The 57,671-nt window shown below is 46.3% G+C and carries 51 protein-coding genes, 1 tRNA gene and 4 pseudogenes (2 of these 56 cut by a window edge); 28 read left to right on the top strand and 28 right to left on the bottom strand.

Features of this window, described 5'->3' with window-relative positions; genetic code table 11:
* The 5 genes from P3T48_RS10200 to P3T48_RS10180 form a co-directional block, all read right to left on the bottom strand.
* Positions 1-819: the 5' portion of a vitamin B12 dependent-methionine synthase activation domain-containing protein gene (locus P3T48_RS10200; RefSeq protein ID WP_276506610.1), read on the bottom strand. 27 nt of this gene lie to the left of the window's left edge; the window shows 819 of its 846 coding nt (coding positions 1-819); the start codon lies at positions 817-819; its stop codon lies off the left edge, out of view.
* Positions 820-899: 80 nt separating this feature from the next.
* On the bottom strand, positions 900-2,234 hold the full coding sequence (locus P3T48_RS10195; protein WP_276506609.1) for a dihydroorotase: 1,335 nt from the start codon (positions 2,232-2,234) through the stop codon (positions 900-902).
* Positions 2,235-2,240: 6 nt separating this feature from the next.
* Positions 2,241-3,047 (bottom strand): DUF4369 domain-containing protein, encoded by an 807-nt coding sequence (locus P3T48_RS10190; RefSeq protein WP_276506608.1) that lies wholly within the window; start codon positions 3,045-3,047, stop codon positions 2,241-2,243.
* Between the two features lie 97 nt (positions 3,048-3,144).
* Positions 3,145-3,573: a hypothetical protein gene (locus P3T48_RS10185; protein WP_276506607.1), complete on the bottom strand. Its 429-nt coding sequence runs from the start codon at positions 3,571-3,573 to the stop codon at positions 3,145-3,147.
* Positions 3,557-3,901 (bottom strand): hypothetical protein, encoded by a 345-nt coding sequence (locus P3T48_RS10180; protein ID WP_022251357.1) that lies wholly within the window; start codon positions 3,899-3,901, stop codon positions 3,557-3,559. Before P3T48_RS10180 ends, P3T48_RS10185 begins: the two co-directional genes overlap by 17 nt.
* Positions 3,902-3,970: 69 nt before the next feature.
* On the opposite strand from P3T48_RS10180, the gene P3T48_RS10175 reads away from it, so the two are divergent.
* Positions 3,971-5,803: a DNA polymerase III subunit gamma/tau gene (locus P3T48_RS10175; protein ID WP_276506606.1), complete on the top strand. Its 1,833-nt coding sequence runs from the start codon at positions 3,971-3,973 to the stop codon at positions 5,801-5,803.
* 60 nt (positions 5,804-5,863) lie between these two features.
* On the opposite strand, the gene asnA is transcribed toward P3T48_RS10175, so the two are convergent.
* Positions 5,864-6,901, bottom strand: coding sequence for an aspartate--ammonia ligase (gene asnA / locus P3T48_RS10170; RefSeq protein WP_022251359.1), 1,038 nt, complete (start codon positions 6,899-6,901; stop codon positions 5,864-5,866).
* A 304-nt stretch (positions 6,902-7,205) separates the two neighbouring features.
* On the opposite strand from asnA, the gene P3T48_RS10165 reads away from it, so the two are divergent.
* From P3T48_RS10165 to P3T48_RS10155, 3 genes are all read left to right on the top strand, one after another.
* Positions 7,206-7,279 (top strand) — tRNA-Arg (locus tag P3T48_RS10165).
* 178 nt (positions 7,280-7,457) lie between these two features.
* Positions 7,458-8,681 carry a peptidase T gene (gene pepT, locus P3T48_RS10160; RefSeq protein ID WP_158463184.1) on the top strand — a complete coding sequence of 408 codons (1,224 nt, stop codon included), beginning with the start codon at positions 7,458-7,460 and terminating at the stop codon, positions 8,679-8,681.
* A 138-nt stretch (positions 8,682-8,819) separates the two neighbouring features.
* Positions 8,820-11,081 (top strand): cation:proton antiporter, encoded by a 2,262-nt coding sequence (locus P3T48_RS10155; protein ID WP_276506605.1) that lies wholly within the window; start codon positions 8,820-8,822, stop codon positions 11,079-11,081.
* Between the two features lie 253 nt (positions 11,082-11,334).
* Here the strand turns inward: P3T48_RS10155 and P3T48_RS10150 are convergent, their stop codons facing one another.
* Positions 11,335-12,006 carry a YggS family pyridoxal phosphate-dependent enzyme gene (locus P3T48_RS10150; protein ID WP_276506604.1) on the bottom strand — a complete coding sequence of 224 codons (672 nt, stop codon included), beginning with the start codon at positions 12,004-12,006 and terminating at the stop codon, positions 11,335-11,337.
* Positions 12,007-12,039: 33 nt separating this feature from the next.
* Positions 12,040-12,537, bottom strand: coding sequence for a DUF4494 domain-containing protein (locus tag P3T48_RS10145; RefSeq protein ID WP_158463181.1), 498 nt, complete (start codon positions 12,535-12,537; stop codon positions 12,040-12,042).
* 507 nt (positions 12,538-13,044) lie between these two features.
* Here P3T48_RS10145 and P3T48_RS10140 point away from each other — a divergent pair.
* The 4 genes from P3T48_RS10140 (at position 13,045) to P3T48_RS10125 (ending at position 19,052) form a co-directional block, all read left to right on the top strand.
* On the top strand, positions 13,045-14,256 hold the full coding sequence (locus P3T48_RS10140) for a pyridoxal phosphate-dependent aminotransferase (protein ID WP_217758449.1): 1,212 nt from the start codon (positions 13,045-13,047) through the stop codon (positions 14,254-14,256).
* Between the two features lie 39 nt (positions 14,257-14,295).
* Positions 14,296-15,543 carry an ABC transporter permease gene (locus P3T48_RS10135; RefSeq protein ID WP_276506603.1) on the top strand — a complete coding sequence of 416 codons (1,248 nt, stop codon included), beginning with the start codon at positions 14,296-14,298 and terminating at the stop codon, positions 15,541-15,543.
* Between the two features lie 143 nt (positions 15,544-15,686).
* Entirely contained in the window at positions 15,687-17,357 is a 1,671-nt protein-coding gene (locus P3T48_RS10130) for an AMP-binding protein (RefSeq protein WP_217758445.1), read from the top strand.
* 33 nt (positions 17,358-17,390) lie between these two features.
* Entirely contained in the window at positions 17,391-19,052 is a 1,662-nt protein-coding gene (locus P3T48_RS10125; RefSeq protein ID WP_276506602.1) for an AMP-binding protein, read from the top strand.
* Positions 19,053-19,565: 513 nt separating this feature from the next.
* Here P3T48_RS10125 and P3T48_RS10120 read toward each other — a convergent pair.
* Together P3T48_RS10120 and lepA are read right to left on the bottom strand one after the other, a co-directional pair.
* Positions 19,566-20,165 (bottom strand): Crp/Fnr family transcriptional regulator, encoded by a 600-nt coding sequence (locus tag P3T48_RS10120; RefSeq protein WP_276506601.1) that lies wholly within the window; start codon positions 20,163-20,165, stop codon positions 19,566-19,568.
* Positions 20,166-20,219: 54 nt separating this feature from the next.
* Positions 20,220-22,013, bottom strand: coding sequence for a translation elongation factor 4 (lepA, locus tag P3T48_RS10115; protein ID WP_276506600.1), 1,794 nt, complete (start codon positions 22,011-22,013; stop codon positions 20,220-20,222).
* Between the two features lie 205 nt (positions 22,014-22,218).
* Between lepA and P3T48_RS10110 the strand changes: the two genes are divergently transcribed.
* Positions 22,219-22,602 (top strand): DUF8479 domain-containing protein, encoded by a 384-nt coding sequence (locus P3T48_RS10110; protein ID WP_276506599.1) that lies wholly within the window; start codon positions 22,219-22,221, stop codon positions 22,600-22,602.
* Between the two features lie 25 nt (positions 22,603-22,627).
* On the opposite strand, the gene P3T48_RS10105 is transcribed toward P3T48_RS10110, so the two are convergent.
* From P3T48_RS10105 to pheT, 3 genes are all read right to left on the bottom strand, one after another.
* The gene (locus P3T48_RS10105) at positions 22,628-22,912 is read right to left on the bottom strand and encodes a TIGR03905 family TSCPD domain-containing protein (RefSeq protein ID WP_217758438.1); all 285 of its coding nucleotides are present in this window, start codon (positions 22,910-22,912) and stop codon (positions 22,628-22,630) included.
* Positions 22,913-23,306: 394 nt separating this feature from the next.
* Positions 23,307-24,050: a YebC/PmpR family DNA-binding transcriptional regulator gene (locus P3T48_RS10100; RefSeq protein ID WP_158462830.1), complete on the bottom strand. Its 744-nt coding sequence runs from the start codon at positions 24,048-24,050 to the stop codon at positions 23,307-23,309.
* A 66-nt stretch (positions 24,051-24,116) separates the two neighbouring features.
* On the bottom strand, positions 24,117-26,585 hold the full coding sequence (gene pheT, locus P3T48_RS10095) for a phenylalanine--tRNA ligase subunit beta (protein ID WP_276506598.1): 2,469 nt from the start codon (positions 26,583-26,585) through the stop codon (positions 24,117-24,119).
* 101 nt (positions 26,586-26,686) lie between these two features.
* Here pheT and P3T48_RS10090 point away from each other — a divergent pair, with 101 nt between their 5' ends.
* Positions 26,687-28,015, top strand: a complete 1,329-nt coding sequence (locus P3T48_RS10090) for a ComEC/Rec2 family competence protein (RefSeq protein WP_276506597.1) — start codon at positions 26,687-26,689, stop codon at positions 28,013-28,015.
* On the opposite strand, the gene P3T48_RS10085 is transcribed toward P3T48_RS10090, so the two are convergent.
* Together P3T48_RS10085 and P3T48_RS10080 are read right to left on the bottom strand one after the other, a co-directional pair.
* Positions 27,912-30,227: a transglycosylase domain-containing protein gene (locus tag P3T48_RS10085; protein ID WP_276506596.1), complete on the bottom strand. Its 2,316-nt coding sequence runs from the start codon at positions 30,225-30,227 to the stop codon at positions 27,912-27,914. The two genes, P3T48_RS10090 and P3T48_RS10085, sit on opposite strands and share 104 nt — an antisense overlap.
* A 60-nt stretch (positions 30,228-30,287) precedes the next feature.
* A complete protein-coding gene (locus tag P3T48_RS10080; RefSeq protein ID WP_276506595.1) occupies positions 30,288-30,746 on the bottom strand; it encodes a hypothetical protein in 459 nt (152 codons plus the stop codon).
* A 773-nt stretch (positions 30,747-31,519) separates the two neighbouring features.
* On the opposite strand from P3T48_RS10080, the gene P3T48_RS10075 reads away from it, so the two are divergent.
* The 5 genes from P3T48_RS10075 (at position 31,520) to P3T48_RS10055 (ending at position 35,569) form a co-directional block, all read left to right on the top strand.
* Positions 31,520-31,678 (top strand): hypothetical protein, encoded by a 159-nt coding sequence (locus tag P3T48_RS10075; RefSeq protein WP_276506594.1) that lies wholly within the window; start codon positions 31,520-31,522, stop codon positions 31,676-31,678.
* A 174-nt stretch (positions 31,679-31,852) separates the two neighbouring features.
* A complete protein-coding gene (locus tag P3T48_RS10070; protein WP_276506593.1) occupies positions 31,853-32,539 on the top strand; it encodes a CPBP family glutamic-type intramembrane protease in 687 nt (228 codons plus the stop codon).
* A 991-nt stretch (positions 32,540-33,530) separates the two neighbouring features.
* Positions 33,531-33,740 carry a helix-turn-helix domain-containing protein gene (locus P3T48_RS10065; protein WP_044072484.1) on the top strand — a complete coding sequence of 70 codons (210 nt, stop codon included), beginning with the start codon at positions 33,531-33,533 and terminating at the stop codon, positions 33,738-33,740.
* 216 nt (positions 33,741-33,956) lie between these two features.
* Positions 33,957-34,664, top strand: a complete 708-nt coding sequence (locus P3T48_RS10060; protein ID WP_276506592.1) for an immunoglobulin-like domain-containing protein — start codon at positions 33,957-33,959, stop codon at positions 34,662-34,664.
* A 257-nt stretch (positions 34,665-34,921) separates the two neighbouring features.
* Entirely contained in the window at positions 34,922-35,569 is a 648-nt protein-coding gene (locus tag P3T48_RS10055) for a hypothetical protein (RefSeq protein ID WP_158462838.1), read from the top strand.
* A gap of 111 nt (positions 35,570-35,680) precedes the next feature.
* Here the strand turns inward: P3T48_RS10055 and P3T48_RS10050 are convergent, their stop codons facing one another.
* Complete coding sequence (locus tag P3T48_RS10050; RefSeq protein WP_276506591.1) at positions 35,681-36,115, bottom strand: copper resistance protein NlpE N-terminal domain-containing protein; 435 nt, start codon at positions 36,113-36,115, stop codon at positions 35,681-35,683.
* A 218-nt stretch (positions 36,116-36,333) separates the two neighbouring features.
* Positions 36,334-36,804: pseudogene (locus tag P3T48_RS10045) on the bottom strand (hypothetical protein); the annotation flags it as partial.
* 11 nt (positions 36,805-36,815) lie between these two features.
* On the opposite strand from P3T48_RS10045, the pseudogene P3T48_RS10040 reads away from it, so the two are divergent.
* The 3 genes and pseudogenes from P3T48_RS10040 to P3T48_RS10030 all read left to right on the top strand — a co-directional run.
* A pseudogene (locus P3T48_RS10040) lies at positions 36,816-36,980 on the top strand (tyrosine-type recombinase/integrase); the annotation flags it as partial.
* Between the two features lie 4 nt (positions 36,981-36,984).
* Positions 36,985-37,128, top strand: a pseudogene (locus tag P3T48_RS10035) (helix-turn-helix domain-containing protein); the annotation flags it as partial.
* 228 nt (positions 37,129-37,356) lie between these two features.
* Entirely contained in the window at positions 37,357-37,809 is a 453-nt protein-coding gene (locus P3T48_RS10030) for a hypothetical protein (protein WP_276506590.1), read from the top strand.
* Positions 37,810-38,425: 616 nt separating this feature from the next.
* Here the strand turns inward: P3T48_RS10030 and P3T48_RS10025 are convergent.
* Positions 38,426-39,034: a hypothetical protein gene (locus tag P3T48_RS10025; RefSeq protein WP_276506589.1), complete on the bottom strand. Its 609-nt coding sequence runs from the start codon at positions 39,032-39,034 to the stop codon at positions 38,426-38,428.
* 942 nt (positions 39,035-39,976) lie between these two features.
* Here P3T48_RS10025 and P3T48_RS10020 point away from each other — a divergent pair.
* The 3 genes from P3T48_RS10020 (at position 39,977) to P3T48_RS10010 (ending at position 41,700) form a co-directional block, all read left to right on the top strand.
* Positions 39,977-40,213, top strand: coding sequence for an ORF6N domain-containing protein (locus P3T48_RS10020; protein ID WP_276506588.1), 237 nt, complete (start codon positions 39,977-39,979; stop codon positions 40,211-40,213).
* 37 nt (positions 40,214-40,250) lie between these two features.
* On the top strand, positions 40,251-41,075 hold the full coding sequence (locus tag P3T48_RS10015; protein ID WP_276506587.1) for an ankyrin repeat domain-containing protein: 825 nt from the start codon (positions 40,251-40,253) through the stop codon (positions 41,073-41,075).
* A gap of 91 nt (positions 41,076-41,166) precedes the next feature.
* On the top strand, positions 41,167-41,700 hold the full coding sequence (locus P3T48_RS10010; RefSeq protein WP_276506586.1) for a hypothetical protein: 534 nt from the start codon (positions 41,167-41,169) through the stop codon (positions 41,698-41,700).
* A gap of 399 nt (positions 41,701-42,099) precedes the next feature.
* On the opposite strand, the gene P3T48_RS14415 is transcribed toward P3T48_RS10010, so the two are convergent.
* A complete protein-coding gene (locus P3T48_RS14415; RefSeq protein WP_443217185.1) occupies positions 42,100-42,390 on the bottom strand; it encodes a copper resistance protein NlpE N-terminal domain-containing protein in 291 nt (96 codons plus the stop codon).
* A 350-nt stretch (positions 42,391-42,740) separates the two neighbouring features.
* On the opposite strand from P3T48_RS14415, the gene P3T48_RS10005 reads away from it, so the two are divergent.
* The 7 genes and pseudogenes from P3T48_RS10005 to P3T48_RS09975 all read left to right on the top strand — a co-directional run bounded on the left by P3T48_RS10005 (position 42,741) and on the right by P3T48_RS09975 (position 49,581).
* On the top strand, positions 42,741-43,172 hold the full coding sequence (locus tag P3T48_RS10005) for a hypothetical protein (protein ID WP_022129820.1): 432 nt from the start codon (positions 42,741-42,743) through the stop codon (positions 43,170-43,172).
* A gap of 337 nt (positions 43,173-43,509) precedes the next feature.
* Complete coding sequence (locus P3T48_RS10000; RefSeq protein ID WP_276506585.1) at positions 43,510-43,647, top strand: hypothetical protein; 138 nt, start codon at positions 43,510-43,512, stop codon at positions 43,645-43,647.
* A gap of 899 nt (positions 43,648-44,546) precedes the next feature.
* A pseudogene (locus P3T48_RS09995) lies at positions 44,547-44,654 on the top strand (cell filamentation protein Fic); the annotation flags it as partial.
* Between the two features lie 226 nt (positions 44,655-44,880).
* Positions 44,881-45,198 carry a 50S ribosomal protein L21 gene (gene rplU / locus P3T48_RS09990; protein ID WP_022252371.1) on the top strand — a complete coding sequence of 106 codons (318 nt, stop codon included), beginning with the start codon at positions 44,881-44,883 and terminating at the stop codon, positions 45,196-45,198.
* A gap of 18 nt (positions 45,199-45,216) precedes the next feature.
* Positions 45,217-45,507: a 50S ribosomal protein L27 gene (gene rpmA / locus P3T48_RS09985; protein ID WP_006848684.1), complete on the top strand. Its 291-nt coding sequence runs from the start codon at positions 45,217-45,219 to the stop codon at positions 45,505-45,507.
* 197 nt (positions 45,508-45,704) lie between these two features.
* Positions 45,705-46,997 carry a serine--tRNA ligase gene (gene serS / locus P3T48_RS09980; RefSeq protein WP_276506584.1) on the top strand — a complete coding sequence of 431 codons (1,293 nt, stop codon included), beginning with the start codon at positions 45,705-45,707 and terminating at the stop codon, positions 46,995-46,997.
* Positions 46,998-47,238: 241 nt separating this feature from the next.
* Positions 47,239-49,581: a bifunctional dihydroorotate dehydrogenase B NAD binding subunit/NADPH-dependent glutamate synthase gene (locus tag P3T48_RS09975; protein WP_276506583.1), complete on the top strand. Its 2,343-nt coding sequence runs from the start codon at positions 47,239-47,241 to the stop codon at positions 49,579-49,581.
* Between the two features lie 172 nt (positions 49,582-49,753).
* Here the strand turns inward: P3T48_RS09975 and P3T48_RS09970 are convergent, their stop codons facing one another.
* From P3T48_RS09970 to P3T48_RS09930, 9 genes are all read right to left on the bottom strand, one after another.
* Complete coding sequence (locus tag P3T48_RS09970; RefSeq protein ID WP_276506582.1) at positions 49,754-51,232, bottom strand: L-fucose/L-arabinose isomerase family protein; 1,479 nt, start codon at positions 51,230-51,232, stop codon at positions 49,754-49,756.
* A 111-nt stretch (positions 51,233-51,343) separates the two neighbouring features.
* Positions 51,344-52,993 (bottom strand): NAD(P)/FAD-dependent oxidoreductase, encoded by a 1,650-nt coding sequence (locus P3T48_RS09965; RefSeq protein WP_276506581.1) that lies wholly within the window; start codon positions 52,991-52,993, stop codon positions 51,344-51,346.
* Between the two features lie 23 nt (positions 52,994-53,016).
* Positions 53,017-53,571 carry a phosphodiesterase gene (gene yfcE, locus P3T48_RS09960; protein ID WP_022252366.1) on the bottom strand — a complete coding sequence of 185 codons (555 nt, stop codon included), beginning with the start codon at positions 53,569-53,571 and terminating at the stop codon, positions 53,017-53,019.
* A 247-nt stretch (positions 53,572-53,818) separates the two neighbouring features.
* Positions 53,819-55,114, bottom strand: coding sequence for a 30S ribosomal protein S12 methylthiotransferase RimO (gene rimO, locus P3T48_RS09955; protein WP_217757760.1), 1,296 nt, complete (start codon positions 55,112-55,114; stop codon positions 53,819-53,821).
* Complete coding sequence (gene ftsY, locus P3T48_RS09950; RefSeq protein WP_022252363.1) at positions 55,111-56,070, bottom strand: signal recognition particle-docking protein FtsY; 960 nt, start codon at positions 56,068-56,070, stop codon at positions 55,111-55,113. The genes rimO and ftsY overlap by 4 nt, the downstream gene beginning before the upstream one ends.
* Positions 56,071-56,193: 123 nt before the next feature.
* Positions 56,194-56,352 (bottom strand): DUF4295 domain-containing protein, encoded by a 159-nt coding sequence (locus P3T48_RS09945; RefSeq protein ID WP_022252362.1) that lies wholly within the window; start codon positions 56,350-56,352, stop codon positions 56,194-56,196.
* A 47-nt stretch (positions 56,353-56,399) separates the two neighbouring features.
* Positions 56,400-56,588: a 50S ribosomal protein L33 gene (gene rpmG, locus P3T48_RS09940; RefSeq protein ID WP_006849045.1), complete on the bottom strand. Its 189-nt coding sequence runs from the start codon at positions 56,586-56,588 to the stop codon at positions 56,400-56,402.
* 5 nt (positions 56,589-56,593) lie between these two features.
* The gene (rpmB, locus tag P3T48_RS09935; protein WP_022252361.1) at positions 56,594-56,857 is read right to left on the bottom strand and encodes a 50S ribosomal protein L28; all 264 of its coding nucleotides are present in this window, start codon (positions 56,855-56,857) and stop codon (positions 56,594-56,596) included.
* Between the two features lie 429 nt (positions 56,858-57,286).
* Positions 57,287-57,671, bottom strand: the 3' portion of a protein-coding gene (locus tag P3T48_RS09930) for a CinA family protein (RefSeq protein ID WP_022253095.1). 128 nt of this gene lie beyond the right edge of the window; 385 of the gene's 513 nt are visible here — the last part of the coding sequence; its start codon lies beyond the right edge, outside the window; it ends in the stop codon at positions 57,287-57,289.

Raw genomic sequence — 57,671 nt, 5'->3', positions numbered from 1 at the left:
ATAACGGCGCATCAACTCGACGGGGATGCCACGGCGACGCGCATAGTCGCGCAACTGTTCTTCGTCAATCTTGCCCAGGTCGAAATAATGGGCCTGAGGATGGGCGAACATCAGTCCCGACACACTGGAATGGGGCATCATCATGCCGCTCTCGGTAAGCCGGATGCCAATCTGCGACATGGTGAGAAGCTGGTCGATTTCGAAGTTGACGCTGACATCGGGCAACGACGGATAGCCCACGGCAGGACGGATGCCCTGATATTCCTCACGATGAAGCTGCTCCATCGTGAGACGCTCATGGGGAGCATAGCCCCAGAAGTGGCGACGAACCTCTAAGTGCATCTTCTCGACCGTGGCCTCGGCAAGGCGGTCGCTCAGCACCTGTGCCATCATCGACAGATAATCGTCGCCCCTGTAAGCCTCCAGCACTCCTGCCTCGACGGAGGCACAAAACAACCCTACCCTGTCGCGCACGCCGCCTGAAAGAGGACGCACGAAATCGGCAAGACAGAGATTGGGGCTTCCGGCAGCCACTGGATGCTGCTGGCGCAACAGAGGAATGCGGGTGAACCTGGCATCGGCTGTGTCATCTGCATAAAACAGCAGGTCGTCCATGTCGGCATTGGCTGAGTAAAGGGCAAAGATCGCATGGGTGTGATAACGCCCCTGCCACGACTGCATCATGGCGGAAGCCTCATCACGCAGCCGCTGTTTCTCGGCCAAAGGCTTACCACTCATGCCCCAGGCATGATAGAAATAAAGCCAGTTGATGTAGGGTACTACTTCGTCTATATCGTATGTGAGGACCTGCGAGTGCATCCTTTAAACTTTAAAGATTAAACATTCCCTCAAGGCATTTGTATTAACTTCTTAACGCCTCCTGAATTTTGCTTCTGGATTTAACTTCTGAACAGAATGGGCTGTCCCTTAACAGAGGCATCGAAGGCACCCTTGTCGTAGACGAGACGGCCATTACAGAAGGTCTGCTCCACTCGCCACTGGAACTCGTGGCCCTCCATAGGACTCCACCTGCACTTACTCTGAATCTGGTCGCGAGTCAGTGTCCAGGGAGCATGGGGACGAACGATGACGATATCGGCCTGATAACCCTCGCGCAGGAAACCACGCTTCTCTACTTCGAAGAGACGAGCAGGCTGATGAGCCATCAGCTCTACCATCCGCTCGAGGGTAAGCACGCCCTCATCTACCAGTTCGAGCATGGTGACCAAGGAGAACTGAACCATCGGCATGCCCGAGGCAGCCTTGGCGCAACCTCCCTGCTTGTCTTTCCACTCATGGGGAGCATGGTCGGTACCTATGGTGGCGATTCTGCCGTCAGTCAGAGCCTTGCGCAATGCCGTGCGGTCGGACAGGGTCTTGATGGCAGGGTTGCACTTGATGAGCGCCTTCTTGGTAGCATAATCCGCCTCGGTGAAATAGAGGTGGGCAATGACAGCCTCGCCCGTCACCGAGGAACCTGGCGTAAAGAGGTCGAGCTCGCGAGCCGTTGTGACGTGGGCGATATGCAGACGAGTGCCATACTCATGAGCCAACTGCACAGCCAGACGACTACTCTCATAGCAGGCCTGTTCGCTGCGTACTGCGGGATGGAACTCTACCGCGGGGTCGTCGCCATACCGCTTCTTAAAGGCTGCCATATTGCTGTTGATGATGTCGGTATCCTCGCAATGAGCCATCAAGGGCAAGTCGAGATCGTGAGCTGCCTGGAAGATGCGGCGCAGCGACTCAGCCTTGTCGACAAGCATATTGCCAGTGCTGGAGCCCATGAAGAGCTTGATACCGGGAATGCGATGACGGTCCAACTGGGAGAAACTCTCCACATTGTCATTGGTGGCGCCGTAGAAGAAGGCATAGTTGACATGACTTTTTTGGCTGCCGAGAGCCGTCTTGTCGGCCAGGGCTTCGAGTGTAGTGGTCTGAGGCACCGTGTTGGGCATGTCGAAATAAGAGGTGACGCCGCCAAAGGCTGCGGCCCTGCTCTCACTCTCGATGTCGGCCTTGGCAGTGAGACCGGGCTCACGGAAATGCACATGGTCGTCGATCACTCCTGGCATAACAAAACACCCCGAGGCATCGACTGTCTTGTCGAAACTGCCACGAGGTGCTTCTTCGCCATTATAAATATGTGTTATCTGTTCGCCATCGACAACGAGGTATCCTCGGAATGTCTTTCCCTCGTTGACGATAGTTCCATTTTTAATCAATGTTTTCATACCTGGTTATTCTTTTTTTTCTGGAATGGTAGGACGCGCCAGGTCGTTGGGTGTAGGCGCTGGCGTTGCTTCGGGCGCAGGCTGGGCTGACACGGCTGGTGCTCCGGTCTGCATATCGCGGGTTCCGTTCATGATCTGCTCGTTCTCCTGAGCCTTCTGATAATAGTCCTTTACATAAGAGTCGTTCTTGAAATGGTCGGTGGCCTTGCTCATGATGTCCTCTATCCATGGGGTGAGCATGGGATACTGATTGCCCATGGTGACGAGGAAGAAGACGCCTGCTCCGAGCACATTGTCGAAGTTGTCGGTCACGAAAGTAGTCACCAACTTGTCTTCCTGTTCAGCCAGGCGGTTGGCCTCAGCTGTGAGCTGACGGGTCACGACGTTCATGTCGCTTCCGTTCATGATGGCCTGGTCGTGCTTATGCACAAGTTCGCGCTGCTGATTCTGCAGCTGCTGATATTTCTTGAAGAAGCCAAACAACTTGTCGTTGAGAGGGCTTCCGCTTACCACCTGCTGTGTATCGTCAAGCTTGACCGTGATGGCTCCGCTCTCCAGGACAAGGGGCAACACGGGCTCATCGTCCATAAAGATATTGGCCATTCTTACAGAATCAAGTGTGCCGTCGAAGTGGAACTGTCCGTGAACGACGTCACAGGAGTCAACGCTCTTGAACTCTGCGTCCTTCAAAACTTTCAGGTAGAGCATACGTCCGTCCAACGTGCTCACATTGGAAGTTCCGGTTATGTCGTAACTGTTGGCACACGATGTCAACGTCAATAAGGAAATAAATGCGTAAAATATCTTGTTCATAAGCTGTTTTCTATTTCGGCTAACAAAAGTACAATGTTAAATTGAAGTACGAAAAAAAATTTATGCTATTTAATTGAATATTGCATGTATTTAGGTTTTATTTGCATTCTTCCTTTTTCAATTCATGCGAAATACGGTGTGTGGTGTACAATTCGATGAGGGCTGCCACCAACAGAAACACCACCCACTTGTTGTAGAAATAGGTGATATAGGTCTCGTAGTTGGAAAACCAGTTGCGGGCAAAGGCATAGACTGTATCTACCATCGAGATGCCCGACAGCACGAAGAAGATGTCGGCCACTGCCTGAATGCGCTTCAGACGGTGAACCACCTGCGACGAGCCTTCATAGAGTTGCATCGATTGCATCACGCTGAAAGCTACCGTGCCCAAGAGGAAAAGCCAGCTGGTGTAAAGGGTCAGCTGGGGATAAATCATATAACCGAAGGCGAAGCAGCCTGCGCCTATCACCATCAACACTCCTCCTAATATAAAAATAGATGTTTGAATCTTATTCAGTTGTTTCATTGTCTTGTTCGTTGTCATTATTCGGTAAATCAGTACTCAGCACAAAAATATCCTCGTCATCTGCCTTCATGAAATAGCGCTCACGGGCTATCCGCTCGTAAGCCCTGCCGCCATGATTCATCTCATGCCACATCTGGATGTCATTCTGATAGAGAGTAGTGTACTTGTCTATCTCCAACTGCAGGTTATGGATCTGAACTTTATATTTTATATGCTGCATGATGCTGTTGTCGTCGATGAAACCGACCACCAGCACGCCCACCACAATCACTATAAGATACTTATAATGAGAGAGGTAGTTCCATATTATACTCAATCTTCTGCTCATTAATTTATGAATTTGTTTGCAAAGATAATATTTTTTTGTTATCTTTGCATCATCATTTAAGAAAAAATAATGGAAGAATATATTGTTTCTGCAAGAAAGTACCGTCCGATGACCTTTGATTCGGTTGTAGGACAGAGCGCTCTGACCACAACGCTCAAGAATGCCGTGAAGAGCGGCAAGCTGGCTCATGCCTATCTGTTCTGCGGTCCAAGAGGTGTAGGAAAGACCACCTGTGCACGCATCTTCGCCAAGGCCATCAACTGCGAGCACCCCAAGGAGGACGGCGAGGCATGCAACGAGTGCGAGAGCTGCAAGTCGTTCAACGAACAGCGGTCGTACAACATCTTTGAGCTCGACGCCGCCAGCAACAATGGTGTGGACCACATCAAGGAGCTGATGGAGAAGACGCGCATACCGCCACAGATCGGAAAGTACAAGGTGTTTATCATCGACGAGGTACACATGCTCAGTTCTGCAGCCTTCAATGCCTTCCTTAAGACACTGGAGGAGCCGCCACAGCACGTCATCTTCATCCTCGCCACCACCGAGAAACACAAGATTCTGCCTACCATCCTGAGCCGATGCCAGATATACGACTTTGAGCGCATGACCGTGCCCAACACCATCAACCACCTCAAGATGGTGGCTGAGAAGGAAGGCATCAGCTACGAGGAGCAGGCGCTGGCAGTAATAGCCGAAAAGGCAGACGGAGGTATGCGCGACGCTCTCTCGATATTCGACCAGGCGGTGAGTTTCTGCCAGGGCAACCTGACCTATCAGAAGGTGACAGAAGACCTCAACGTGCTGGACAGCGACAATTACTTCAAACTGATAGACTGTGCACTGGAGAACAACGTGTCGGAGATGATGCTCCTGCTGAACGGCATCTTGGACAAGGGATTCGACGGCGGCAACATGATACAGGGTCTGGCACAGCATGTACGTAACGTGCTGATGGCGAAAGATTCCAAGACGCTTCCCCTATTGGAAACCAGCGAGGCTCAGAAAGCCAAATATCAGCAACAGGCTCAGAAGGCGCCTACACCTTTCTTATATAAGGCGCTGCAGATAGCCAACAAATGTGACATCAACTACCGACAGAGTTCAAACAAACGACTGCTGGTGGAGCTCACACTGATAGAGATCGGACAGATCACCCAGCCCGAGGACAAAGACATTCCGAGTGCGGGGCGTACGCCCAATAGATTAAAATCCCTGTTTCAGAAAATCATAGCCCAGCTGAAGCCTGCCATTCAGGGTGCAGGTGCTGAGCTTAAAGGCAACGGTGAGGAGAGCAACGAAAAAACTCCTCAGACTGCTGTCCAGCCCCTTCATGCTTCGGAAAACGAAACCAACAACGAGGCTGCCAATAACAAACATCAAGTAAAACCCATCAGCAAAGGCGCCGTCAAACTGGGAACCATCGGCATGACCTTCAGCAACCTGAAGAAAAACATGGAGATGGTAAAACAGCAGTTGAACCCTACCGCCGACGTGAAAGCCATCAGAAGCACTGATGACTCCGAACAATGCGAATTCAACGAAGACGCCCTGCAGTATCAGTGGACGGGCATGTGCGTACGCATGGCACAGAACAACAAAGAACTCATAGGTCTGTCGCACCGTATGCAGGCCATCAAGCCCAAGCTGACGAAATGCCCCAACATAGAAATTGTCGCCGACAACCAACTGTTGCTCGACGACATGCAAAACATTAAAAACAGAATCAGAAACACACTGGTTCGGGGGTTGCACAACACCAACATCGTCATCTCCTACCGACTTTCTCACAAAGAGGAAGTCAAGAAGATTCTCAACAAGAGAGAGGTGCTGGAGAATATGAGAAAAGAAAACCCTGCCTTGGACAAGCTTTGCAATACGCTGAAGCTGGTGATGACATGATGGTTTATCGGGAGTTAAAGGAGTTATTCCTTAACTCCTTTAACTCCTAAAAAAATCTCCTTAAATCAGCGACATTCCAGCTTTCTCACATTCCTCGCGCATTTCCTCAGGCCATATACTTGCCTGAATCTCGCCGATGTGAGCTTTATGCAACAGAACCATACAGAGACGGCTCTGGCCGATACCGCCACCAATGCTCAATGGCAACTTGCCGCCAAGCAACTGCTTGTGGAAATAGAGTTTCTCGCGGTCTTCCTTGCCTTCCAACTTCAACTGGCGCAACAGACTCTCCTTGTCCACACGAATACCCATGGAACTCAACTCGAAACTTCTGCCCAATACAGGATACCAGATCAGGATATCGCCATTAAGACCTGGCAAACCATTCTCAGCCACCGTACTCCAGTCATCGTAGTCGGGAGCTCGGCCATCATGCTTCTTTCCATCGCTCAACTTGCAACCGATTCCCTCGATGAATACGGCACCATACTTCTCGCAGATGGCATCCTCACGCTCCTTGGGAGTCTTGTCGGGATACATATCCAACAACTCCTGGGCATGAATAAAGTGAATCTCTTTGGGCAGGAAAGGCTTAATCTGTGGATAATGCTCACAGGTAAGATACTCAGTGCGCAAAATGGCAGCATAGATGCGACGAACCACATCGCGAAGGAAAGCCAACGTGCGGTCTTTCTTCTCGATCACTGCCTCCCAGTCCCACTGGTCTACATAGAGAGAGTGAAGGTTGTCCAACTCCTCGTCGGCACGGATGGCATTCATATCTGTATACACGCCATAACCAGGCTCTATCTCATACTCCGCCAAGGTAAGGCGCTTCCACTTAGCCAGCGAGTGAACCACCTCAGCCTGGGCGTCTCCTAAGTCCTTGATGGGGAAGGTTACAGGACGCTCCACACCGTTGAGGTCATCATTGATACCTAAACCTTTCAACACAAAGAGAGGTGCTGTCACACGACGAAGACGCAACTCTGTAGCCAAGTTCTGCTGGAAGAACTCTTTTATCAACTTGATTCCCATCTCGGTCTGACGCATGTCCAGCAATGCCTGATAACCGATAGGCTTTATAAGCTTACTCATTTTTGCATTAGTATTTAAAATTCTGTGCAAAGATACAAAAATATTATCATACTGCAACTATTCTGAACAATATTTTTATATTTTGTTAATCATTTTATCCATTTTCCTTTCTTTTTGTATAGACTTTATGCACTTTTTACTAACTTTTCCGACTTTTCGGCTCTCATACCTCACCAAATGACGAAAGAAAGCAACCTGTACTCACTTTATTCATTCAAAATTTGGTCAATTCAAATAAAATCTGTATTTTTGCACACGTATATGCCAACGTACAGCACGTTTCCTATACCTTATTATATATAAGGGCTCCGTAGCTTAGCTGAATAGAGCGTCAGATTCCGGTTCTGAAGGTCCTGGGTTTGAATCCCAGCGGAGTCACTAATTTTATTAAAAAACTGCAGTTTCACAAGGGTGGAAGTGAAAGAAGTTAGAAAAGTTAAAGAAGTTACAGCCATATCCTTTACTGCCAAAGTATCAGCAAAAGACCATTGCCTTAACTCCATAACCGCTAAACTCCAGAACTTCTGAACCCAGCGAAAGTTCTATTTTCAAAATTATGGACTTAGTAGAAAGATTTATCAATTACACCAAATTCGACACACAGTCGAGCGAAGACTCCGACAGTGTGCCCAGCACTTCGAAACAGTTGGAATTTGCCAAGTACCTGAAAAAGGAGTTGGAGGACGAAGGACTCAGTGATGTGGAGATGGACGACATGGGTTACATCTACGCCACACTGAAAGGCAATACCAAGAAGGAAACACCTACCATTGGCTTCATTTCACACATGGACACCAGTCCTGATGCAAGTGGCAAGGATGTCAAGGCAAGAATCATACGCAACTATGATGGAAACGACATCGAACTGAGCCCTGGCATCATATCAAGCGTGAGCAAGTTCCCTGAGCTGAAAGCCCATAAGGGCGAAGACATCATCGTCACAGACGGCACCACTCTGCTGGGAGCCGACGACAAGGCTGGTATTGCCGAAATCGTACAGGCGATGTGCTATCTGCGCGACCACAACGAAATCAAGCACGGCGACATACGTGTAGGCTTCAACCCTGACGAGGAGATCGGTATGGGAGCTCATCATTTCGATGTAGACAAGTTTGCCTGCGACTGGGCTTACACCGTTGACGGCGGCGACTTGGGCGACCTCGAATACGAGAACTTCAATGCCGCTGGTGCCAAGATCAAAATCAAGGGTGTGAGCGTGCATACCGGTTATGCCAAGGGCAAGATGGTGAACGCCAGCCGACTCGCCGTAGAGTTCCAGAACATGATTCCCGAGGACGAGACGCCAGAGGCTACCGAGGGCTACCAGGGTTTCTATCATCTCATTGGCATCGAGAGCCGATGCGAGGAAGCCAAACTCAGCTACATCATCCGCGACCACGACCGCAGCAAGTTCGAAGACCGCAAGAAATTCATTGCCGACTGCGCCAAGAAACTCAACGAGAAATACGGCGAGGGAACCTGCACGGCCGAGATCAACGACCAATACTACAACATGAAGGAGAAGATAGACCCCAACATGCATGTCATCGACATCGTGCTGAGAGCCATGCAGGAAAGCGGAGTTCCTCCTCGCGTGGAACCTATCCGTGGCGGAACCGACGGAGCACAGCTCAGTTTCAAAGGTCTGCCCTGTCCTAACATCTTCGCCGGTGGCGTCAACTTCCATGGTCCTCACGAGTTCGTCAGCATACAGGTCATGGAGAAAGTAGTTCAGACCATCGTCAAAATAGCAGAAATAACAGCCGAATACAACGACTAATCATAAGAAGTAAAGGAGCTTCATGATGCCAACAAAACCTAAACACTACATCAGGTTCTGGCTCATGAGCTCCTTTGCTTTTAGAAAGTAACTCAACTTTCGCAAATGGGGAAGTTACAGAAGTTAAATTAGAAAGTCATGGCAGAAATTCCATTCCTCGTAAAAGACCTCGCACTCATCCTGATGGTAGCAGGAATTGTTACCCTCTTGTTCAAGAAACTCAAGCAACCCCTTGTGTTAGGCTATATCGTGGCAGGTTTCCTGGTCTCTCCCCACATGCCCTACACCATGTCAGTGATCGACGACAACGACATTCAGACCTGGGCAGACATCGGCGTCATCTTCACCCTGTTCTCGCTCGGACTCGATTTCTCGTTCAAGAAGATCGTGAAGATGGGAGCATCGCCCATCATCTCCACCGTCGTCATCGTGTTCTGTATGATGATGCTGGGCATCAGCGTGGGTCATGGATTCGGCTGGAACAAGATGGACTGTATCTTCCTCGGAGGCATGCTTGCCATGAGTTCCACCACCATCATCTATAAGGCCTTCGACGACATGGGACTGCGGCAACAGAAGTTTGCCAGTATGGTGATGAGTGTGCTCATCCTGGAAGACATTCTTGCCATTGTTATGATGGTGATGCTTTCGGCCATCGCAGGAGGAAACACGCCCGACGGCGAACAGATGTTTGAGTCGGTCATCAAGATTGTCTTCTTCCTCATCCTGTGGTTCATCGTGGGCATCTTTGCCATCCCACTCTTCCTCAGGTCTGTGCGCAAACTCATCAACAGCGAGACGCTTCTCATCGTGTCCCTCGGACTCTGCTGCGGCATGGCGGTACTGTCCACCAAGGTGGGATTTTCCAGTGCTTTCGGTGCCTTCGTCATGGGCAGCATCCTTGCCGAGACCATTGAGGCAGAGAAAATCATCAAGCTGGTAGAGCCTGTTAAAAACCTCTTCGGAGCCATCTTCTTTGTGTCGGTGGGTATGCTGGTTGATCCACAGATCCTGGTCGACTATGCCCTGCCTATCCTTGCCCTCGTGCTCACCATCCTGATAGGTCAGGCTGTATTGGGAACCTTTGGTTTCATGCTGGGCGGTGAGTCGCTCAAGTCGGCCATGCGATGCGGCTTCTCCATGGCTCAGATAGGCGAGTTCTCGTTCATCATCGCCTCGTTGGGATTGTCTTTGGGTGTCATCAGCAAGTTCCTGTATCCTGTGGTCGTGGCGGTTTCGGTCATCACCACCTTCCTTACACCTTATATGATACGCCTTGCCACGCCAAGCTACCAGGTCATGGAGAAGCATCTGCCCAACAAGTTGATCACAGCACTCAACCATCTGGCGACCAACCGCCCATCCACCACACAACAGAGCAAATGGAAGGCGCTCCTCAGACAGATGACAGTCAACACCGTGGCCTACTCCATCCTGAGTGCGGCTGTCATAGCCTTGATGTTCACGTTCGTACTTCCCTTAATGCGCAACCTACTGCCAGGCTGGCGACTCCATTGGTACGCCAATGCCATCACGGGCGTGCTCACCGTCATCTTCATAGCACCCTTCCTGCGTGCCATCGTGATGAAGAAAAACCACAGCAACGAGTGGAAACGACTGTGGGTGGAGAGCAGCATCAACCGCATACCGCTCCTCTCCACCATCGTGGTGAGGTTTATGATAGCCCTGGGCTTTATCTTCTATATCTGCAACTTCCTGAGCCGGTTTACCGATGCGCTGATGATCAGCATCGGTATTGTGGCGGTATTGCTCATCATCGTTTCCAGAAGAACGAAGAAACGAAGCATCAAGATGGAGCGTCTGTTCATCCGCAACCTTCGCTCACGCGACATCGAGGCACAGGTGAAGGGCACCAAACGGCCTCTCTACGAGGGACACCTGCTCGACCGAGACATCCACATCAGCGAGTTTGAGGTGCCTGAAGACTCTACCTGGTGCGGACACACACTGAGAGAACTCAACCTGCGTCAGCGCTTCGGCATCGACATGAGCAGCATCTATCGCGGATCAAGAAGAATCAACATCCCCAACGGCGACACCACTATATTCCCCTGCGACAAACTGCAGATCATCGGCAATGACGAACAGACACAGAAGTTCAACAACGCCCTGCAGACTGAACTTGTACCCGAGGACTTGGATATAGAGAAAAGAGAGATGAAGCTTCGCCAGTTGGTAATCAGTGGAAAGAGTGAGTTCTGCGGCAAGACCTTGGGCGAAAGCGGAATCCGTGACAAATACGACTGTATGGTTGTCGGACTGGAAGAAGGCTTGGAGAGTCTCACCAAAATTTCGCCTTCCTACACCTTCCAGAAAGGCGACATCATCTGGATCGTTGGCGAAGAGGCGGCCCTGCAGAAAATCATGAATAAGAATTAGGAAGGGAGAGATTTCAGGAGTTATGGGGTTATGGAGTTAAAGGAGTTAAGACAATAGCATTTGAGGAAATGTGTTATGTTAAATGTTTAATTTTCAATCCACAAAGGCTATTGGCTATAACTTCTAACAACCGAAGGGAGTGATAACTTCTTTAACTTCCGCGAATTAAGGCTGTTGTCTTAACTCCCTTAACTCCTTAACTCCTTTAACTCCAGAATAAATCTCCTTTAACTCCAGAAAAAATCTCCTTAATTTAGTAAATGCGTGGTCCAAATATAGCTGTACCTACACGAACCAAAGTGGCTCCATGCTGGATAGCTATCGGATAGTCATGACTCATGCCCCAGCTGCGCTCACAGAACGCATCATCATCGGCAAAGTACTTGGCTTTCACCTCATCGAAGAAGCGAGCTGCCGTGTCAAACTCGCGGGCTATCTGCTCGGTGTCATCCGTATTAGATGCCATCATCATCAGTCCACAAATCTGCACATGCTCCATTGAACGCCATTCTCCTTCTTCCAACAAGGCACGGCAAGCGTCCAATGTCAGTCCGTACTTGGTCTCTTCCGCAGCAATATGAAGTTCCAACAACACCTTCACCACCCTGTCGTGCTTGGCAGCCTGCTTGTTGATTTCCTTCAACAACTTGAGACTATCCACAGCTTCTATCATACTGATGTAAGGCGCTATGTACTTCACCTTGTTGGTCTGCAGATGACCGATGAAATGCCATTCTATGTCTTTGGGCAGATCTGCCACCTTCTTGGCAAGTTCCTGCTCATGACTCTCTCCAAAAATTCGTTGTCCCTCTGCATAGGCAGCCGACAAATACTCCTCGGGATGAAACTTGCTGATGGCGACCAGACGAACACCCTTAGGCAACTGGTCTAACACCTCATGCAAGTTTTTTGCTACATCATACATTATATTATAGTATTATTGAACTTTAGCAAGTTTTTATGCCTCTTCGTACTCAGGCTTGTCGTTCTTCTCTTCCTTGTTTTCTCCAGGAACAGTATGTTCAAACACGTCCATCACCTTGGTCTCAGCCAGAGCCACAACATCATAATCGTTCATGGTCTTACCCATCACCTCGTCGATATAGCGCAGGGCACGGGCAAGCGACTTGGCCTGCACCAGGTAGTTGACGGTAGTACGCTTCTCCTTCTCGGTTTTGTCATCAATGGTGATAAACGACAACTTGGCCTTGTACCATTTGTCGTCGCCATCCATATCACTGAAGAACACCTCACCATAGGCAGCCTTGCTGATGCCCGACACCTTAAATTCGCCAGACACATAGACAGCCATCTCGTCGGTGATACGACTCTCAGCCTCAGTAAAGCTCAGCGCGTCTACTACATAAGCCTCGGTAACTGGCTTCTCGGAGCCATCCTCCTGAGCCTTGGTGTATCTTACTTTGGTTTCAAACCATGTACTCATTCTTGATCTCATAACGATTCGTTTTTAATTGGTCATTAATATTAAAATAGAACTCGCGCAAGTACAGAAACTATCTTCTTGAGAAATTATTATTTTAAGAAGTTAGAGAAGTTAAAGAAGTTATCACTCCCTTCGGTCATTAGAAGTTATAGCCAATAGCCTTGGAGGAAATGTTGAACATTTTATTTCATGTCCACAAAAGCATTTGTCTTAACTCCTTAACTCCAGAGAAATCTCCTGGACTCCCCAAATACTCCCTCTTGCGAAAATTCCATATCTTTTTCGAGATGCAAAGTTATAAAAAAGAAAGCATAAGAACAACACAATGCTACAGAATTTAATAAAAAATAAAAAATCTGTCGTTTCTTTTCTCAAATATCACTGAAATTTCTTACCTTTGCATCCGAAAGCAAAACAAGCACATTTGTATTTGCAAAACTATAATATAGAAAACTCAACTTTCGCGTGTGCGGGAAGTTAACTCCTGAACCAGCGAAAGTTCAACAGAAAGTATTAAAGATGCCTGAAATATCAGTACGTGGACTTGAAATGCCAGAGTCGCCTATCAGAAAGTTGGCGCCTCTTGCTGCCGCAGCAAAAAAACGAGGAGTCAAGGTGTATCACCTCAACATCGGTCAGCCCGACCTCCCTACTCCTCAGTGTGGTCTTGATGCACTGAAGCATATCGACCGCACCATCCTGGAGTATTCTCCCAGCCAGGGCTATCTTAGCTATCGCGAGAAACTGGTGGATTACTACAAGAAGTTCAACATCAACATTACTGCCGATGATATCATCATCACAGCAGGAGGTTCAGAGGCTGTGCTCTTTTCATTCATGAGCTGCCTCAATCCTGGCGACGAAATCATCGTGCCCGAACCTGCCTATGCCAACTATATGGCATTCGCCATCTCGGCAGGTGCCAAGATACGTACCATTGCCACTACGATAGAGGAAGGCTTCTCCTTGCCTAAGGTCGAGAAGTTCGAAGAGCTTATCAACGAGCGCACACGCGCCATCTTGATCTGCAACCCCAACAACCCTACCGGATATCTCTATACCCGCAGGGAGATGAACCAGATTCGCGACCTCGTCAAGAAATACGACCTCTACCTCTTCTCTGATGAGGTATACCGTGAGTACATCTATACCGGAAGCCCCTATATCAGTGCCATGCACCTCGAAGGCATCGAGCAGAACACCGTGCTTATCGACTCAGTATCGAAGCGTTACAGCGAGTGCGGTATCCGTGTGGGTGCCCTCATCACCAAGAATGCCGAGATACGCAAGGCGGTGATGAAGTTCTGCCAGGCTCGTCTTTCTCCACCCCTTATCGGACAGATTGTAGCCGAGGCCTCTCTCGATGCGCCAGAAGAGTACTATCGCGATGTGTACGATGAGTACGTAGAGCGACGCAAGTGCCTCATCGACGGACTCAACCGCATACCCGGTGTCTACTCTCCTATTCCTATGGGAGCCTTCTACACCGTGGCCAAACTGCCTATCGACGATTCCGACAAGTTCTGCCGTTGGTGCCTTGAAGAGTTCGAATACGAGGGCGAGACCATCATGATGGCTCCTGCCTCCGGCTTCTATACCACTCCCGGTGCAGGCAAGAACCAGGTGCGTATGGCTTACGTACTGAAAAAAGACGATCTGGACCGTGCACTCATAGTACTTGCCAAGGCTTTGGAGGCTTATCCAGGACGCGTTGAGGACGAAGGAATATAATATGCATTTTCCAATATTATATGCATTTTCCATTATAACATGCATTTTCCACTTTTCATAGCTAAAAGATTATACAGCGAGCAGGGCGACAAACGAAAAGTTTCTCGCCCTGCCATACATATTGCCACTGCCGGAGTAGCCATCGGACTTGCCGTCATGATTATCTCCGTCTGTGTGGTGCTGGGATTCAAACACACCATCCGCGACAAGGTCATCGGCTTCGGAAGTCATATACAAGTGGCCGACTTCCTCACCCTGCAGCAGATGGAACAATACCCCATCGTCATCGACGACTCCATGATCGACGTTTTGAAACATATTCCCGATGTGGCTCACGTTCAGCGCTTTGCCATGAAGGAAGGAATCCTCAAGACCGACAGCGACTTCCTGGGCGTGGCATTCAAGGGAGTGGGTCCCGACTTCGACTCTACCTTCATCCACAACAACATGGTGGAGGGAAGCATTCCTCCTTTCTCCGACAGCGTGAGTCACAACAAGATTCTTGTCTCTCAGTTGATGGCGGACAAACTGCACCTGAAGTCAGGACAGCGCATCTTTGCCTATTTCTTCGACAACAATGGTGTACGCACGCGAAGGTTTACCATTGCGGGCATCTACCAGACCAACCTGAAGAAATACGACGAGACCATCGTCTTCACCGACCTCTATACGGCCGTCAAACTCAACGGATGGGAAAGCGACCAGGCAAGCGGAGCCGAGCTTTCCGTCAACAACTTCGACAACCTTGACATGGTAGAGAGTCGGGTAATCAGCAAGGTGAAAGGCACAGTAGACCATTATGGCGAGACCTACAGCAGCGCCACCATCAAGGAGCTGAACCCACAGATTTTCCAATGGCTCGACCTCATGGACCTCAACGTATGGATCATCCTCGCCCTGATGCTCATCGTGGCAGGCGTGACGATGATCAGCGGCTTGCTCATCATCATCCTGGAACGCACCTCGATGATAGGCATCCTGAAGGCTTTGGGCGCACGCAATAAGACCATCCGCCACACCTTCATGTGGTTTGCCGTCTTCATCATCGGCAAGGGAATGCTCATCGGCAATGTCCTGTCTTTAGGACTCTTAGCGCTTCAGCAAGCCTTCGGCATCATCAAGTTGGACGCACAGACCTATTATGTGAGCACCGTTCCCGTAGAGATCAATGCCTTGTATATCGTGGCGCTCAATGTGGCAACACTCCTCATCAGCGTCTTCATGCTGGTGGCACCCAGCTACCTCATCTCACATATCCATCCAGCCAAATCGATGCGATATGAATAATCACAACAGCATTATAGCCCACATTCATGGGCTATAATGCAAGAAAAACCACTTTTTTTCCCTTTTTATTCATTTTGTGCACATATTTTTTTGTTGTGTGCAGAAATTAATGTATCTTTGCACAAAATTTTGTAAACTGTGCAATGAATTCAATACCAAGTTTCAACTCGTATATTGAGCAAAGCATCATCAATAATTGGCATTTGGATGCTCTTACCGATTACAAAGGAGCAACACTGCAATATCATGATGTAGCCAGAAAGATAGAAAAGCTCCACATCCTGTTCGAGAACAGCGGTGTGATAAAGGGCGACAAGATAGCTGTTTGCGGACGAAATAGCAGCCAGTGGGCAGTGGCCTTCCTGGCCATTGTTACCTATGGTGCCATCGTGGTTCCTATACAGAATGAGTTCAAGCCCGAACAGATTCACAACATCGTAAACCACAGCGAGAGCAAGATGCTCTTCGTGGGCGATGTAGTAGCCACAGAAATCAATGCCGAAGAGATGCCCTCGCTCGAAGGTATCGTCTATCTTCCCGATTTCTCGCTCGTCCTTTCCCGTTCTGAGAAACTCACTTATGCCCGCGAACATCTCAATGAAATCTTCGGACACAAGTATCCCAAATATTTCCGCAAAGAACATATCAAGTATCATGTTGACGACCCTGAGGAGTTGGCAATGATCAACTATACCAGCGGTACTACAGGTTTCTCTAAGGGAGTGATGCTGCCCTATCGTGCCCTCTGGGGCAACTTAGACTATCTCATGGACACCGTAAAACCCAAGATAGGCAAGAACTGCAACATCCTCTCCACCCTGCCCATGGCTCACATGTACGGGTTGATGACCGAGTTTATCTTCAATATCGTATTGGGCAACCACATCTTCTTCCTCACCCGCCAGCCCAGCCCTACACTGATTTCCGAGGCTCTCAACGAGACGAAGCCCGACATCATCTTCGCCGTGCCATTGGTGATCGACAAGATCGTAAGAAAGCATGTGTTCCCACGCGTGCAGACCAACTGGGTCAGACTGCTTACCAGCATGCCTGTACTGAGCAAGCGCATCAAGGAGAAGATACGCGAGTTTGTGCTGGGCGAGTTTGGCGAGCATCCTTACGAGGTCGTAGTAGGCGGTGCGCCTCTCAACAAGGAGATAGAGAACTTCTTTGTCAGCATCGGCTTCCCCATCGCCATGGGTTACGGAACCACCGAGACAGCTCCCCTCATCACCTTTGCCCATCAGGACGACTACGTGGCAGGAAGCTGTGGCGTGGCTGTGAAGCACATGGAGGTAAAGGTGCTGAGCGACGACCCACAGAACGTACCTGGCGAGTTGGTTTGCCGTGGCATCAATGTGATGAAAGGATACTACAAGAATCCCGAGGCTACCCATGCTGTCATCGACAAGGACGGTTGGTTCCATACTGGCGACCTGGCCACCATGAGCGCCGACGGACATTTCTTTATCAAGGGACGCAGCAAGAATATGCTCTTAGGTGCCAATGGACAGAACATCTACCCCGAAGAGATAGAAGACAGACTCAACTCGATGGCATTGGTCAGCGAGAGCATCATTGTTCAGCGAAACAACAAACTCGTGGCGCTGATCCACCCCGACTATGACGAGGCTTCATCCATGGGCTTTACCGCTGAGGACCTGGAGCACATCATGGATCAGAACCGTGTGGAACTCAACTCCCAGATGCCATCGTTTGCCAAGATTTCCGGCATTCAGATACACGAGAACGAGTTTGAGAAGACTGCCAAGAAATCCATCAAGCGCTACCTGTATCAAGAGGCAGCCTCATAAACCACTTAGACAATTCTATTAGAATACAAGCATATGGAGATACCAAGCTTTAATGCACTTATCCAAAAGAGCATCATCGACCATTGGGACATGGATGCTCTTACCGACTACAAGGGAGCTACCTTGCAGTTTCACGATGTAGCACGCAAAATAGAGAAATTGCACATCATGTTCGAGAATTCTGGCGTAGTAAAAGGTGACAAGATTGCCCTTTGCGGTAGAAACAGTGCCAACTGGGCAGTTGCCTTCCTGGCAACTCTTACCTATGGAGCTGTCGCCGTGCCTATCCTGCACGAGTTTATGCCAGAGCAAATCCATAACATCGTCAACCATAGCGATGCCAAACTGCTGTTTGTGGGCGATGTCGTTGCCACACAGATTGACGCTACCAAGATGCCCGGATTAGAGGGAATCATCTATATACCCGACTATTCTCTGGTGGTATCACGTACCGACAAACTCACCTATGCACGCGAGCATCTCAACGAGATGTTCGGTATCAAGTTCCCTAAGTATTTCCGCAAGGAACACGTACATTATTATATTGAGGAGAACCCTGACCAGATAGCGCTCATCAACTACACCAGCGGTACTACAGGCTTCTCCAAGGGTGTCATGGTGCCTTACCGTGCACTCTGGAGCAACTTCGACTTTGCTATGAGTGTATTGCCCAAGGAGATCAAGGCTGGCGACCCTATCATCAGCATTCTTCCACTGGCTCACATGTATGGCATGGCGTTCGAGTTCCTCTTCGAGGTTCTTTCCGGTTGCCACATCTTCTTCCTCACCCGCATACCAAGTCCGGCTATCATCGCCGAGGCTTTCAGCCGCATCAAGCCAGCCATCATCATTGCTGTGCCGCTCATCATCGAGAAGATTATCCGCAAGAAGGTGTTCCCCAAGATTCAGAACAACCGCATGCGTATGCTTCTCCACATGCCAGTCATCAGCAAGAAGGTGCGTGAGAAGATATGCGAACAGGTGACACAGGCCTTCGGAGGCAACTTCTACGAGATTATCATCGGTGGTGCTGCCTTCAACAAGGAGGTGGAGAGCTTCCTGCATGGCATTGGTTTCAAATACACCGTGGGCTATGGTGCCACAGAGTGTGCGCCTATCATCTGCTATGAGGACTACAAATATTTCGTACCGGGTTCTTGCGGCAAGGCTGCCAAGAACATGATGGTGAAGATCGACAGTCCTGACCCCGAGAATGTTCCTGGTGAGATCCTGGCAAAGGGTCCTAACGTGATGTTGGGATACTACAAGAACGAGGAAGCCACACGCAACACTATCGACAAGGAAGGATGGTACCACACCGGCGACCTTGGCACAATGGATGGCGACGGCAATGTCTACATCAAGGGCCGCAGCAAGAACATGCTCTTGGGTGCCAGCGGTCAGAACATCTATCCTGAGGAGATCGAGGACAAGCTCAACTCTTTAGCACTCGTGAGCGAGAGTGTGGTGATACAGAAGGGCAACAAGCTCATTGGCTTGGTACATCCCGACTACGACGAGGCTCAGACACTCAACTTAGGCGAGAAAGAGCTGATGGATATCATGGAGCAGAACCGCCAGGAGCTTAACACCATGGTTCCTGCCTACTGCAAGGTGTCAGAGATAAGAATCCACAAAGAGGAATTCGAGAAAACTCCTAAGAAGAGTATCAAGCGATTCCTGTATACTGAATAAAGGAGTTAAGAAGTTAAGGAGTTAAGGAGTTAAGGAGTTAAGACAAATGCTTTACTCATAAAAGCAGCACGCCCAGAAAGGGCAGAAGCTCTTAGCCCAGGGCGTTGCCCTGGGTTGTTATGTTCGCAAACATGTCGCCCTGTAAGGGCAAAAGCTTTATTATTGACTGAAGTTTTAAAGCTTTTGCCCTTACAGGGCGCATTGCTGAATGCCTTTATACCCAGGGCGTTGCCCTGGGCTAAGAGCTTCTGCCCTTTCTGGGCGTGCTGCTTATAGAAAACTTTACCTTCGGCCGATGACCATTGGTTCAGGGCGTGCTGCTTCTGTGAGCTTCTGACCTTTATCTTCGGTCGGTGACCGTTGATTCAGGGCGTGCTGCTTCTGTGAGCTTCTGACCTTTATCTTCGGTCGGTGACCGTTGATTCAGGGCGTGTGGGGCAAATATGCGAAATTTCAATAACTAAAAAGTCCTGCTTCATCATTGTGAAGCAGGACTTTTTGGTTATTACATCTTTATAGCAACACACCCGAACGGATGCGTGACAATGTCTCGGGAGTCATTTGCAGATAGCTGGCAATGTAAGTCAATGGAGCACGCAACACCACCTGAGGACTCAGTTCGCACAGACGCTTGTATTTGTTGGGCGCAGTCTCGAAACGCATCAGGTCGGCATGAACCTGCGACTGGATGAGACTCTCCTCCAGAATCTTACGATACAACATCTGAATGTTGACATTGCGGATGGCGGCAGCCTCCAGTTTCGACTTAGGCAAGATATAAACCAGGGTAGCCTCAAGAGCCTCCACCTGAAGACGAGTAGGTTCCTCCTTGAAAAGGCTCTCGATACACATAAAGATGGTATGGTCGACGCCCAGATGCTCGGTCACCTCCTTGCCATTCTTATTATAGAACTGGCGCACAAGACCCTTCTCGATATAAGAGATACCACGACACACCTCACCTTCCGTAAGGATCATCTCGCCCTTGCCGTATTTCACAGGCTCCAGGATACCCTCCAGGATGTCGAGCTCGTCGTGAGTCATCGTACTGTACTTACGCGCCAACTCCCTGGCAATATCACGCTTGGGAGTAATCGTCCTTAAATCATTCATTATTCTACCTCCTTGATTTATGTTGCTTGATAGCTTTTATCTTACTTGAAATGGTTAGTCGAGTTTCAATACGGCAAGGAATGCCTTCTGTGGCACTTCCACATTACCGATCTGCTTCATACGCTTCTTACCCTTCTTCTGCTTCTCCAACAGTTTGCGCTTACGGCTTACGTCACCACCATAACACTTGGCTGTAACGTCCTTACGCACCTGCTTGATGGTTTCGCGTGCCACAATCTTGGCTCCGATGGCAGCCTGTATAGCGATGTCAAACTGCTGACGGGGTATCAGGTCTTTCAACTTCTCACACATTCTGCGACCAAAGGCAACTGCATTCTCACGGTGGGTCAGGGTACTCAGGGCATCCACAGGCTCACCGTTGAGCAGAATGTCGAGCTTCACCAGGTCGGAAGGACGGAAGCTGTCTATGTGATAATCGAAGGAAGCATATCCCTTGGAGATGCTCTTCAACTTATCATAGAAGTCGATAACGATTTCGCCAAGAGGCAGCATGAAGTGCAGCTCCACACGGTTGCCACTCACATACTCCTGCTTGATGAGCTCGCCTCGCTTGTCGAGACAAAGTTTCATGATAGGACCAATATAGTCGCACGATGTGATGATGGTGGCGCGGATATAGGGTTCCTCGATATGGTCGATCATCGTTGGGTCGGGCAGTCCCGAAGGATTGTGCACCTCTTTCTCGCCGCCCTGCTTGTCGTATACCATATAGGATACGTTGGGCACGGTGGTGATGACGTCCATGTTGAACTCGCGGTCGAGTCGTTCCTGTATGATCTCCATGTGGAGCAGACCCAAGAAGCCACAACGGAAACCGAAGCCTAAAGCCACAGAGCTCTCCGGCATAAAGGTGAGACTGGCATCATTGAGCTGCAGCTTCTCCAACGAGGCACGCAGGTTCTCGTAGTCGCTGGGGTCTATGGGATAGACACCGGCAAAGACCATAGGCTTCACCTCCTGGAAACCGGCAATGGCTTTCTCGCAGGGACGCGCAACATGGGTAATGGTATCACCCACCTTTACCTCAGTGGCGTTCTTGATACCCGAGATGATATATCCCACCTCGCCTGTTCCCAGCTCGTTGCGGGCTATCATGTCCATCTTCAGCACGCCGATCTCATCGGCATCATATTCCATTCCGGTGTTGAAGAACTTCACCTTGTCACCCTTGCGGATGGTTCCGTTCTCTATCTTGAAGTAGGCGATGATGCCACGGAAGGAGTTGAACACAGAGTCGAAGATCAGTGCCTGCAAAGGTGCCTTGTTGTCACCCTCGGGATGAGGCACACGGTTCACCACAGCCTCGAGCACATCCTCTACGCCCTCACCTGTCTTTCCTGAGGCACGCAGAATCTCCTCGCGCTTGCATCCGATGAGTTCTACGATCTCGTCCTCCACCTCCTCGGGCATGGCCGAAGGCATGTCTATCTTGTTGATGACAGGAATGATTTCCAAGTCGTGATCTATGGCCATATAAAGGTTGGAGATGGTCTGCGCCTGCACACCCTGTGTGGCGTCAACTACCAGGAGCGCTCCCTCGCAGGCAGCGATGGAACGTGAAACCTCGTAGGAGAAATCCACATGTCCCGGAGTATCAATGAGGTTGAGGATATAGGTTTGTCCGTCATTTGCCTTGTACTCCATCTGGATGGCATGGCTCTTGATGGTGATACCTCTCTCTCGCTCCAAATCCATGTCGTCGAGCATCTGACCCTCAGTGATCTTGATGGTCTGTGTCTTCTCCAACAATCGGTCTGCCAGGGTACTTTTACCATGGTCTATATGTGCAATAATACAGAAATTTCGTATTTTGTTGATATTCTCCATAAATATTTATACTTTAGGATGCAAAATTACCTTATTTTTAGGAGAAAACCAATTTTTTTGCGCTTTTTTTTCGCATTTACTCAACTTTAGCAAGTTCAGAAGTTAGAGAAGTTAGAGCTTCTGACAGAAAAATCAGGGTCAAATGTTGCAGGATTACGAATTTTGCAGTAACTTTGTGACAAAATTCAAAAACGAAGAAAAAAAAATGAAAAAGATTTTATTCGGTATCATGACTCTTGCCCTCATGGCATCATGCACTGAGAGCATGGAAGACAGGGCTGTACGCGAAGCCCGCGAATACACAGAGAAGGTATGTCCCACCCCTTACATCAACGACAGCCGTACCGACAGCGCTGTGTTTGACAAAGACTCACGCACTTATATTTATTATCTCAGCTTGCGCAACAAGGCCGACAATGCCGAGGCGATAGCCCTGAACCGTAACAAACTGCACAATCTGCAGAAACAGTCACTCGACAACAACCCGGCGCTCAAGAGCTATAAGGAAGCCCACTTCTCCTTCCGTTTCATCTACCGTTCGGCTTCCAATCCCCAGAAAATTTTGTTGGACGATACGTTCAAGTACTAAAGCTTGAACATATCGCCATACTAAATTAATATCCCATTTGCTGAAGGGCAGTAGCCAACTGGTCTGGACAACTGGTTGGCTTGTTGCCGCAGGTGATGCCTTTCAGTCGGGCTATCACGTCCTTGGCCTTCATGTTTCTTATCAGAGCGCATACGCCCTTGGTGTTGCCGTCACAACCACCGATAAACTCAGCATCCCTTACTGTTCCGTCCTCATCCACACTGATGCAGATGTACTTTGAACAGGTGCCATGTGTCTGATAGGTCACCTTCTGCAACTTATCCTGATTTTCGTTGTTAGAATTAATCATAATGTTTTCTCCTTATTTTAAAGCTTTTGCCCTTACAGGGCGCATAGTGAAATAAACACAAAACCCAGGGCGATGCCCTGGGCTATGAGCTTCTGCCCTTTCAGGGCGTGCCAGTAAAAGCAGCGCTGAATTGGGCTAATCCTTTCAGGGCGTGCCGATAAAAGCAGCGATGAATTGGGCTAATCCTTTCAGGGCGTGCCAGTAAAAGCAGCGCTGAATTGGACTAATTCTTTCAGGGCGTGCTCGTATGATTATTTAATTTTCGCCAAGCGCCCTGTAAGGGCAACCCCTCCTAGCCCAGGGCAACGCCCTGGGTATAAACGGCAATGCCCTAAACGCCCTGTAAGGGCAAAAGCTTTAAGACAAAACTTAAATATCATACGAAAAAGAATGCTTATTCTGCCTCCTCAGAAGCCTCTGGCTTCATGTTGGTATAGACGGTCTGAACATCGTCAAACTCCTCCAGCTTCTCCACCATCTTGTCGATAGTCTCACGCTCCTCAGGAGTAACGTCCTTCAGGTCGTTAGGGATATAGGTGAACTCAGCACCGGTCACCTCGAAGCCCTCAGCCTCCAAGTGCTTCTGGATGTCGCCGAAGCTTGTAGGAGCACCGTAGATAGTGACCTCGTTGTTCTCCTCATCCTCGTCGAACTCATCCTCTACACCATAGTCGATCAGGTCGAGAATCATCTCGTCCATATCCATGCCTTCCTTCTTCTTGAAGGTGAACACAGCCTTGTGGTCGAAGAGGAAAGAAAGAGAACCTGTGGTACCCATGTTGCCATTGAACTTATTGAACACTGAGCGCACGTCACCTACGGTACGTGTGGTGTTGTCTGTCAATGTGTCAACGAAGATGGCAACACCGTGAGGACCATATCCCTCGTAAGTCACCTCCTTGTAATCGCTTGTATCCTTGCCACAAGCGTTCTTGATGGCACGTTCGATGTTATCCTTAGGCATGTTCTCACGCTTACAGTTGGCGATGATAGCACGCAAGGTAGGGTTGTTCTCTGGCTCTGGACCGCCAGCCTTTACTGCAATTGCAATCTGCTTACCTAACTTAGTAAATGTCTTGGCCATGTGGCCCCATCTTTTCAGCTTTGTAGCCTTACGATATTCAAATGCTCTTCCCATTGGAATAAAATTTAATATGTTTTGTTGTTATACTTATTATATGATGTGAAGGAGTTAACTCCAAAATTATCTCAATTCAGCATTCAACTTGCCTGTGAGGTTGGCAATGAGTTTCTTCATGATGGCATCGATCTGCTTGTCGTTGAGAGTCTTCTCCTCGTCCTGCAGGATGAAGTTCACTGCGTAGCTCTTCTTGCCCTCCGGCAGGTTCTTGCCCTCATACACGTCGAAGAGAACCACACTCTTGAGGAGCTTCTTCTCTGTCTGACGGGCGATCATCTCTATCTGCTCAAACTCCACACTCTTGTCGACCAGGAGTGCCAGGTCGCGGCTTACAGAAGGATACTTGCTGATATCGGTATAGGTGAGGCTCACCTTCTTGATGGCCTTCATCAGGTTGTCCCAGTGCACATCGGCATAGAACACGTCCTGCTCGATATCGAAAGCCTTCTTCAGCTTCAGGCTCAGGACACCCATCTCTACCAATACCTTTCCGGCACGGGTCTCATACTGCACACCCTTTGAGAAGATATTGTTGTCGCTGTGCTTCAGCACCACATTGTTCTGTGGCATACCCACACGGCGCAAGATGTTCTCCACCACAGCCTTCAGCTCGTAGATGTTGCTCTGCTCGTCGGCATGAGCCCAGTTGCCTTCTACGCGCTTACCGGTGATGAAGAGCGAGATGTGACCTTCCTGGCTGTAGCCCTTGATAGGATTCTCGGCATCCCATTTCTCCTTATTATATAAATAGGTGTTGCCCACCTCGAAGAACTTCAGGTTTTGGCTCTTGTGGTTGATGTTGCGCGACACGCTCTCCAGTCCACCGAAGAGCATGGTCTGGCGCATCACTCCCAGGTCGGCACTCAGAGGGTTCATCACCTTCACGGTGTGCTCGTCGGGATAAGCGTTGAGCTCGAAGTCGGTATAATAGCTTGCCTTGGTGAGCGAGTTGTTCAGTATCTCCATGAAGCCCTCGCCTACCAACTGCTCTGCCACGATGTTCTGGGTGTGGTAGTGCTTGTCTTCCTCGCCCTGTACGGTGAGCGAGCTCTTCAGCTGGGTAGGAATCTCCACGTTGTTGTATCCGTAGATACGCAGGATGTCCTCCACCACGTCGCAAGGACGCTGCACGTCAACACGGAAGGCTGGAACGAGGAGGTCGAGGCCCTCGGCGTCTTCCTTCACAATCTTCATCTCCAATGAGGTGGCGATATTCTTGATGGTCTCTGCACCGATCTCCTTACCGATGAGACGGTGTGCATACTCATAGTTCAGGCGCACAGGGAAATCCTGGATAGGCTCTGGATATACGTCCTTGATCTGCATGCTGATCTTTCCGCCTGCCAACTGCTTGCAGAGGATGGCAGCCTGCTTGAGGGCATAAATCTGTCCGTTCGGGTCTACACCGCGCTCAAAACGATAGCTGGCATCGGTGCTCAGTCCGTGACGGCGGGCACTCTTGCGAATCCATGTTGGATGGAAGTAGGCACTCTCCAACACCACACTCTTGGTGGTGTCGTAGGTTCCCGAACCCTTACCGCCAAAGATACCTGCGATACACATAGGCTCCTCGGCGTTGCAGATGCTCAGGTCGTGCTCGCCCAGGGTATGCTCCTCACCGTCGAGGGTCACAAACTTGGTTCCCTCTGGCTGGGTGCGTACCACGATCTTATGTCCTGTCACCATGTCGGCATCAAAGCAGTGCAGTGGCTGTCCGTAAGCCATCATGATATAGTTGGTGATGTCCACGATGTTGTTGATAGGACGCAAGCCGATGATGTTCAGCTTGTCCTGCAGCCACTTAGGACTCTCCTTCACCTCACAGTCGGTGATGCTCACACAGGCATAGCGCTTGCAGGCTTCGGTGTTCTGAATCTCCACCTCGATAGGCAGGTCCTCGTTGTCGACAACGAACTCATCGCACGAAGGACGATGCATACTGGTCTGATATCCGTTCTGCTTCAGCCACGCATAGAGGTCGCGTGCCACTCCCCAGTGACCCAGGGCATCAGCTCGGTTGGCTGTGATGTCTATCTCGATGAGCCAGTCGCTCTCCAAGTGATAATACTCTGCTGCTGGCTGACCTACGGGAGCATCCTCTGGCAGCACGATGATGCCGTCGTGAGAGGTTCCTACTCCTATCTCGTCCTCGGCACAGATCATGCCGAGACTCTCCACGCCGCGAAGCTTGCTGCGCTTGATGGTGAAACTCTTGTCGCCGTCGTAGAGCACGCAGCCCAGGTCGGCTACGATGACTTTCTGTCCTGCTGCCACGTTGGGGGCACCGCATACAATCTGCTGGGGCTCGCCCTTGCCCAAATCTACAGTAGTGACATGGAGGTGATCGCTATTGGGATGCATCTCGCATGTCAACACTTTACCTACGTAAAGACCCTTCAGTCCACCCTTGATGGACTGTACTTCTTCCAAAGCATCGACTTCGAGACCGCAAGAAGTCAGCGCGTCCGCTGTCTCCTGAGGAGTAAGGTCGAAATCGACGTATTCTTTAAGCCATTTGTATGAAACGTTCATTATAATGATTTTTATTGTATTCTATAAAACTTTGCAAAATTACAAAAAAAACTACATTTAGACGAAAAAAAATTCCTATATTTGCAGAAATTAAAGATTAAATGAAGATTTCTGGCGCAAAGACAGTCCTCAGAAGGCGAAAGTTCTTCAATTCGTGCCCCACTCAGGCTCTCTGCTTGATGCTTGTGTCGGGCATTGTCATTGCGCACTTCCACGTCGTCACCCTTCCTCCCTCCTACTGGCTGCTCATCATGCTCGCCGCCTCTGCCTTCGCCATCTTGGTGAAGAACGAGCTGCACAAGTCGCTCCTCATCCTCGCCGCCTTCCTGATAGCTGGCGCCCTGCTCACCTCTCTGCAGGAAGAGCTGAACCGGCAACCCGCAGCGACGCGTTCCTACAGCCATCTGTCGGCGCTCGACCGCACCCGTCTGAAGGCTCTCAGTCTGCGAAGCGAACTCACAAAACGCATTGGCAGCCAGCATCTTGCATCGCAGCAGCAAGCCATCATCACCGCCATGACACTGGGCGAGAAAGGCAGCCTCAGCAAGGACACCCGACAAACCTTCAAGGCCTCGGGTGCCAGCCATATCCTGGCCATCAGCGGACTGCATATCGGCATCATCTTTCAGCTCTTCATCCTCCTGGCAGGAGGCAGAAAACGATGGCGGCTCATCGCCGTACCCATCAGCGTGACTGCCATCTGGGCATACGTGTTCCTCATCGCCCTGCCTGCCAGTGCCGTCAGGGCTGCCTCAATGATCAGCATCTACAGTTTCGCCCTGCTAACCAGACGCAACTCGACGGCTGTGAGCAACCTGACTCTCGCTGCCATCGTGATGCTCATCATCCAGCCTCTCCACCTCTTCGACATCAGCTTTCAGCTGTCCTTTGCCGCCGTGCTGTCCATCCTGTTGCTCTACAAGCCCATCTACAGTTTTCTGCCTGCCTCGGTCACCCACCGCAAGCCCTTGGGCTGGGCATGGGCAATGGTGGCGGTATCGGTAGCTGCCCAGGTGGGAACCACACCGCTGGTGTGCTATTATTTCGGCAACATCGCCTGCTATTCCGTACTCAGCTCGTTTGTCGCCATTCCCGCTGCCACGGTCATCATCTATGTCAGTCTGTCGCTGCTGCTCTCGTTCTTCCTCCTGCCGGGATTCTCCCTGCTGCAGGGTGGACTGGCATACCTGCTGAGCCTCACCACCTCCGCCACCCAGCATGCCCTGCAGCTGATAGTCATGCTGCCGGGAGCCTGCATAGAAGGGATAAAAATAAGCATCCTGCAATTAGGCCTCATCTATATTGCCATCATTGCAGGATGCTTGCTTATTCAAAAACTTCATCGATGCCTTCTTCACCGAATTCATCTTCCGTCTGACTCGCACAGGGATTATAGTCAGCAGGAATGTCAAACTTCTCCATCGGACTGAAGCCCAGCGTTGGGTCGGCATAAACCTTCTTCATGAAGATGGCCCAGATGGGGAGCGCCATCGTGGCTCCCTGTCCCATACTCATGGAGTCGAAGTGGATGTCGCGGTCCTCGCCTCCCACCCAGCAGCCTGTCACCAACTGCGGTGTGAAGCCAATGAACCATCCGTCGCTGTTGTTGTTGGTGGTTCCCGTCTTCGCTCCTATCTGTCCCTCCATGTTGTAGCGGTATCTCAGTCGTCCCGCCGTACCCTGGTCTACCACGCCCATCAGCATTGTAAGCATCTTCATGGCGTTGTCGGCGCTGATCACCTCGTTCATGCGGGGCTGGAAGGTGGCTATCGTGTTGCCTTCGTTGTCCTCGATGCGGCTCACAAAGAGCGGCGAGGTCCTGATGCCGTGGTTGGCAAAGGCGGTATAGGCGCTCACCATCTCCGACACACTCACCTCGCAAGGACCCAGACAGAGACTCATCGAGGCATGGATGTCGGGATTGTTGATGCCGTAATCGCGCAGCAGCTGCACAAACTGCTGTGGGTTCAGCTTGCTCATCAGATAAGCGCTGATCCAGTTGTTACTCTGTGCCAGACCCCACTTCAGCGGAACCATCTGTCCATAGCGCGAATGGTTGGCATTGCGGGGTGTCCAGCGTCTGCCTGCCACGATATAGGTCTGCTGACGGTTGGGCGCCATGTCGCAGGGGGTGAATCCGTTCTCCATCGCCAGACTGTAGAGGAATGGCTTGATGGTGGAACCCACCTGTCGGCGTCCCAGGCTCACCATGTCGTACATGAAGTGTGTATAGTCGAGACCGCCCACGTAGGCTTTCACGGCTCCCGTCTTGGGATCCATGCTCATGAAGCCCGAACGCAGGAAACCCTTGTAGTAGCGTATGGAGTCGAGCGGACTCATCAGGGTGTCGATGTCGCCATGATAGGTAAAGACGGTCATCTCCACCTTCTTTCTGAAGGCGTCGTGTATCTCCTCGGGCGAATAGCCTGCCGCCTTCATGGTGCGGTAGCGCTCGCTCTGAGTGATGGATCGGTTCAGGATGGAGCGTATCTGATTGGGCGTCAGCTTGTCGGAGAAGGGAGCACTGGGCTTGGGCTTGTTCTCACGGTCGAAGGCGGGCTGCAGATAGCCTGCCACATGCTTGTAGACTGCCTCCTCGGCATATTTCTGCATACGGCTGTCTATCGTGGTGAACACTCTCAGGCCGTCGGCATAGACGTTATAGGGTGTGCCGTCCTTCTTGAAGTTCTTGTTGCACCAGCCATAGAGGGGATCTGTGTCCCAGGCTATCGAGTCGATGACAAACTGCACTCTGTTCCACGAAGGATAGTCGGAGCGCACGGGGCGCTTGGCGGTCATATACTGGCGGAGGAACTCGCGCAGATAGGTGGCTGTGCCGTCCTTATGGTCGGTACGGTGGAAGTCGAGGGTAAGGGGTTCGGCAGAATACTTGGCGTACTCCGAGCGGTTCATATAGCCTGCCTTCACCATCTGCTGCAACACCACGTTTCTTCGTTCCCGGCAGCGGTCGGGATAGCGCACGGGGTTGAAGAGCGAGGGGTTCTTGCAGAGTCCGATGAGGGTGGCTGCCTCGCACACCGTCAGGTCTTTGGGCTCTTTGTTGAAGTAAGTGTTGGCAGCGGTCTTGATGCCCACCGCATTGTGCAGGAAGTCGAAGTAGTTGAGATAGAGGGCGATGATCTCCTGCTTGGTGTAATAACGCTCCAGCTTGACGGCTATCACCCACTCTATGGGTTTCTGGAAGAAGCGCTGCACGGTGCTGCTGGCTGTCTCGCTATATAACTGCTTCGCCAACTGCTGGGTGATGGTGGAGCCTCCTCCGGCATTGGTTTGTCCCATAAGTCCTCGCTTCACGATGGCTCGACCCAGGGCACGGAAGTCGATGCCCGAGTGCTCATAGAAGCGCTCGTCCTCTGTGGCAACGAGTGCCTCTACGAGGTGGGGCGACATCTTGTCGTAAGGGATCACGATTCTGTTCTCTTTGTTCAGGTTCCAGGTTCCCAACACCTTGCCGTCAGATGAATACACCTGTGTGGCAAAGCGGTTAATGGGGTTCTGCAGGTCCTCTATCTCGGGCATATAGCCTATCAAACCATTCCAAACGGCTACAAAGCCCAGGATACAGAACAGGATGCCTGCACCCAACAAAGCCCATAATATGTGGATGAATCGTTTTCTCATTTATTTCTTTATCAGTTTATCTTGCAAAGATACACAAAAAATATCGTAACACAAAAGAAATTAAGAGAAATCCGCATTTTCAAGAAAGTTTTTTTTGCCCTCTGCCAATACTGCCGTTATGCCGGGCAAAAAACAAAATTGGGGATTAGAAGCACTTTTTCTAATCCATTTTTCTCGCATCCCCCTTATTATTAATACTTTATACCATTTTCTCGCGTTGTTTATATATAAATGTTGAAATGAATCGGCACGGCAGCAGTTTTGGTAGTAATAACTGTTCAAAAAGGGTAGCATTTTCTGTTTCCATCCACTTTTTGTGTTGTGGATTTGGTCGGGTTTTGCGAAGTGCATCCACAGGGGATGCGCCTTTTTTTGGAGTGCCCAAATCCCCTGTTTTTTGCCCCGCATCCCCTGTTTTGGGCCCCGCATCCCCTGTTTTGGGGTAGCAAATCCCCTCATTCCTCCACTTTTTTCGTTTTCTTTTACATCGATTTCGCGATTTTCTTCATGTTTATTCATGAATTATGCGCATTTTCCCGATTTTTGTCAAATTTTCTTTTCGCACCAAACACAAAATGGCAGTTTTTCAGGGTGTGTGGCGCTTATTTGCGACTGTTGAGTTCAGCATAATAGTTACCATTTCCCGGTAAGTCACTGAGACGGCTCAATGACTTACCGGGAAATCTCTGTTAGTCATTGGCTGGTATGAATAACCTATCGGGCGAGACCTTTGCGTGAAGCTGTGAACGTCTATAATAATATATATATATTCTTTTATATGTTTTTATGGCATTACCCCTACTGCTGTTTTCTTTCTTTATTTATTTTCTTTCGCGTATGCGTATAAAGCAAGAAACGAGGGTTCACCCTTCACATCTGCGCCGAAAGCCCGATAAACAGAGGGGATTCAGGGCGTGAACCCTCCCTTCACAGGTATTCACCAAAACGTCACAAATGGCGTAAAACGGTGAACCCTTTGTGACAGAAAAGCCCAAAATGTGAACGCTTTTTCTTTGCAAAAGACGCAAGCAGCACGCGCCTGAAGGGGCAGAAGCTCTCAGCCCAGGGCAACACCCTGGGTATAAAGCAATTAGCAGGACAAAAGACGCAAGCAGCACGCCCTGAAGGGGCAGAAGCTCACAGCCCAGGGCAACGCCCTGGGTATAAGGCAATTAGCAACGCGCCCTGTAAGGGCAAAAGCTTTAAAACTCCAGGCAATTTTTTAAAGCTTCTGCCCCTACAGGTAGGGTGTGTGGGACAAACATTCGAAAGAGGAATATGACAACAGAATCATGGGAGCGAATGCGACAAACGCGGGACCGAATGTGACAAACGTGGAAGCGAATGCGACAAACGTGGAACCGAATGCGACAATCGTGGGAGCGAAAAAAGAGAAAAAACAGCAGAAAAAGGATAGATTCTCAGAAAAAATGATTATCTTTGCAAAATGAAAGAATAAGCCTTGACAGAGCTTTCTGCACCGCTTGAAGTAGAAGTAACGGACCTTCTCAGGGAAGATAATATAGACTGATAAAATGGCAACAGACAATAAAGACAACAATTCCCATACATTCCGCTCGATTTAAGAAAAAATAATATAACTTTGAACCAAATATCCCATCTAAATGAAGATATCATCCATATTAAAACAGAAGCGGACATGGAGCATCATGCTTTTCTATGTTCTGGCGGTATTAATAAGAGTCGTCTCAACCCGCTTTGAGACCATAGACCCATCCCACGTCAAATTGTGGGATTTCGTAGGTGGCTTGAGTCCACTCATAGGCGCGATTGTCGTTACCTTGGCGCTTCGAAGAAAAATGAAGACATCTCTTTTTGGTACATCGGTCACCAAGAGCATCCTCACATTGGCGGTACCTTTTGTTCTGTTTGGCATTGTTGATTACAAGGAGATCGGACTCTGTTTGTGGTTATTGTTTGTATATCTGCTCTATGCCTTCTTCGAAGAGGTGGGCTGGCGTGGATACCTTTATAGCGAACTAATTGGCTGCAAAATCATTCACCGACTGCTGCTCACCACTTTGCTTTGGTTCTTTTGGCATTGCAGAGCATGGCAAATAGGGGATGTGGGCTTCTTTGCCTTGTTGTTCCTTGCTTCTTTTGGTCTTGACAAGCTTATCCGTGATACGCATTCTCTTATACTGGTGGCCTGCTTCCATGGTCTGTTCAATTTTTATTTCAAATGCCTCTCCGACCCAAGCCATTGGTCGTCAATCGTTTGTCTCGTCATCACCATCATGCTGTGGCTCTACATTTGGTATGGGCCAAAAGTCAAGATTTGCTGGAGATAATGTAATGCTTGGGACAAAAATACAAAAAGGAAGGAATACTTTATGTATTATTAGAATGGTAATATGATAGATTATATATTTTATAGAGTATATTGGGCTTATAACAAAAAAAGAGAGTCCGCAAAGTTTCTTAGCCCATTGTATATGGCAATGGTCTTTGCGTTTCTCTTTTTCCCATTCGCATTATTTTTGTGCGAACTATTAAGGGATTCATACCATAGAAATGATGGATATTTGTTATCCATTTATCTACTAATGATATTAATATACTCTTATTTAAGATTTTTCCCTAACAAAAAGATATGGTTGATAAATAAAAAATTCGAAGGGAATGGTTATAATTATAAGATTCCTGATTGGTGTTTTTTCGTGGTTCTTCCATTATCCATAGTTTGGGGAATTATAACATACTCTCTTTTGGTAAAGTTTTTCATAAAACCTTTTGCCTTGAGAGGTATTATATATAATATGCTGTAAGCGTTCTATAAAAAAATGCAATCAAAGACTCATAGAATTTTTCTTGTCTGGAGTTTTTGATTGCATTTTCAAATATATAGTACAACCTAAAAATTAATAAATATAAGTAGAAGAGGTTTTGATTGTAAAAATATAATTCTTTTCTTGCAATCTTACTGATTGCTCGTAATATACTGATAATCAATACTAATTGTGAAGATAAAATGGCAAAAGAAACAAATTAGGAACAACAAAACCAAGAAACCCAACATTGAAAGCATGAGAAAACAAAAATTAACACGAAAAACAATGGTAATTTTCCGATTTTGACATTTTAAGAACATGGCAAATAGAACAAATATTTATGAACGCATATATGTATCTTGCCATATTGGGAAACCAATTGCTTAGTCCCATTTTTGCAGATTATATTTCTATTTTGTCTAAATTACGACGGAATACAGCAGATTTTCAAGGGATTTGGATGGATTATCACGATAAAATATTATTTTTGTAGCGTAAAAACGATAAAAACATGAAGTTAAATCGCATAAGAGCAGTCTTAGAGGACAAAGGGATAAGCCAAACATGGCTTGCAAAGAAGTTAGGAAGGAGTTTCAGTACGGTCAATGCTTACGTATGCAACCGTTCTCAACCCAACCTTACCACACTTCTTGAAATTGCACAGTTCTTGTCTGTGGATATGAAAGAACTTATCACGGACAAAAAGGAACGCAATGATTGAAGAGATTATGAGAGACAAAATAATATCATAACATCATTTTGTGGATAAACTAAAATATAATATTTGCAAAATAAATTGAACTTTTCTCATAAGAAAAGAAATATACTATAAGAGTTCATATCTCTCTACATGTTAAATTATTAATTGCTGATAACTATGAGACTGAAGCCAAAACTCCTCAATGCAATAATATTAGGATTGACAATGTTCCTTTCAATGCAAACAGCTTTTGCTGCTTGCAAACAGTCATTTGCCGCTCAACAAAAGAAGGTAGCGACCATTAGCAAAAAGAGAGTTGTCAAGAGCAAGAAGAGAACCTATCGCAAGGCTTCGGCGCGTAAATATTCGCATAGGGAACTGAACGCCATTATGCGGATACTTGAGCGGAAGTTCCTGTCGGAAGACAAGACCCCGGCCTTGCGAAATGTTGTTGGATTTGGAATGGGATCCAACTCCATTGATGTTGCGCTCCGTTGGAACACGAAGGAGAAGCAGCTGGAGTTTCGTAGGCAGATTTACAACTCGCCCGCCATCAGGTTTGAGGGCAAGTTGGACCCTATCATCGACAACAGGGAAGGCGTGAGCACCTACCAAGGCATCTCCCTCAAGGCGGAGAAGCCTTCCTATCCATTGGGCACCACGGAAATCAGATTCACGATTACCAACCATAGTGGCGAGGAATTTGTGTATGGCGAAGCATATAGCATCACAGCCCAAGGAGCGGATGGCAATTGGTTTGTTGTGCCCACCGATTGCTCGTTCACGGCCATCGGTCATGTTTTAAGCGATGGTCAAAGCGGCACCATCACGGCCCATCTTTTTCCCGATATTCTGCCAAACAAGCCAGGCGTCTATCGCTTCTTCTACGAAGATAACATAGATGGCAATAAGGTGCTGCTTATGGCAACCTTTGAGTTGAAGTAAATAAAAAGTATTGTTGCTTATGAAAATACTCTTCAGTTTATTGGCATTTTGTTTATTTGCCTCATGCGTCCATTCTCAAGAAGCGCTGGACACGGTAAATTTGCCATATTGTGTACAATGTGGCAAGTGGATTTATTTTAATAATAGGTAATTTTACAACTATGAATAAGTTTATATTAGTGATAGCTATGGTTTGTTGCATAACACAATTATGTTCACGATTTAATGCGATATATGGAACAAAACATCATATTGATATGTTAGATTCAATATCGACAAATTTTGCAAGGGAAAATACTATCTATCGCGGAGTTCGATTGTGGTCTATGTTTAATAATCCGAATAAAAATTATTTGTGTATAAAAGTAAATGACACGCTAATCATTGTTACAGATAGTGAGTTATTGTTTGACACCCCTTTATATTCAACGACAAAGGAGAGGCTTGCTCAAGATTTTAGCCAGGCAAGCATCGTATACTGCACTGATATTCCATTCCGTGCATATGTTGTTGCAGAAGGGGATACCTTAATATACGAAAGAAATTCCATTACCTCCCCAAAATATAACTTATCTCGAGGAATTGTTAGGAATAACATTGTAAATCCTAATAAAAATTTATTTGTAGGTGATTCCTTGGATGGACTATTTAAAAAAATTGGATTATGGGATAAAAGGGTATTAGACTATGCCGATAAGTCTAACGTGTGTATATTTATAAATACCGAAGCAATCAAATATCATTCACGACTTAGAGATGAATCAAATTTTATATTAAAATGTGAATTCAATGCAGTTTTTGTACAAATAGTTAATAATAAAATTTATGGTGTTGAATATGGACTTTTTGGTAGATATGGAATGAAGGAAGATTTAAGTCTTAGAGAATATATGGATGCCATGTGATGAATGATGGATATAACGAGTTCGGCATGGATGAGCGCAAATTCAGACAGTGTAATACAAACTGTGTCAAACTATAACCATTATAGTTTAACACAGTTAATTTGCACTTCATTATTTCTTTCTCAGTGTATAATTCTTCCTATCCTCATTTTTGGGTTTATTACCAAACGAATCCAGCAAAACAACACTTTTATCCTCCCTCAACTTATAAAATATATTGTCCCCACTCGAAGGATGCACAAGCATCAAGACATTGCCGTCAAGCATTTGGAAAACACCTCTTAACTTTTCCCGCTCGTTCTGCTTTTCTTTGAATGTCCGTGTCAACAAATAGGTTCCGTCAGCATTTAATGTTAGTGTTGTCTCAACATCAGGCGGTAACACACCGCAATATGTTCCCGCTACAGAATCCAAATCAATCTTGTTGCTTAAAACTGCCGTATATTCTTCGATTTTTATAGAGTCAACACCTGCATCGTTTTGTTCTGTACCGCAGAATATATAAGATATGACAAATGCGATAACCAATACTGCTATAATAGCCATTTTCTTTTTCATAGCCGTCATAAATAAAAATGTGTCCGCAATGTCAAACGAGTGGCATCACGGACACGAATGAATAGTTGAGAGTTAATGAAAAGTTAATATGCTGCTACATTGCTGATGCATGGAACGCCTCTTGCATCATCGAACATGATACGAAGTCCGTTCGTCTTTACTTTATCGAAGCGAAGGATGCACTTGTAGCCGATGGTCGTTGTCTATTATTTCTGATTAATTTTCTTTTTAATTTCATTCGCTTCTTTAAATAGGCTATTAGCCATGCTATCTTTAATTGCTGCCATCTGTATCATTTCGTTATGATAGCGAATTGAGTCCTCGTAAATATTTACATGAGTTCTCACTTTCTCAATAACTTCTTTATTTGGGCATACAGAAAAATTCTTTTCGATGTATCGAACATTGGGGTCGTCGGATGGAAGCACCATCTTCAAAGCCCGATACTTCAAATCTGCCTCCTCCCAATCTTGGCGCTCTCGCCATTGGGTGAGATTGCCCCAAATGGAGAGAACAAGAGATAGAGCCAAGCCACCAATGAAAAGAAGAACATACTTTGAAGTTGGCTCGAAGCGATGAGTCACAACTTTCTTCAGAGGTGTATTACCCATTGCGTGAAGTTTGTCCTGCACACTTTTTGATGTGGCATTCAGCTCTTGTTTCACCTGATTAATGGTACACTGCGCATCACAACTTTGCGACACGCTGCATTGAAAGCAACTGCGACTACAAGACCGTAAGCGTACTGCTCGGTCATGCCAATATTACAACAACCCTTAATCTCTATGTTCACCCGAACATGGAACAGAAGAAAAAGTGCATCAACAAGATGTTCAAGTCTCTTGGAAAATAGGGAAGAACAGATGAAAGCCGAATATAGGGAAGTAATAAGTTTACTGCGCAAGGGGTATTCCATTCGGGATGTGGTGAAGTTGAGTGGTAAAGGGGTAAGTACCATACAACGAGTGAAGCGATTAATAAAAGTACAATCATCGCAATAATACTATTGATTTTACGTTCTTTTCAAAGAAAGGGGTTGTGCAATTGTTGCTTAAAGGCTAAAAGCACTACCTTTGCATAGGTGAATTTACATATAGTTGGCCAAAAGCGTCAAGAGCTCCTCAAAGCATAAGAGCTACTGGAACCGCAGGGCGTTCAATATTCTGGAGGGTAGAATAATGATAAAGTGTATTTTAATCTCGTTTCTATTATGTATTACCTTTTCCCAAATGGGGAAAGGTAATACAAATGAATCACAGATTCAAGACATTGAATCTTCTATAATAATAAGAACACAAGAAAAAAAGTATTTCGTGGTTCAATTGTTAAGAGGATTAACTGAAGAAGGATTTTATACAAGATTTTTAATTGTTAAAAAAAACAAGAAAACAATTGCACGTATAGCATTCCCATCTTCTGAAGATGTAAAGAACTTGAGTGTTAATATAAATAATAATAATAATAATGATTGTATTCTTGAATGCAATTATGGTGGAGGAGAGAATTTTTACAGTCGTTATTTTTATTTCAGATGCGCCAAAGATGGGCTGTATTTATATAAAATTGTAGGAACGCATTTCATACCTGATTCCGATAAAAAAATAATAATAAAAAGATATATACACCCACAGATAAATATAAAAAAAATTAATTTTTTATATTATTTAGAAAATACTCCGTAAAACGACAATCGTGTTACAAGTTATTCTCCTAAAAATATGCGGGCATACACCATCAAAAAGAAAAAATAAGAGGAATAAAATATGAAACCACAAAAAATATATTCTATAATAATAGGATTGGTTGCATACATTATTATATCACATATATTCCATGTGTTTTTTAGAGGTAAAACTGATATAGCACTAAGCTTATTGTATATTTATAATGATATGTTATATATTGTAGGTTATATCTTTACATTTATGGTCTATGGTAGTAATAAGTTTAATAGAATCTTGTTTGGTACATTAAGCATCGCATTTCTGTTGTTTTTTGTATATAATTGGTGGGTCGTTTCATCTATGCCTTATGAGAGATCCTTATATATAGGCTTAGGATTGCTTGTTTATATATGTGAGTACATGTATTTAAAAGCTATACAAAACGATTTGTAAAATAATTTAAAATATGAATGATAATATAATCCTATATACTATTTCTTTCTTTAATATGCATAATATTGCTACTAATAGAATAGATTTTTATTAGTCACAAAAAATGTTAATTTTATCGAACTTTATTTTATTTTTACCTTTCTGCAAAGCTATTTGGATGTATTTTATGCCATTAGGACTATTATTCCTTAAGATATTCTTCCTTTAATTCTCTCTCTACGCTTAGAGATGGATGATTATATATCTGCAAACGACATACTTCATTTGGTATTTTTTCATAAGATGGTGTATTTTCTATCCATATAAGGTGATTATCATCTATAGAATAGAGGTATTTTGTATCTGGTGTAGTTATATAATCGCTAATATTTTTAATATAAAGTCTATTTGCTTTTTCGTTATACATATAAGGTAATATGACATATCCTATTTTTTGTGGTGGAATAAAATATAATAATCTAAAAGAAGTTTTCTTACGAATTTTATAAAAACCAGTACATATATCTCCAACGATGTCTCCAACTTTTAAACTGTCTAATATTACATTTGTTTTGCCAATAACATATGTTTTCTCCCATTGCCAAATTCTTTCATTATCCATATATTTATTTAAAGAGTGTGAAGCTACTTTCGGTAAAATAAAATAGTTTTTGCCTTTATATACTTGCATTCTAAAATGAATATTCTCAGAAGGAATATCTATCTTTAAGTTTGTCTTTGAATACCTTTTAGAAAACGATTGAAAAAAAGGAATAGATATTATGCAAAGAGTGACAATCACTCTTTGCATAATATCTATTTTATTTTTTTGGAGAAATATTAACATAAGCAGATATGTTAGAATTATAAGTAGCACGTGTCTTATGGGGATCTAAATATTGCATATCAAAGACGTTAAATAAATAATATCCATTACCTTGTCCTCCCCATCCCCAATTACAATGCACTAAAGGAAGAAATTGTTTTACTATTTATACTTTTCTTAAATGCAAAGTTACTAAAAATAGTTATTTGTTGATCACAATAAGTCTATATTTAACACTATTTACACCATAAGCCATATGCTATTTTGTTACCTAGGTGCGAGAAATGCGCAAAACACGTTTAAAGGTAGTCATAGGATACTTTTCATAACCTTACTTCCATCATACCACCATACATTTTCTGAAGTTTCTGTCGCAAAGCCTATGTAGTATTTCTGTTTCTTCTCTACAAATCCATTAAAATACTTGGCAAAGCGTTTGAATTGTGTATTACTGTATGCAATATCTTTCATCCGATTTGCAGACAATTAAATATTAATTTAACGCAGTATTGAACTTAATCTTTGCATCGATGTACCTAATAACTAATACATGTATAGGTCTATTAATTGAATGAAAGACAATAAGTCTTTTCTGTCTTCTGCTAGTTTGATTTCTGCTTTAACAAGTGTTGGAACTCCGTTTTCTTTTCCACAAGCACATCGAAAGCCTTTTGGATGGAAAGCAACAACTGCTCGAGGTCCTTGTTGGTCTCCACGGCTTCCTTGCTCTTGCCCTCCTTTGGCTGCTTTAGTGCTTTATGTTAATCGAAGTACAATCACCGCAATAATACTATTGATTTTACGTTCTTTTCAAAGAAAGGGGTTGTGCAATAGTGGCTTAAAGGCTAAAAGCACTACCTTTGTACGCAATATAACAACAATACGTTTAAGGTCACAATTTGTGATCTCAAAAATAAAGATAGCAATATGGCAGATAATATAGAACATCAAGATAAAGGAGAACTGGTCGCAAATTGTGACCAGTTACAAAATGATAAAGTCGTAGTTACCACTCCTGTAGAAAGTCGAATAATGTCTATTCGTGGAAATCAAATTATGATAGATAGAGACTTGGCTGAACTTTACGGAGTGGAAACTAAAAGATTAAACGAGGCTGTAAAACGTAATAATAAAAAAACAATTTTGCTAGCACAGTTTTTGTAGTAAATCATAACACCGTTTATTTACAAATCGAGTAGTAATGAAAGCAATGATTATACAATTAGTCTTCTCCTGTTTACTATTTTCTTGTTCAAATAATAGCAGGGAAAAATCTGTAGATAGTTCAGAACTATCTAATATAGATTATCGCCTTTTTCAAAATACACCAGCTTGGGAATTAGCCAAAGCTGTGCAAGAAGAGGACATGGATAATTTTGATAAGATTATTTCTGAAAATCCGCAAATAATCAATTATCAAGAATCCAAATATGGTAATACTCTTTTAATGTTAACGATTATAAATCAACAATTAAAACCATTTAAGACATTACTAAAGAAAGGAGCAGCTGTTAATACACATAACACATTTGATGGCACATCACCTCTTATTGAAGCTTGTTCTTCTAAATACTACAACATTATTTTTACCAAAATACTAATTGAGTATGGTGCTAATATAAATGATATTGAAACAGGAAAAAGGAGGCAAGAGAATAGTACACGACTTACGCCTTTAATGGCGGCTTCCAAAACTGGGAATTTAGATTTGGTTAGATTTTTAGTGTCGAATGGGGCTGATGTAAATTACCAAAACGAATTTGGTCAATCAGCGTTGAGTGAATCTGTAATGACAGACAATTATAAAGTAGCTTATTATCTATTGCAAAATGGAGCGAATTATAACTTACCTATTTTTTACCGATATGATTATTCTATACCAATAGAAAATAGTGTTCCCGGAGATAAAGGGAAACCAATGTTTTTAATGGATGTATTAAAAGAAGATGAATCTGATTTTTATACAGATGAGTATAAATACAAAACACTAATTATTGATTTTTTAAAAGAACAAGGGGTTAAGTAGATGCTTTGAATTAGATTTTTGAGATACACTAAAAAACAGGTGCTATTTATATTCATATAGCAACGCCTCTCAGAACCGTATCGGTAGATTGATGCTCCGCGAGGACGGAACAGGTGCCATTGAATACTTCTATGGCAAGATGGGCGAAGCCACCAAGACCCGCCGCACGCTGATTGTGCCTAACCAAGCGATTGCAACTTATGTGACGCAATGGACTTATGACAGCCACAACCGCCTATTGGAGATGATTTATCCAGACGAGGAGAAGATTACCTATCCTTATAACCTCGGCGGTCAGCTTGAGAAGGTGCATGGCTATAAGTCTTACGGCTACGATTATGTGAGCAAGATCGGCTATGACAAATTTGAGCAGCGCATATATTTGAAGTATTGCAACGGTGCTGAGACCTTCTACACCGTAAGTTATCATGCTTACATACCTTTACTAAAATTTAACAATATTGTTATGAACAAAATAATAAAAATATTATCAAGCATAATTTGTTTTTTTGCTTCGTCATTCATGATTGGATCGATTATTTTAATACTTTTTTGTTTTTTTTGCCAAATCTTCCAGAATCATTTATATCTGAAAAAAAGTGGGAAAAAATATTACGCAAATTAATCAAAAAATCATAACATTATGAATATGAAATAACCAGTCTTTTTAGGAGATATTGATTAGGGCACGAAAAACCGCAAAGAAATTTTTAGGAATCACTGAAAATTCCAAAAGAGTCCAAAGACAAAGCAATTCAACTTGTTAAGTTCTCCTTCAGGGCTGATGTGCAAGCGAGAGAGTCGTATAGTCAGCTTGGCATAACAAGTTCTACAAGGAAGTAACCTCCAAGGTTGACGAAGACATTTTCAAACCGCTCTATACAACAGAGCGAGAGGATAATCGTGTCGGGTGTCCTCCTGAACGGGCGGTGAGCATGTAAATAAACTGTGTCAGGCTATAATAATTATAACCTGACGCAGTTTATTTTACACTCTCGCATATTTGCATTTTATCCTTTCTTCTTCAGAGTATAGCTCTTACTATCCTATTTTTTAGGTTCGTTGCCAAACGAATCCAGTAAAAAACACTTTTATCCCCTCTCACCTTATATAATATATTGTCATCACTCGAAGGATGTACAAGTATCAATATATTACCTTCAAGCACTTGGAAAGTGCCTTTTAACCTTTCATGCTTGTTCTGCTTTTCTTTGAATGTCTGTATCAACAAGTAGGTACCATCAGCATTTAAAGTGAGAGTAGTTTCAACATCAGACGGTAATACACCGTAATATGTTCCAGTAATAGAATCCAAGCTGGCTCTATTTTATAAAGCATATCATTCGATTTTAATTGAAATATATGCATATTGCCAAGTTTTCTATGATTATTGAAATATAGCGTAATACGTATAAAACCATTGATAGATCAGTATTTTGAGGTAATGCTGCAATTCTATGAAATAAAATCAAATGTCAATCGTTCTTTAGATAAAACATAAAATAAAGACGTATGAAAGTATCAACAAAACGAGGCTATAAACCGCCTTAAAATTCGCCAGGGCTTATCAGAGGATAATACCCACATATAAACTATTGGGATTTCACAAAAGGCAAACGAAATGCAGGTGGTATTAGTGGTGCTGAGCCTATAAAGAAATAAAATATGGAAAACTTTAAAATTGATTTATTTGAAAAAGAAACGGGGGAGTTATTTCCCTCGTTTCAAAAATTGAATCAAACAGACTGTAATATATGCTACCAACATTTTCGAAAGAATATTAAAGTATATGATTTACATGAGTCTGTTTTTGATAATTTTCAATCAAATGGTTCTTTTATTGAAAAGTATAATGCACTTGATGACCACTTTTCATTATTAGAATTATTTGCAGATTTGAATTTATGTTGTGATGTTATCTGTATTAATTGGGATGAGTTTAAAACAATAGATGTATTCCGTACAATAGATTTATATAATTATTTTAGTGATATATGGTTTCCTTCCGCCGATAATATAATAGTATTTCCCAGGAATATGACAATATTTATTATGATTAGGCATGATGGTGCAATCTATTATGTCAAATGTGATTAAATAATTGTAGAACTACCATATATAGAGAAACTTTTAATGAGTGAAACGCTGTTTCCAAAAATCATCTTTCTACAAAGGAATCAGCGAGCTGTTGGACAACAAAGAATAATTCGTCAACAACCAGTCATACAGACACATACAGCACTCTCCATATAAGGAAGCCCCGACAAGGCTTCCTTATTTGTACGCTCGGCATGAGCATCATCTAACGGGTGCAAGTCCCTAACAAGCCCTAATAGCGGGAATTGTATAGCCAATAGCAAGGGTGTCCACTGCGAGGTGGAATCAGAAAGAAGCTGGCGGCAAACATTCGAAATAGGAATATGACAACAGAATCATGGAAGCGAATGCGACAAACGTGGGGGCGAATGCGACAAACATGGAAGCGAATGCGACAAACATGGGAGCGAAAAAAGAGAAAAAACAGCAGAAAAAGGATAGATTCTCAGAAAAAATGATTATCTTTGCAAAATGAAAGAAAAAGCCTTAACAGAGCTTTCTGCACCGCTTGAAGTAGAAGTAACGGACCTTCTCTGGGAAGATAATATAGACTGATAAAATGGCAACAGACAATAAAGACAACAAGCTCTCAATAGGAGGTGGCGATTATGCAGAAATACTGCGACAAGCTGTCGCAGTAATTGGACATGATAAGAAAGTGCTACGCTCCGTAGCACTTTCACTCCAGATTATCGCAATTTGTTGGGGCATCTGATAGAATATGTAAAACATGGCATCCAGAAGGTATACTTGCTAATCTTTAAACAGCTACAAAGATAATATTTTCTTTGAAAATAGGGCATATATCCAGGAGGAAAATATAGTTGTGCAAGTTTTATGGATGGTTCGCCTAACTATGGCATGGAAGCAATGAAGAGGGTAGAGCTATTAACCAACTATATGATGCTGGAGTTACTCATGACTTGTGCTGACAAAGAAGAAGACTTACGCAAATGCTTTTTAGAAAACCTTCACTTCCTAAAACTATCCTTTAAGTTTCACTTTCAGAGATATACCTCTGAAACCTGAAATAGCAAGTAGAATACCTGATGTTGAAATCAAAGAAATTCGCAAGCTTGTTTACTCTATGGTCGGAACCGAAATAGCAAAGAAAGGCGCTCGCGTAGATTGTAGATACTATTTAATTTAATGGCTAATAAAAAAATAACCGAAAAATAAATTTTTGTTAATAGATTTATATCAAACTGATTATCAAGAAGATGCATTTTTCTTATCATTTTATTTTTATCCGAAATACAGAAAATAAAATGATAAGAAAAAGACATCTTATTTTAGGCAATATAAGAAAAGTCGTTGTTTATACATTTCACTCTTCTTGAATGTCTATATACCTTGCAACATAGCAAATTAACCCACATTGCAGCAGAACTTATAGTAGAAAGAGCCAATGCAGAGAAAGAGCATATGGGACTGACCACTTGGGATGATGCGACAATATATACAATCGAAAAAAGCAACATGCATAGAATGATTTAACAAGGAAATTCCTCTCCTATACGTTAAATCTTTTTAAAAGTGAGGCATTTCGGCACAGATAGATTTGTTATTCGATAAATATTATGTAATTTTGCACCCCGAAAGCCCAGAAAAGGGCAATAATTACAGAAAAGTTTAGTTCGTTGGGGCTCGAAAAAGAGCTGGCACGAAGCCAGACGCCTCGCGGAAAAACCCGTTTATAAAATAAAAAATGTACGCAATCGTAGAAATTAACGGTCAGCAGTTCAAGGCAGAGGAGGGCAAGAAGCTCTTCGTACATCACATCAAGGATGTAGAAGCTGGCAAGACTGTTGAATTCGACAAGGTGCTGCTCGTTGACAAAGACGGCGCAGTGACAGTCGGTGCACCTACAGTAGAGGGTGCGAAAGTAGTAGTAGAAGTAGTGAACCCACTCGTAAAGGGTGACAAGGTCATCGTCTTCAAGATGAAGCGCCGCAAGGACTATCGCAAGAAGAACGGTCACCGTGCACAGTTCACTGAGGTAACAATCAAATCTGTAATCGCTTAAAATTAGGAGGAATTAGAAATGGCACATAAAAAAGGTGTTGGTAGTTCTAAGAACGGCCGTGAATCAGCTTCACAAAGATTAGGCGTTAAGATCTGGGGTGGTCAGTCAATCATCGCAGGTAACATCATCGTTCGCCAGCGTGGCAACAAGCACTTCCCAGGTGAGAACGTAGCTCAGGGTAAGGACGACACACTGTATGCTTTGGCAGACGGTATCGTTTACTTCCACAAGGGCCGCAAGGACAAGAGCACAGTATCTGTTCTCTCTCCAGAGGTTTACGCTGAGAAGACTAAAAAAGCTGACGCTTAATTAAAAAGTAAACAAACTATTCCAAACAAACATATGAAGCCTGTTCTCTTATCGAGAGCAGGCTTTCTGCTTTTTTAACGAAAAACACGTTTAATTCCACCCAAACATTCACTTTTTCTCGCCTTTTATTGTGCTATAAGAAATATTTTTTGTAATTTTGCCTTCAAATAGTAAATCAATTTATAAATAGTTATCTTATGCTTACACTTAAACTTATCAGCGAAGAGACTGAACGTGTAATTAAAGGTCTTGAGAAAAAGCATTTTCCTAATGCGCGCGAGGCCGTAGAGAAAGTTTTGGAGTACGACAAGATCCGTCGTGAAGCCCAGCAGAAGCTGGACACCAACAAGCAGCAGGCCAACCAGTTTGCCAAGCAGATTGGTGCTCTGATGAAGGAAGGAAAGAAAGAGGAAGCCGAAGCCGCCAAGGCACAGGTTGCCAATCTGAAAGCAGACGGCAAGGCCTTGGAGGAAATCATGGAGAAGGCTCAGCAAGATATGACCAATGTACTGCTCGAAATCCCTAACATACCTTGCGACGAGGTACCTGAGGGTAAGGATGCAGCAGACAACGTAGTGGTAAAGGAAGGCGGCGAGAAACCTAATCTGGGTCCTGACGCACTCTGCCACTGGGACTTGCTGAAGAAGTACAACCTGGTAGACTTCGACCTGGGTGTGAAGATTACCGGTGCAGGCTTCCCTGTATATATCGGCAAGATGGCCCGCTTCCAGCGCGCTTTGGAGGCATTCTTCCTCGACGAGGCACGCAAGAGCGGATACTTGGAGATACAGCCTCCTTACGTTGTCAACGAGGCTTCGGGTCTGGGTACAGGTCAGCTGCCTGACAAGGAAGGTCAGATGTATCATGCCAACCTCGACAACCTGTTCCTCATCCCTACTGCTGAGGTTCCTGTCACCAACATCTTCCGCGATGTGATCCTCGACGAGAAGGATCTGCCTATCAAGCGTTGCGCTTACTCTGCTTGTTTCCGCCGCGAGGCTGGCAGCTACGGTAAGGATGTTCGTGGTCTGAACCGTCTGCATCAGTTTGACAAGGTAGAGATTGTACGCATCGACAAGCCTGGTCACTCTTACGAGTCTTTGAAGGAAATGCTCGACCACGTAGAGGGCTTGCTCAAGAAGCTGGAGTTGCCTTATCACATCCTCCGTCTCTGCGGTGGCGATATGAGCTTCACCTCTTCTATCTGCTACGACTTCGAGACATGGAGTGCCGCCCAGCAGCGATGGTTGGAGGTTTCTTCAGTTTCCAACTTCGAGAGCTATCAGGCCAACCGTCTGCACTGCCGTTACCGCCATGCTGACGACAAGAAGATAGAGCTCTGCCACACCCTGAACGGTTCGGCTCTGGCTCTGCCACGCATCGTAGCCTCTATCCTGGAGAATAACCAGACTCCTGAGGGCATCCGCGTACCAAAGGTATTGGTACCATACTGCGGATTCGAGATGCTCGACGACAAGAACTTTGAATAAAAAGTTTCGTCATATTTCACAGACTCTCTGACCGGCAACGCTGCTGGCCAACAATATGAAGTACGAGGATAACATTGGTTGCAGAAATGCTGCCAACGTTATCCTTTTGCTTTTAAAATGAGTTGTCCCTTTCGAAAATTATTGGAGAAGTAAAGGGAAGATAGAACTTGATAAAGCTCAACAGTCGAATACAAAAACATAAATAATAACCCAAACCAACTAAAAAACCCAAAGAAACAGAATGAACAAGATTATCAGAAAAATACAATATTCCGAGAAGGTTTATCGTTTCGACGTAGAGGCGCCTCTGATCGCCAAAAGCCGTAAGGCTGGCAACTTTGTCATCATCCGAGTAGATGCCAACAGTGAGCGAATGCCACTGACCATTGCTGATGCCGACACAGAGAAAGGCACCATCACACTGGTAGTACAGAAAGTGGGACTCTCCTCCACCAAGCTCTGCAACCTGAACGAGGGAGATGAGATCCACGACGTGGTAGGCCCCTTGGGCAACCCTACCCACATAGAGAACTTCGGAACAGTGCTCTGCGCCGGAGGCGGTGTGGGCGTGGCTCCTATGTTGCCTATCATCAAAGCCCTGAAAGCTGCCGGCAACCGAGTTCTCTCGGTGATAGCCGGACGAAGCAAGGACCTTGTCATCATGGAAGATGAGGTACGCGCATCAAGCGACGAGCTGATCATCATGACCGACGACGGCAGCTATGGCGAGAAGGGTGTGGTAACTGTAGGAATGGAGAAACTCATCCAGCAGGAACACATCGACAAGGCTTTCGCCATCGGTCCTCCTATCATGATGAAATTCTGCTGTCTGCTGACACAGAAGTACAACCTGCCTACAGATGTATCGCTCAACACCATCATGGTGGACGGAACTGGTATGTGCGGTGCCTGCCGACTCACCATCGGTGGCAAGACCAAGTTTGTGTGCATCGATGGTCCTGAGTTTGACGGTGCCCTGGTAGACTGGGACGAGATGTTCAAACGCATGGGAACCTTCAAGGATGTGGAGCGCGAGGAGATGGAACACTTCGAGGAACATCTCGCCACTGTGGAAGCAGCCAAGAAGAAAGAGAGCACAGACGTAACAATGGATGTGGAGCCTACCAACGAGAGCGTGGCAGAGCTGACCAACCGTGACGCTGAATGGCGCAAGGCACTGCGTGCCTCCATGAAACCCAAGGAGCGTACAGCCATAGAGCGTGTGAAGATGCCTGAGCTCGACCCCGTATACCGTGCCACTACCCGTACTGAGGAGGTGAACATCGGTCTTACCAAGGAGATGGCTCTCACCGAGGCCAAGCGCTGCCTGGACTGTCCTAAACCTTCCTGTATGGGGGGATGCCCTGTAAACATCAACATTCCTTCGTTTGTCAAGAACATAGAGCGCGGTCAGTTCCTGGCTGCCGCCAAGGTACTGAAGAACACCTCTGCCCTGCCTGCTGTCTGCGGACGTGTATGTCCACAGGAGAAACAGTGCGAGAGCCGTTGCGTGCACCTGAAGATGAACAAGCCAGCCGTAGCCATCGGTTATCTGGAGCGCTTTGCTGCCGACTACGAGCGCCAAAGCGGAAACATATCCATCCCAGAGAAGGATCCTGCCAACGACATCAAGGTGGCTGTAGTGGGCTCGGGTCCTGCGGGTCTGAGCTTTGCTGGAGACATGGCTAAGAAGGGATTCGACGTCACTGTGTTCGAGGCACTGCACGAGATTGGCGGTGTGCTGAAATATGGTATTCCTGAGTTCCGTCTGCCCAACGCCATCGTGGATGTAGAGATAGAGAACCTGCAGAAGATGGGTGTGAAGTTTGTTGCCGACTGTATCGTGGGCAAGACCATCGGTGTGAAAGAACTGGAGAAGCAGGGCTTCAAGGGCATCTTCGTTGCTTCGGGAGCCGGTCTGCCCAACTTTATGAACATTCCTGGCGAGAATGCGCTCAACATCATGTCGTCCAACGAGTATCTCACCCGTGTCAACCTGATGGACGCTGCCAATCCTCATACAGATACCCCTATCAACTTAGGCAAGAATGTAGTTGTGGTAGGCGGAGGCAACACTGCCATGGACAGCTGCCGCACAGCCAAGCGCTTAGGTGCCAACGTAACATTGGTTTACCGTCGTTCGGAGGCAGAGATGCCGGCACGTCTGGAAGAGGTGAAGCATGCCAAGGAAGAGGGTATCACCTTCCTCACACTGCATAATCCAAAGGAGTATGAGGCCGACGAGAAGGGAGCCGTGAAGTCTGTCATCCTCGACGTGATGCAGCTTGGCGAACCTGACGCCAGTGGACGTCGCCGTCCTGAGGCTACAGGCGAGACCATCAAGCTGGAGTGCGACCAGGTGATTGTGGCAGTGGGTGTGAGTCCTAACCCTCTCGTGCCACAGAGCATCGAAGGTCTGGAGTTAGGCCGCAAAAATACCATTGCCGTCAACGAACAGATGCAGAGCTCACAGCCTGCCATCTATGCCGGCGGTGACATTGTGCGCGGTGGTGCTACTGTTATCCTCGCCATGGGTGATGGCCGCAAGGCTGCTCTCAACATGGCACAGCAGCTGAAGCCATAAGCATAACAGCAGGAAGAAAATACGACAGCTGAAACAAAAGTACGACAGCTGAAACGAAAGTACAACAACTGATAAAAGAATAAAAAAGGGCGATTGCCATTTCCTTTACGGATAATGAGCAATCGCCCTTTAACTTTTTCAACTTCCCCATTTGCGAAAGTTGAAACCTAAATTATTTCCAAGGATTCTCTGTTGGGTAAGGCAAGCTTGCAGGCTGGTTGTAAGCGATGTCCTTAATGCCCAAGAACTTGAAGGCCTCGAAGAGTGTCTTGCCTACATGAGAGAAGGCTACGGCACCATGATGAGGATAACCCTTCTGGATCAATACGTGACGATAGAAGCGACCCATCTCTGGAATAGCGAAGATACCGATACCACCGAAAGAACGTGTAGGAACATCGAGCACCTCGCCCTCAGCGATGTAAGAACGCAAGTTGCCCTCTGAGTCGCACTGCAGACGATAGAATGTGATGTCGCTGGCAGCAATGTCACCCTCCAAAGTACCACGTGTGAAGTCTGGCTTGCCACCATTCTCCAACAGACGGTTCTGGATGAGCTGATACTTGATGGCACGTGTAGAGCACATCTTGCACTGAGGTGTGTTGCCACAGTGGAAGCCCATGAAGGTATCTGTCAACTTATAGTCGTACTTGCCAACAATATCCTCATCGTAGATATACTGAGGAACAGAATTGTTGATGTCGAGCAATGTCACAGTATCATCAGAAGCACACATGCCGATGTACTCAGAAAGAGCACCATAGATGTCCACCTCGCAGGCTACAGGGATGCCACGGCTTGCCAGACGGCTGTTGACATAGCATGGCTCGAAACCAAACTGGCTTGGGAATGCAGGCCAGCACTTGTCGGCAAAAGCTACATACTGGCGAGAGCCCTTGTGATTCTCAGCCCAGTCGAGCAATGTGAGCTCAAACTGTGCCATACGACGGCTCAGGTCAGGATAGTACTTACCCTCGCCCATCTCGGCTGCCATATCCTTGCAAACGTCGTCGATACGTGGATCGTTCTCGTGCTCTTTGTAAGATACGAGCAAGTCAAGCTCTGAGTTCTCCTCTATCTCTACACCCAGTTCGTACAAGCCCTTGATAGGAGCGTTGCAAGCGAAGAAGTCCTGAGGACGTGGACCGAAGGTGATGATCTTCAAGCCCTTCAGACCGAGGATGACACGAGCTACAGGAACGAAGTCGGCAATCATCTTAGCCACTTCGGCTGCTGTACCTACTGGATACTCTGGGATATAACCCTTGAGATGACGCATACCCAGGTTGTAAGAGCAGTTGAGCATACCGCAGTAAGCATCACCACGACCATTGATCATGTCGCCATCACCTTCGGCAGCAGCAACAAACATGCAAGGACCATCAAAGTTCTTGGCAATGAGTGTCTCTGGTGTCTCAGGACCGAAGTTGCCAAGGAAGACCACCAAGGCGTTGCAGCCCTGCTCCTTTACCTCAGCAATAGCCTTGAGCATATCTTTCTCATTCTCAACTGTAGTCTGGCAGTTGAAGATTTCTCCTTTGTATTCTTTTACGATGTTTTCACGGCGCTGAGTAGAAAGCGCGATAGGGAAACAGTCACGGCTTACGGCGATAATACCCAGCTTAACCTGTGGAATGTTAGAACTTACCATAATAGTATTGTTTTTGTATATTTATAAATTAGATTTGTTTGTTTAGTACATTCAATTAGTGTTCACAAAAATACAATATTTTTTTGTACCATGCAAATGTTTTAAGATTATTTATTCAAGTTTCTTCAAATACTCAGCGCACATTTCGGCACAGCGTTCTCCGTCGACTCCTGCCGACACGATGCCTCCTGCATATCCTGCGCCTTCACCACAGGGGAAGAGTCCCTGCAGACGTACGTGCTGCAAGGTGTCGCGGTCGCGAAGAATACGGACGGGCGAAGAGGTACGGGTCTCCATGGCGATGAGCGTGGCCTCGTTGGTGAGGAAGCCATGCGCATTCTTGCCGAAGGTCTTGAAACCTTCCTGCAGACGCTTGCTCACAAAAGAGGGCATCCAGAAATGGAGCGGACTGCTGATAAGGCCAGGGGCATAACTGCTCTTGGGAAGGTCGTAGCTCAAACGGTTGTTCACAAAGTCGGCCATGCGCTGGGCTGGTGCCGTCTGCTTCATATTGCCCTGCTGCCAGCACTGCTTCTCCACGATTTGCTGGAAATGCATCATCGTGAGAGGTGAATCGGGACTCAGGACTTCCTCTTCTGACGAGGATGAGAGAGAGGCATCCGACTGTAATATAGCCTGGTGTTCCTGGACAAAAGATGCCACATCCTCAGGATGGGTCTCTACCACCATGCCCGAATTGCTCCATGCCGTACCTCGGTTGCTTGGACTCATACCGTTGACCACAAGCTGCTGAGGTCCGGTAGCGGCAGGGATGACAAATCCACCGGGACACATACAGAAACTGTACACGCCACGTCCGTCTACCTGAGTTACGAAACTGTATTCTGCGGCAGGAAGATACTTGCCTCGTCCATTCTTGTTATGATACTGTATCTGGTCGATGAGATGAGCGGGATGCTCCAGACGCACCCCCACAGCGATGCCTTTGGCCTCGATCTCAATCCTGGAGGCTGCGAGATAGCGATACACATCACGCGCACTGTGACCTGTAGCCAAGATGACTGGCCCCCGATAGGTTTCCTCGGCCCCCGTCTGCAGGTTGACAGCCTCGACACCTATCACCTTGTCGCCATCAATGATGAAGGAGGTCATCTTGGTTTGGAAATGCACCTCGCCCCCACACTGAAGGATGGTGTTGCGCATGTTTTCTATTACACGCGGCAGTTTGTCGGTTCCTATATGGGGATGGGCATCAGCCAGAATGTTGGTATTGGCTCCATGCTGGCAGAAGACATTCAGTATCTTGTCCACACTGCCGCGTTTCTTGCTGCGGGTATACAGCTTTCCATCGCTGTAGGCACCTGCTCCACCCTCACCAAAACAATAGTTGCTTTCGGCATCCACCTTCTGGGTCTTGGTAATATTGGAGAGGTCCTTCTTGCGCTCGCGTACGTCCTTGCCTCGTTCGAGCACCACAGGACGATAACCCAACTCGATAAGTCGCAGGGAAGCAAAAAGGCCGCCAGGTCCCTCGCCCACCACTACCACACAAGGGCGTGAGCTCACATCAGGATATTCGGTATGTATGTATTGGTCGTCCTGTGCAAACTCATTGATATAGGCACGCACCTTCAAATTCACGTAGATGGTACGCTGCCTGGCGTCGATGCTTCGCTTGAGCACCCTCACCTGGTTCAATGTCCGCACGTCTATTCCTTTCTCCTTGGATAGGTAACGCTTGATACCTTCCTCACTGGCTGCCTGTTCTGGCAGAATCCGGATTTGATATTCCTCTATCATTATTGTATTATTGATTGAACTTTCTATGCCTCCAACATGTCAAAAGAGCCTATGACCTCAAGGGTATCGAGGTTGTACATAGTAAACTTGCCATCCTCGAGAGTGGCAAGTGTAGGGGGATTGCCTCCCTTGGGGAAGGTGATGCTGCCCGTATTGCAGATGGCCTTACCCTCGGCATTGCGCGAGAGCTCCCAGAGATGGCTGTGACCATAGATGATGGCATCATAAGGACCCTTGGGCATGTTCTCCTTATTATATATATGACCATGGGTGAGCAGATAGCGCTTTCCGCCATCCACCAAAAGGGCATAAGTCTCCATGATGGGGAAATCGAGCAACATCTGGTCTACCTCTGCATCACAGTTGCCTCGCACTGCAATGATCTTGTCTGCCAGATTGTTGAGTCGCTCCACAATGCCCTTGGGGTCTATGCCCTCAGGTATGCGGTTGCGGGGGCCGTAGTTGATGATGTCGCCCAAGATGCACATCATGTCACACTTCTGCGCCTCGAAAAAGTCGAGAGCACGCTGCAAGGCTGGCAAACAGCCATGAATATCAGAAAATAATAGGTATTTCATCGTAGTCTATTTTTTATTTTGATTGCAAAGTTAATGATATTTTTCCAATTCTTTTTCTTTCCCCCTTATTTTTTTATCGCATCGTAGTCTTTTTTTCAGGGAAAGACTGTAAGGATGAAAGGCTACGAGGATGAAAGAGACTGAGGAAGAATGAACTGACAAGGAAGGATAAAAAGCAAAAGTCCATAGCCTAAGGGAAAAACCTTGAGCTATGGACTACTATATAAAACATCAGAATGCAACTATACTATACCAGTTCGGCATAGAGGTCGAACTCGTCGCTGGAGGTGATACGCACCTGATAGAACTGTCCCACACGCAGACGCTTGTCGGCTTTGATCAGCACCTCGGGGTCTACCTCGGGCGAGCAGAACTCGGAACGGGCAATATAGTAATCGCCTTCCTTCCTGTCGACGATGACCTTCATCTCCTGTCCTACCTTCTCTGCCTCGATCTCAGCACTGATGTCCTGCTGGAGAGCCATGAGCTGGTCGAGCCGTTTCTGCTTCACCTCCTGAGGTACATCGTCCTCATAATGATTGGCGCTGTAGGTTCCCTCTTCCTCAGAATAGGCGAAGGCACCCATACGCTCGAAGCGCGCCCAACGTACAAACTCCATCAGTTCGGCAAAATCTTCATCGGTCTCGCCAGGGAAGCCCACCATCAGTGTGGTGCGGATATGTATGCCCGGCACACGCTCCCGCAACTGCTTGATAAGCTCGATCGTCTCCTGCTTGCTGACATGGCGGCGCATACGGGTAAGCATATGGTCGCTGATATGCTGAAGGGCGATGTCAAGATAACTGCATACATTCTCCTTCTCGCGCATCACATCGAGCAAGTCCATGGGGAACTGGTTGGGATAAGCATAATGCAGACGAATCCACTTCACTCCAGGAATATCAGCCATATCACTGATCAGGTCGGTGATGTGATGCTTTCCGTCGAGGTCGATACCATAATAAGTCAGCTCCTGGGCTATGATCTGGAACTCCTTGACGCCCTCTGCCACCATATCACGAACCTCCTGAAGGATCTCCGCCTTAGGACGGCTTACATGTTTGCCGGTGATGATAGGGATGGCACAATAGGCACAATGACGGTCGCAGCCCTCGGCTATCTTGACATAAGCATAATGACGGGGAGTGGTGAGATGGCGATGACCGTCACAGGAAGGAACATCAGCCTTGCCCAACTCGCCCAACAACTGCTTGTAGTTGAACTTGCCGTAAAACTTATCGACCTCAGGAATCTCTTTCTCCAGCTCTTTCTGATAACGCTGCGAAAGACAGCCCATCACATAGAGCTTCTTCAACCGTCCCTCCTGCTTGCGCTGTACAAACTCAAGGATGGTATCGATGCTCTCCTGCTTGGCATCCTCAATAAAACCACAAGTGTTGATGACAGCTATCTCGCCCTGCGGACGCTTAGAGTCGTGCACGCAATGATAGCCGTTGGCTTCAAATTGTTTCATCAGCAATTCGCTGTCCACCAAATTCTTGGAACAGCCCATGGTGATGATGTCTATCGTATTCTTTTTCACTTTCCTTTCTTAAACAAAGAGTCTACAAACTCTACCTTGTTGAACAACTGTAGGTCTTCCATTCCCTCACCCAGACCAATGTACTTCACAGGCACCTTGAGCTGGTCGGAAATACCTATCACCACACCACCCTTGGCTGTACCATCCAGTTTGGTAATGGCAAGCGAGGTAATGTTGGTAACAGCAGAGAACTGCTTGGCCTGCTCGAAAGCATTCTGACCCGTACTGCCATCGAGAACAAGCAATACCTCATCAGGAGCCTCGGGAAGGACCTTCTTCATCACATCCTTGATCTTCTTGAGCTCATTCATCAAGCCCACCTTGTTGTGAAGACGTCCTGCCGTATCGATGATAACGACATCAGCTCCATTGGCCTTGGCACTCTGCAAGGTGTCGAAAGCCACAGAAGCAGGGTCGGAACCCATCTGCTGCTTGACAACAGGCACACCCACACGCTCGCCCCAGATAGAGATCTGCTCCACCGCAGCAGCACGGAAGGTATCGGCAGCGCCTAAATAAACTTTCTTGCCAGCCTTCTTGAACTGGTAAGCCAACTTGCCGATAGTGGTGGTCTTGCCCACACCATTGACACCTACCACCAGGATGACGTAAGGCTTGTGGTCGGCAGGAAGACTCCAGTCGGCATTGTCACCCGTATGATTCTCCTCCAACAACTTGGCTATCTCCTCGCGCAGGATTCTGTCGAGCTCAGAGGTAGACACATACTTGTCGGTAGCCACACGCTCCTCAATGCGGTGGATGATCTTCACTGTGGTGTCAACACCCACGTCGGATGTAATGAGAATCTCCTCCAAATCATCGAGGACATCATCATCGACAGTAGACTTGCCCGCTACAATGCGAGCCAACTTACCAAACACACTCTCCTTGGTCTTCTCGAGTCCCTTGTCGAGTGTTTCCTTATTCTTGCTGCTAAAAAATCCGAATAATCCCATATTTACATTATATTTGAGTGCAAAGATAGGAAAAATAATTGTATATACAAAGAATAAGGCTGCAAATCTTACGAAATGCAGCCTTACTTAAAGTATATTGATTACTTAAAATCCTAAAAATGATTAGGCTTTGAAGAAATCCTTAACAGCCTCGTTAGGTACCATCTTCTCATCGAAGCAATATGCACCTGTCTTTGGGCTCTTAACCATCTTGATAACCTTTGTATATGCGCGACCATCCATGTTACCTTCGTGGAGGGTAGCGACCGCTTTCTTTGCCATAGTCTATCTAAACTTTAAAATATTGTTATAAACTGTTGTAAGCGTGCTTACTTAATCTCCTTGTGAAGAGTCATCTTCTTCAAGATTGGATTATATTTCATCAGTTCGAGACGCTCAGGAGTATTCTTACGATTCTTTGTAGTCACGTAACGGCTTGTACCTGGCATACCACTGTTCTTATGTTCAGTGCACTCGAGGATAACCTGTACTCTATTACCTTTTGCTTTCTTTGCCATGATATTTATTCTCCTATAACTTTAATGTCCTTCCAATCTACGAAGCCCTTAGACACAGCCTGCTTCAAAGCTGCATCAAGACCAACCTTGTTAATGAGACGAAGACCAGCAGCACTGATCTTAAGGCTAATCCAGCAACCCTCTTCTACATAGTAGAATTTCTTGCTGAAAAGGTTAACGTCAAAGCTTCTCTTTGTACGATGCTTTGAGTGAGACACATTACAACCTAACTGTGCCTTCTTACCTGTAATTTGACAAATCTTAGACATTTCTATCTTTAATTTTCTAATTCGTTAATTGATACCTATTCCAAACAGGGTGCAAAATTACAAATATTTTTGGTATTTACAAAAGAATCCCTAAAAGAAAACAATCTTTTAAGGATTTTTTATACTTTTGGACTCTATAAGAGTGGTTTCACGTCGATTTTATTGACTGACACGGGGTTATGTCGAATCAAGCATAACAGTGGCAAGATTACTAAAGCCCTGTAAGGGAAAAAGCCTTAAGTTTTGTTTGGAGTTTTAAAGCTTTTGCCCTTACAGGGCGACAGGTTTGCGTCCGTAATAACCCAGGGCGTTGCCCTGGGCTAAGAACTTCTGCCCTTTCAGGGCGTGTGGGGTAAAGCTTGCGAAACAGGGCGTGCGGGGTTAAACTTGCGAAACAGGGCGTGTGGGGTTAAACTTGCGAAACTTGAGTTAGCCTTCTTTCTTTAAGTCTTCTTCGCACTCCTTGAGGAAGCTGTACATAGACTTGAGGGCAGAATTGGTGGCAATAGCGAGATTGATGTCGCGACCGTAATCCTCGGTAAGCTTGAGGGTACGCACATCGTCCTTGCTGCCATAACCAATCCAGATGGTACCAACAGGTATCTCGGCTGTACCGCCTGTAGGACCTGCCACACCGGTAGCCGAAATGGCGAAGTCTACCTTCAGTGCATCAATGGCGCCAAGCACCATTTCGCGTGCCACCTCCTCGCATACGGCAGTCTGCTCTTCCAGCACCTCGTGACTTACCTTCAGGATATTCTCTTTCACTTCGTTGGTATAAGATACGATACCACCCTTGAAGTAGTTGGAAGCA

Origin of the sequence: Segatella intestinalis (assembly GCF_029348455.1) — a bacterium.
Classification (GTDB): domain Bacteria; phylum Bacteroidota; class Bacteroidia; order Bacteroidales; family Bacteroidaceae; genus Prevotella.
The sequence above is the reverse complement of the archived record's forward strand: the minus strand, read 5'-3'. Positions and strand labels throughout refer to the sequence as shown.

What these genes read in the sequence shown, in the direction of transcription:
- P3T48_RS10195 (WP_276506609.1), bottom strand. Translation starts at nt 2,234, where the DNA reads ATGAAAACATTGATTAAAAATGGAACTATCGTCAACGAGGGAAAGACA.
- P3T48_RS10190 (WP_276506608.1), bottom strand. Translation starts at nt 3,047, where the DNA reads ATGAACAAGATATTTTACGCATTTATTTCCTTATTGACGTTGACATCG.
- P3T48_RS10185 (WP_276506607.1), bottom strand. Translation starts at nt 3,573, where the DNA reads ATGAAACAACTGAATAAGATTCAAACATCTATTTTTATATTAGGAGGA.
- P3T48_RS10180 (WP_022251357.1), bottom strand. Translation starts at nt 3,901, where the DNA reads ATGAGCAGAAGATTGAGTATAATATGGAACTACCTCTCTCATTATAAG.
- P3T48_RS10175 (WP_276506606.1), top strand. Translation starts at nt 3,971, where the DNA reads ATGGAAGAATATATTGTTTCTGCAAGAAAGTACCGTCCGATGACCTTT.
- asnA (WP_022251359.1), bottom strand. Translation starts at nt 6,901, where the DNA reads ATGAGTAAGCTTATAAAGCCTATCGGTTATCAGGCATTGCTGGACATG.
- pepT (WP_158463184.1), top strand. Translation starts at nt 7,458, where the DNA reads ATGGACTTAGTAGAAAGATTTATCAATTACACCAAATTCGACACACAG.
- P3T48_RS10155 (WP_276506605.1), top strand. Translation starts at nt 8,820, where the DNA reads ATGGCAGAAATTCCATTCCTCGTAAAAGACCTCGCACTCATCCTGATG.
- P3T48_RS10150 (WP_276506604.1), bottom strand. Translation starts at nt 12,006, where the DNA reads ATGTATGATGTAGCAAAAAACTTGCATGAGGTGTTAGACCAGTTGCCT.
- P3T48_RS10145 (WP_158463181.1), bottom strand. Translation starts at nt 12,537, where the DNA reads ATGAGATCAAGAATGAGTACATGGTTTGAAACCAAAGTAAGATACACC.
- P3T48_RS10140 (WP_217758449.1), top strand. Translation starts at nt 13,045, where the DNA reads ATGCCTGAAATATCAGTACGTGGACTTGAAATGCCAGAGTCGCCTATC.
- P3T48_RS10135 (WP_276506603.1), top strand. Translation starts at nt 14,296, where the DNA reads ATGCATTTTCCACTTTTCATAGCTAAAAGATTATACAGCGAGCAGGGC.
- P3T48_RS10130 (WP_217758445.1), top strand. Translation starts at nt 15,687, where the DNA reads ATGAATTCAATACCAAGTTTCAACTCGTATATTGAGCAAAGCATCATC.
- P3T48_RS10125 (WP_276506602.1), top strand. Translation starts at nt 17,391, where the DNA reads ATGGAGATACCAAGCTTTAATGCACTTATCCAAAAGAGCATCATCGAC.
- P3T48_RS10120 (WP_276506601.1), bottom strand. Translation starts at nt 20,165, where the DNA reads ATGAATGATTTAAGGACGATTACTCCCAAGCGTGATATTGCCAGGGAG.
- lepA (WP_276506600.1), bottom strand. Translation starts at nt 22,013, where the DNA reads ATGGAGAATATCAACAAAATACGAAATTTCTGTATTATTGCACATATA.
- P3T48_RS10110 (WP_276506599.1), top strand. Translation starts at nt 22,219, where the DNA reads ATGAAAAAGATTTTATTCGGTATCATGACTCTTGCCCTCATGGCATCA.
- P3T48_RS10105 (WP_217758438.1), bottom strand. Translation starts at nt 22,912, where the DNA reads ATGATTAATTCTAACAACGAAAATCAGGATAAGTTGCAGAAGGTGACC.
- P3T48_RS10100 (WP_158462830.1), bottom strand. Translation starts at nt 24,050, where the DNA reads ATGGGAAGAGCATTTGAATATCGTAAGGCTACAAAGCTGAAAAGATGG.
- pheT (WP_276506598.1), bottom strand. Translation starts at nt 26,585, where the DNA reads ATGAACGTTTCATACAAATGGCTTAAAGAATACGTCGATTTCGACCTT.
- P3T48_RS10090 (WP_276506597.1), top strand. Translation starts at nt 26,687, where the DNA reads ATGAAGATTTCTGGCGCAAAGACAGTCCTCAGAAGGCGAAAGTTCTTC.
- P3T48_RS10085 (WP_276506596.1), bottom strand. Translation starts at nt 30,227, where the DNA reads ATGAGAAAACGATTCATCCACATATTATGGGCTTTGTTGGGTGCAGGC.
- P3T48_RS10080 (WP_276506595.1), bottom strand. Translation starts at nt 30,746, where the DNA reads ATGAATAAACATGAAGAAAATCGCGAAATCGATGTAAAAGAAAACGAA.
- P3T48_RS10075 (WP_276506594.1), top strand. Translation starts at nt 31,520, where the DNA reads ATGGGAGCGAATGCGACAAACGCGGGACCGAATGTGACAAACGTGGAA.
- P3T48_RS10070 (WP_276506593.1), top strand. Translation starts at nt 31,853, where the DNA reads ATGAAGATATCATCCATATTAAAACAGAAGCGGACATGGAGCATCATG.
- P3T48_RS10065 (WP_044072484.1), top strand. Translation starts at nt 33,531, where the DNA reads ATGAAGTTAAATCGCATAAGAGCAGTCTTAGAGGACAAAGGGATAAGC.
- P3T48_RS10060 (WP_276506592.1), top strand. Translation starts at nt 33,957, where the DNA reads ATGCAAACAGCTTTTGCTGCTTGCAAACAGTCATTTGCCGCTCAACAA.
- P3T48_RS10055 (WP_158462838.1), top strand. Translation starts at nt 34,922, where the DNA reads ATGTTAGATTCAATATCGACAAATTTTGCAAGGGAAAATACTATCTAT.
- P3T48_RS10050 (WP_276506591.1), bottom strand. Translation starts at nt 36,115, where the DNA reads ATGGCTATTATAGCAGTATTGGTTATCGCATTTGTCATATCTTATATA.
- P3T48_RS10030 (WP_276506590.1), top strand. Translation starts at nt 37,357, where the DNA reads ATGGGGAAAGGTAATACAAATGAATCACAGATTCAAGACATTGAATCT.
- P3T48_RS10025 (WP_276506589.1), bottom strand. Translation starts at nt 39,034, where the DNA reads ATGCAAAGAGTGATTGTCACTCTTTGCATAATATCTATTCCTTTTTTT.
- P3T48_RS10020 (WP_276506588.1), top strand. Translation starts at nt 39,977, where the DNA reads ATGGCAGATAATATAGAACATCAAGATAAAGGAGAACTGGTCGCAAAT.
- P3T48_RS10015 (WP_276506587.1), top strand. Translation starts at nt 40,251, where the DNA reads ATGAAAGCAATGATTATACAATTAGTCTTCTCCTGTTTACTATTTTCT.
- P3T48_RS10010 (WP_276506586.1), top strand. Translation starts at nt 41,167, where the DNA reads ATGCTCCGCGAGGACGGAACAGGTGCCATTGAATACTTCTATGGCAAG.
- P3T48_RS10005 (WP_022129820.1), top strand. Translation starts at nt 42,741, where the DNA reads ATGGAAAACTTTAAAATTGATTTATTTGAAAAAGAAACGGGGGAGTTA.
- P3T48_RS10000 (WP_276506585.1), top strand. Translation starts at nt 43,510, where the DNA reads ATGGAAGCGAATGCGACAAACGTGGGGGCGAATGCGACAAACATGGAA.
- rplU (WP_022252371.1), top strand. Translation starts at nt 44,881, where the DNA reads ATGTACGCAATCGTAGAAATTAACGGTCAGCAGTTCAAGGCAGAGGAG.
- rpmA (WP_006848684.1), top strand. Translation starts at nt 45,217, where the DNA reads ATGGCACATAAAAAAGGTGTTGGTAGTTCTAAGAACGGCCGTGAATCA.
- serS (WP_276506584.1), top strand. Translation starts at nt 45,705, where the DNA reads ATGCTTACACTTAAACTTATCAGCGAAGAGACTGAACGTGTAATTAAA.
- P3T48_RS09975 (WP_276506583.1), top strand. Translation starts at nt 47,239, where the DNA reads ATGAACAAGATTATCAGAAAAATACAATATTCCGAGAAGGTTTATCGT.
- P3T48_RS09970 (WP_276506582.1), bottom strand. Translation starts at nt 51,232, where the DNA reads ATGGTAAGTTCTAACATTCCACAGGTTAAGCTGGGTATTATCGCCGTA.
- P3T48_RS09965 (WP_276506581.1), bottom strand. Translation starts at nt 52,993, where the DNA reads ATGATAGAGGAATATCAAATCCGGATTCTGCCAGAACAGGCAGCCAGT.
- yfcE (WP_022252366.1), bottom strand. Translation starts at nt 53,571, where the DNA reads ATGAAATACCTATTATTTTCTGATATTCATGGCTGTTTGCCAGCCTTG.
- ftsY (WP_022252363.1), bottom strand. Translation starts at nt 56,070, where the DNA reads ATGGGATTATTCGGATTTTTTAGCAGCAAGAATAAGGAAACACTCGAC.
- P3T48_RS09945 (WP_022252362.1), bottom strand. Translation starts at nt 56,352, where the DNA reads ATGGCAAAGAAAGCGGTCGCTACCCTCCACGAAGGTAACATGGATGGT.
- rpmG (WP_006849045.1), bottom strand. Translation starts at nt 56,588, where the DNA reads ATGGCAAAGAAAGCAAAAGGTAATAGAGTACAGGTTATCCTCGAGTGC.
- rpmB (WP_022252361.1), bottom strand. Translation starts at nt 56,857, where the DNA reads ATGTCTAAGATTTGTCAAATTACAGGTAAGAAGGCACAGTTAGGTTGT.